Here is a 54,213-nt window from a genome sequence, read left to right as displayed (position 1 = left end):
GAGATGTCGATCCCGATCTCCGCCATCGCGCGGACCGCGTAGGGGTTCAGCCCCCCGGTCTCGGTCCCGGCGGAGTACGCCTCATAGCGGTCGCCGTAGCGGGCGTTCATGTAGCCCTCGGCCATCTGCGACCGGGCGGCGTTGTGGGTGCAGACAAAGAGCACGCGTCGTTTCATCTGACCAGATCCTTCTTTTAGAGTTCAGAGCAGGAGCCCGGCGCGCTCTTCCGCTCTTTTGCAAGCGCCGCATAGGCGTGTTTGCCGCGGGAGTGGGGGAGCGCCCGGCCTCCAAGGTGTTTGAGGTGCGCAACGATCGCCGGCAGCTCTTCGGCCGGGAAGCCGAGAACCGCCTCTCCCGCCGCCATATCGGTGGCGTCCCGGCAGCCGTAGCAGCCAAGCCCGTAGTTGAGGCGCCGCTCGACATACGGGATGATCGTCGAATCCACACAGGTCGCCTGGAGCACCGCCGTCGAACCGCGGACGCGCTCGCCGCCGTGGGCGTGCATGTACGAGAGGGCGATCCACATCAGTTTCTCAGTCTCGTCCTCGACCACCACGAGATCAGGGATCTCTTCGGCCAGGTCGAGCGGGAAGAGATCGATCTGCCCGACCGATCCCATCTCAAGGACCGTCATGCCCTCGAACATCTTCGCCCCGACCGCCTCTTCGGCGGTGATCCCGAACCCGACCAACCCTTTGCCGGTCCTGAGCGGTTCGGGGAGAGGTTTGAACCCGAAGGCGCGTGCCGCCGCCGGACAGGCGATCGTCTCGCCGGTGACGACGACGTGCTCGCCGTGCCGCGCCCGCATCAGTGCCTGGCAGTAGCGGTTGCCCTCTGCCCTGACCGCACCCGGCACGGGAGCGTCGGTTTTCAGCAGCCTGACCCCGACCGGGGAGCCGCGGAGGCCCAGGATATCCTTCATCGCGATCCCGGCGGACCTGATCTCTTCGATGGTTGTCATCATACGTACAGTGATTCAAAAATATTTGAAATTATGGTTTTGGGGTGGCCGGATCTTTTCTGCGAACCGCATTCAGATGAAAAAAGATATGATTCAGAGGCCAGAATCTCACCCTGTTTATTCAGAAGAGTCCTCCCGGCCTGCGAGATAATCATAGAAGAACGCCGCAATGACCGCACCGACGATCGGGCCGATGATATAGATCGGAAAATATACCCAGAGGTCAGGCCCACCCAGGAGAGCATCTGCGAGGTACGGGCCGAAGGTGCGTGCCGGGTTGAGCGACGAGCCCGTAATATTCCCGATGGTGGTGATCACCCCGCCCACCGTCAATCCGATGATCAGCCCGGCAAACCCCGGCGGGGCCTTTTTGTCCACAGCAATCCCCATGATGACGAGCACCAGCACAAAGGTGCCGATCGCCTCAGCCAGGATCGCCTGACCGTAGCTGATCCCGGGGAACGGGGCGGTGGCGCCGAGCCCGCCGATCGTGACCGCATCCAGGCCGGCACTGGCGGCAAAGAGAAAACTCCCCACAGCAGCGCCGATCAGCTGGGCAACGATGTATGCCCCGGTATCACCGGCCGGGAAACGTTTTGTGGCCCAGAGGGCGAGGGTCACGGCAGGGTTGATGTGCGCGCCCGAGACCCTCCCCATCGAGTAGATCACCGCGGCGATCACGATGGTGAAGGCCATACCGATGGCAAACCAGTCCCCCAGTCCCCCCAGTGCGCCGATGCCGATATTGAACGGCGTTCCGGTATCGGTCCCCCGCGCGATCATCAGGGTGATAGCCGCGGCTCCAGCACCGAAGTACACGAGAAGCGCGGTCCCGGCAAGTTCGGCTATACAGCGCTTCAGCAGGTTGGCCATCTGGATCATCCTCCCTTGAGAGCATGATAGCACTCAGGACAGAGGATCCTGGGGATCTTCGCCTTCACCCGCCGGGCCGGGAAGGGGTAACCCCCTTCCCACATATCCAGCTCCTCGCGCATCGCATGGTGTTCGCAGAGGCCCATCCCGCATACGATGCAGACCGCAACTGCATCAGATGAGCGCCCTTCCTTTGCACAGACATAGCACTTCATCCAGATCACCTCTGCCAGTTCAGACCGCTTCCTTCCACTGGCAGTAGCAGTGCCTGAAGTCCATCAGGGCCGCGGAGGCGCAGTCCTTGCAGATCCTGGCCGGCGCAGCGGCGACCTCCTTGTGCAGGGCGATGATGTTCGTCATGAGCGTCGCCGTGACCGGTTCGCTCGTGAGGAGACACGGATAGTCTGCAAGACGGAGCAACGAAGAGGCGCGCACGGTGATCGCACACGCCGGGTACGCGTAGCGTTGCGGGTTCATCAGGACGTCATTATTGTGGATCGGCGAGAGATCCACCTCGAAACCGCTGACCTTCGGCCTGAGCATCCCGCTCTGTCCGTTCTGCGCCCTGCGGGCCTTGTCCACATACTTCCAGCCGCGGTAGATCATGTCCATGAAGTCGCAGTTGTGCAGTTCAGCAGCGGCGCCGCGTTTCGGGTAGAGCTGCACATAGTTGTGCCACCGCTTGGTGAGGAGATCGACGAGCATGATCGCATTGAATCCGTCAAGTTCGAGGATGTACTCGGCAGCGCAGGCCGACGCCCCGGTGGCGAGCGAGAGGAGATCATACTCGCTCTTGCATTTCGGGACGGCGTTTCTCAGGTTGAGGTCCATCACGTCGGTTGCGGCCTCGATGGTCGCCATGATGACATCGTCCTTGCACATGTTGTACGTGGACTGGGCGATGTGATGGGCGATGTCGCCGACGCAGTAGGCCGGAACCGTGACGATGTTGGCGTAATGGACGCCATCATCGATCGCCGCCATGACCGCGCCCTCCATCTTCGTCCGGTATCCGGCCATGTACTTCCGGCAGTCGAACGAGGTCATGCCGGCAGCGTCCATCAGTTTTGCCTGGGTCTCGACCGGTTCGTCATAGACCGCCTTGAGCATCTGGATCTCCGCCTTCACCGCATCGGCGAGGGTAGCGCCTTTCTCGGTCTCCTGGGCAAACACCTCGCCGATACCGTAACTGGTGTTCATCCCCCACGACTTTGAAGCAAGGATCGCCTGTTTATGGGTGACCGGGATATCGACGGTCTGTAAGATCTGGTTGACCACATTGCTGGTGCTGCCAGGGATCAGGGCAAAGTCCACCACACAGGTCGGTCCGTAGAATCCGGCATACCGGCGGGCAGATTCCCGTCCAATCAGTGCCTCTGCCTTTCCGATCCCCTCGATGAAGGCGTCGACGCTCTTCCTGAACGCAGGATCCTCGCCATAGAGGATCTCTAGGACCACAGGGGTCTGGTAATGCTCGACGAAGGGATCGTCCTCAGGCCTGACGGTCTCTGTCAATCCTTTGAGGACCTCAAAGTGCGCTTTTACCGAGTCGGTGTGAAGCGAGAAGACTGCTTTCGACTGGTCTTCGACAGGTTTCATCTGGCTTACCGCATCGAGATACGCCCTGGCATCCTCAATGACGAAAGCCTCCCCCCGCTTCTTCTTCACCATGCCGACATCTGCCCGCTGGGCAGCCATCGCCTCGTCGACCATCTTCCTATACAGTTCTGACATCTCTCATTCACCTCTCCGTGGTTTCTCTTCCGCTCTTTTCAGATCAGAAGAGGGCCCACAGAGGAGGAATGAGGGGTCATCCTATTTAAAAGTATTTCAAACCCAAACTCCTCAAGCATTAGGGAATATATCGAGTTCCAGTTTCTCCGCGATCTTCCGCACCCCCTTCGGCACCTCGGTGATCCGTCTCTCCTCCCCCGCTCCCACCGCGTACACCTTTGAGAGTTTCAGCAGCAGCCCCTGCGGTGACAGGTGCGCTGTCATCCCCGCCCTCTTGATCCGGTTCAGGATCCGGCAGTAGAGATAGAGACAGAGAAACCCGACAAAGACATGGCCGAACACCGCCGTTGCGTCCCGGAGGTAGAGCTTGTCTGCCTGGATCAAACTCTTGAACGCAGCAAAATGGTCCTCGACCAGGTTTCTCGACTTATACATCTGGTAGATCTCCTGGGGCTCCGCCTTCACCGAGGAGAGGATCAGGATCCGGCCCGCACGCTTCAGCCTCACGTTCAGCGCTTCCCGATCGATCTCTCCCTCCTCCAGCAGGCGGTAGAGGGTCTTCTCCTCTTCGACCTTCAGGTCGGCATCCTCGTAGAGATAGAGTGTCAGTCCGTCGATCTCCCTTTTACCGGCATGGATCAGCCGTTTGTGGTAGAAGAAGTGGTCGGTGAGATGGATCCTGATCTCGTACCTGGTGCTATTGCGGCGTTGCGGGAGGACGAACGGGATCTTCGCCTCGATCAGGGCTGTTTCGTTCTTCTCCGAGACGAATCCACGATCGAGGACAAGAATGCCTCCTGGTGCTGCGATCTCGGCGAGGGATCCAACGAGAGTCGAGACATCCCTGACCGAACCCGGCAGGGCGCGGATCATCACCGGAAGGCCGGTATCCATGGCGCTGAAGAGTGCAATGTTCACCTGGGGCAGCCAGACCCCTTCAGCGTTGTAGCCGAACTCTGCCAGGTTTACGGTGTCGGAGGAAGAGAAGATGAACGAGAGGTCGTAGATGAGCCGGTTCGATTGTGAGGAGAGGTACTGGAACACCTGCTGCTGGGCATGACGATCGCCGCCGATCGCGGTGAGCGTACGCGAGAGAGCGCGGGGATCGCAGGACGGCGCGATCTCAAGGCCGTTATTGAGTTTCTCCCAGGCATCATTGACCCGGGAGAGCGGCGTGTACCCGGAGATCCGGGTGAAGGTGAGGGCGACGATCTCCTGCCAGTGGCCCGGGAAGGCGTCTTTCAGGATGGGGAGAAGGTCACTGGACTCTTCTTCCAGCAGGGCAGCGTTGCCATATTCGTGGATGGTGCAGGGCTGGATGGTTGGCGTTCGCGCACCTTTGGGTACCAGGCCATGATCTTTCGTGAGCCGGCCGAGGTACGTGCTCACCTTCCGGGGGGATTTGCTCGCTTTGTCGTAGACGCTTGTCGAACGGTAGACGTAGGGTTTGTCCTGGATGTACTTGATCTCAAGGCACTTCTCGCCCTTCCGGCGTTGGTCTTCCAGCCACCCGCGAGCCCACTCGTCCATATGATACAATATTAGGGAATATAATATATAGATCTTTCCATCCTGCTGGGGGCGTTCTGGAAAAGAAGCGGATAGGGGAGAGTATGTGCCCTAAATCATGCGGTGTTTGGGATATAATGAACGTCTGGTTCGCCGCGGCGAATTCTACCTCTCCCTTGATTTCATCGACCACTGGACTGATCTCGTTTCCCGGATGAACACCGGCAAGCCCGGTCGTCCTTTTCACTATCCCGAACCCTTCATCACCTGGATGGCTTTCATTCACGTCTTCCTGCAGATGCCCTATCGCCAGATGGAGGGTTTTACCCGGAAACTCTCTATCTTTATTCCTTCCCTTGTTTCAGCAGATTATACAACCCTTTTCCGCCGGATCAAGCGTCTTGATATCTCCCTTCGGGTTGATCCAACGATCCTCTCACGCAATGTCATCATTGCTGTCGATAGCACCGGGATCAAAGTCACCAACCGCGGGGAATGGATGCGGGAGAAGTGGAGGGTCCGGCGCGGATGGATCAAGGTCCATGCGATGATCGACATCGAAACCAATCAGATCCTTGGTCTAGAGGTCACCGACGAATCGGTTCAGGATGATGCACGGTGTATTCCCCTCCTGGATCAGGTCCAGCAGCACTGTGGCAGGGAGCATACCATACGCCGTCTTCTTGCAGATGGGGCCTATGACCGGAACGAGATCTTCAATACGCTCGAAAAACGCGGGATCCTATCGGGAATCAAGACGCGAACAGATGCAGCGACCAGATCCACCGGATCGCCCTATCGCGCCGAATGCGTACGGGAGCGAGTACGATTGGGGGGATATAGAGAGTGGGCACAGGATATCGACTATGGGATGAGATGGAAGGCTGAAGGAGTGTTTTCCAGTGGAAAACGAATATTCGGCGAAACGGTGAGGGCGACTTCGAAGGAGGGAATGATCCGGGAGGTGAAGATGAAAATGAACTGCTACAATATGCTGCTTACAATGGTGAAGTGAGCGAGACGGCGGAGAAAAGAGGGAGGAAGAGTACAGGAGAGAGTTATGCAACACAGCACTAATTTTAGAAACCCCAAATCCCCCTCTACCGCCCGAAGCCCGCCCAAAATCGAAAGATCTATATAGATTGCAGGCTTCCCCTCATGCCTTTACCTAAATCGAGGGTGACCTGCAGAAAGAGCAACATTCTGAAACCTAAAGACTGTTGCGCCCCTGTTGTTTCGGCACTGGATCAGCATCTAACCATTCCCATTCAGGGAAAACTCACTCAAACGGACTTGATTTCTTCTCTGGTCGGCATGGCTGTAATGAATCAGTCAGTTCACTCAATCACCCACATCCTGGATCGGGTACCGTGCGAAACGTCCGTTCGCTACCACCTCAAAAAGCTCGATATGGCCGATTTGGAACAGAATAACACCTCGATCCTCACCACCCATATGCACCACGTCCTCAAACCGGGGTACGCCTATCAGTTTGCGATTGACTTTACCAACGATCCGTACTACGGGTCAACCGATGAGGAGAACGAAGCCTATATCGTGCGAAGTAAGCGTAAAAAGTCAACAAATGAGTTTTATTCCTACATCACTCTGTATGTGACCACCAGGAACCGGCAGATGACGCTGGCCGTGTTCCCGGTGCGCCGGGATACCTCGAAGGTCGGATACATCGCGCAATGTCTCGATCGGATCGCTGAACTCGGTCTTCGCATCGAAGTTCTCTGCCTGGATCGGGAGTTCTACACCCGGAAGGTGCTCGGGTTTCTGATGGACGTCCAGGTGCCGTTCATCGTTCCTGTCAGGAAACACGGGAAAAGGATGAAACAAGTCCTCCAGGGAACCCACTCCCGGTATGCTGAATATCGGATGCACGGAAAACCGGTGCTGGTCCTGAAGATTGCGATTGCCGTGAAGTATGCAAAAGGAAAACGGGGTAAGCGCGGCGTTGAGAATCTGGGTTACGTCGTGGGAAACCTCCGGTGGAATCCCCATCGGGTCCATCAGACCTATCGGTCCAGATTCTCGATTGAATCGTCCTATCGGATGCGCAACCAGGTGAAACCCCGTACGAGCACAAAAAACCCGGTCATCCGGTATCTCTACGCTATAATATCGTTCCTCCTCAAGAATATCTGGATCGATCTACTCTGGAAGCACTTTTCCCCCGTGAAACAGGGACCACAAACCATTGAGGTGCGCGGCTTCCGGTTCAGCTCCTTCATGTGCATAATCTGGGAGGCGATCCGCACATCGATGAGGGGTGCCAGAGCCATTCCTGTGTTAAGGTATCCTGTTTAGGAAAGGGAGCGAGAAACGCCGTTGAATGAAATGAGAGGGAGGAAGGAATTAGAGAAGTACTGGGGCCCCTCACGATCAGGCAGCATAGGATATATATAAATATTTGAATTAAAATGCTGTTGAGGTGCATGGCTGAAAAAAATATTTTTCCCGGGATATCGACCAGGGCGTCCGGGTCAGGGAGGTGTCCCGACGGCACCCGGGCACGGCCGCGGGCACGCTCACGGAGGGTGAGCGTGATGCATGCACCAGTATATGGAGTGTAACATATGAGACGAATACTTATTGCAGTCCTTATTTTTGGGCTTATGGCCATGGTCGCGCCGGCGCTGGCGCACACCGCGGACGACCCGTATAGGACGGATCTGATCGCCGGGCAGCACACGGACGCGGGGGACGTGCTGGTCTGGAACGACGATGAATATCTGTATGTGAAATTCCTCACGGCTGACAGGTGGTGCCTTGCCGAGACGCACCTTGCAGTCGCCGACGCTCTTGCCGGCATCCCGCAGACCGGGAATGGCAAGCTGCAGGCGAATAATGGCAAGTCAAAGGCAGGGAACGGGAAACAGCAGACCGGGAATGGCAACCCGATCCCGGGGCAGTTCGCATACGGGGAGTGTTATGATCCGTGCGTGGGCTCGGACACCTTCATGATCCCGCTGGATGAGGTGGGGCGCGGTACGCTGTATGTTGCCGCCCATGCCGTCGTGAAGAAGCCCGGCGGGCTGGACGGTCTGGAAGGGGTGCTGCCCGACGAGGTGACGATGCGGGTGACGTTCCAGTATCTGGGCGGCCCTACGTACCTCCCCGAGGTGACGGTTACAGGAGGAACAACCCTCGACGGCATCTATCCGGGCTGGTGCGTCAACACCGGGACAAATATTGAGAGAGACCGGGACTACCGGGCGGCCGTCTATTCAAGTTACGGCGCCATCCCGACCGGCACCATCGATCACCCCGAGAACCTGGACCTGGTGAACTGGATCATCAACCAGGGCTTTGTCGGGCAAACGGGCGGCAACGGCATCTACACGTTCGGGGACGTCCAGCGGGCGATCTGGCGTCTCGTCGACGACGATCCCGAACACGAGACCTATACCGGTTATGACGAGGGCCGGGTCCAGGAGATCCTCGCCGCCGCATATGCATATGGCGAGGGCTTTGTGCCCGGCCCGGGCGATCTGGTCGCGATCGTCCTGGTGCCCGAAGGCGGGCAGGTGATCATCATCGTCGTCCCGGTCCCGTGCGGCGAGGGTGAGGAGACCGCCTGGGGCTTCGGCACGCGCTTTGTCGAGAAGGGCAACTGGGGGACTTACTTCACCTATACGGTGGGGTGAGTCTCCTGACCGGGGGATCCCTCCAGAACGGATCCGCCCTCTTTTTTCTGCGGTCTTCACCGCCTCTCGAAGACCTTCTCGATCCGCACCCGCCGCCCGAGCACGGTCTCGTACCATTCCTGCTGCCTGCATGCCTGCTTCATGCTCCGGATCACGTGCCTGACCCGCATCCCGGTCTCAACATCGATCAGCACCAGTTTTGCCATCCGGTATCCCCTGCCGATGCATGAGATATATGCCCCGCCCCTTACGAAGGTTTCTCTCCCCGGCGTCTTCACCCGGTGTAGCCGGTTGTGGCAGCGTTCTCATAAACCCTGTTAAAACCCAGGCTTGAGATATGTGCGTTTATATCCTGGCGTACATGCAGGATCAACCCCCCCATGATCATGGGCTCCCTGAGCCATTTCGATCGTATGATTTTCATCGAACCGTCGCGGTTGAATTTTCCGGAGATCAACGAGTCATCCAGCTCGATCAACCGCTCTTCCCCGATCCCATAGACATGCGCGAACATGCTGCTGCTTGGATTTGTGCAGTAGGCGCTGTCAGAAGCGATCGCTCCCGCCGCATGCACGGCAAAAAAATCACTGGCGACGATCTCCGACTGCGTATAGGCGTAGGTGAACCCGGTGACCGGAGAGAACATATGGTTGTCGATGTTTGCCGGAGGACTCATGATCATGAGGAAACTCAGGACAACAACGAATGCGGAGGCGAAGCAGGAGACCACGTGGGGTCTCTTCAGGTTCGACGCCCCGGCGGTAGAGAGTGCGGCCGCCAGCGGGATGCTCAGGAGAATCTGGGAGAAGTACCACCACCGGTGTTCGATTACCGAGTGTCCCGAGATGAGGGAGAAGAAGCTGATGGCGAGGGGGGCCACTCCTGTGCATGCCATGGCAAAACTCAGGCGATCCCCTTTCGGCGAGATCATGGAAAAAATCCCGATGAACGAGACCGTGAAGAACAGGAACATCCCGATGTTGTTGAACAACTGCTCCGTAATCGGGACAACGGTTGCAGAACCCAGAAACTCTTCAGGCGTCGTCACGAAGACGTCTATGCTAAATCCCCGCCTGAGGAGGTTTCCCAGTGACTCGATACTATTGGAGGCGTAGGTCCACCAGGCGAACATCCCTATAACAAAGCCGTTCGGGATATATAACGGGAAATTATTCTCCATTTCCGGGTGATAGGCCTGATAAAAGGCGAACGCACCCCAGGCGATGAAGAGGAGTATGGCCATACACATGGCGGCGACGGTATGCGTCAGAATGGTGGCTGCCAGTACGACAACACAGAGTGCGGCGGATTTAGCAGGGAAACGCTCCCTGAACTTGAAGAGAATAAGATAGAGGGCGATTGGAATAAAAACGGCGGCAAATGCGTTGGGGATGGACCAGTAGGACATGTTGATATGATGGTTTGCGATCACCACCATCAGGGCGGCCAGCCAGCCTATCCGGTGGCTCTTGAAGAGACGGCTGGCAATGAGGTAGACAAATATGGCGTTGCAGAGGATCTGCCCGAGGCTCACCGAGGCCATTGCGGCGAATTTGTACGAAAGGCCTGTGATGAGGGAGGTGGCGGCGATCATGAGGTGGAAGAGTGGCAGGGTTGCATAGACGTAGTTCTCTGGAATGAAGCCCGCGCCCAGGATTTGATGGGTGAGATCGGAATGGTACCAGGGGTCTATCCCGAGGAGGCTCGGGAAGATCAGCAGCTGGGACCAGGCGACGCTCAGTCCCAGCAGCAGCACCTGGATGAAGATGAGTGCGCTGTGCCGTCGGTTCGAGGTGAAGATCTCGCAGGCAAGGACGCCTGCCATGAGTGCCGTCAGGATAAAGTACAGGAGCGGACGCTCGTATTGGTCCGGCCGGAAATATACCGTGAGGAGGCTTGTGGTATAGAGTCCAAAAAAGCAGATTGTCCAGAAGGTTGTCAGGTTTCTTGACCCCGGGGCGTGGATCGAGAAGGTGTGACGTTTCCGGATCGCCAGCCAGAGGATGCAGGAGATGAGGGTGAGGATCCCGGTGAGCTGGTACACCACCCCGCTGCTCTTCCTGCCCAGGTAGACGATCAGGGCGAGCGAGAGGATGACCCCTGCAATGGCGAGCGTTCTGTCAAGGTCACGGAGAAGAGGAGAGTCTTGTAACCTCATGGTATTGCTCTTCCGGGATGTCCCTCCACCGGGAAACCAGAGGCTTAAAATCCCCCTCCACTATCTCTCCCCTCCTTTGCTGCCTTCTCCAGGCGCCCGGGTCTGGATTACGTTCCCGGCACTGCACATCCTGGAGGTGCTGGCCATCATAAATCCAGTCCAGCCATTTCTTATATCGTATATATAAAATCTCCTGTGCTCGGTTGATCAATCTGCGATCGCCCGGGCTTTGCACGCTCACACATCCCAAATAATGCGGGGTGAATGCCATTTATCTTGTGGGGTAAAGGGGTGGAGCAGGAAGACCCCGGCCTTCAGGCCGGGGATGAAAGCAGAACCCCTTTCGACATGACCGATCTACAGCAAACTATTTTATTATTGTATATTCTGCAATTACGTGTATGCTTCAAGCCTACACGTATCGGATGTATCCCAATCGGGAGCAGGTTGCATCCCTCATGCAGCACATCCATGCCTGTCGGTTTGTGTACAACCATTCTCTGGAGCAGAAGATCCGGACATATGAACAGGAGGGTCGAAAACTCTCCTGTTTCGACCTGAACAACCATCTTCCTGCGCTCAAAGAAGCGCACCCGTGGCTCAAGGCTGTTAACGCTCAGTCGCTCCAGAGTGCAAACAAGAACCTCGACAATGCTTTCACCCGATTCTTCCGTGAGAAGAAAGGTTTTCCGAAGTTCAAGTCGAAGAAGGTAGTGTTTCAGATCTTCTGTAATTCGTCTGAGCCCTGTCTCCTTGTTTGATCATTCCCCCTCCATCGTCAAATATCTTCTGCCGGTCACCCACTCCTCATTGATGTCCATCAGGATGGATCCTGCCAGCCTGAGGAGTGACTCTTCATTGGGAAAGGCCCCTACAACTTTGGTTCTCCGTTTCAGTTCCTTGTTGACTCTTTCCATCATGTTCGTCGTTCGGATCCGCTTTGCGTGCTCTTTCGGGAACGCCGTGTAACTCATAAGTCCCGGGATGAATCTCTCGATCGTATTGGCCGCTTTCCGATATCCTCGTTCGTTCAGATCATCTGCAAGCTGCTGAAGTCTTTCCTCGTCCCCATATGCCTCCTTCAAGGACTCAGCAACTTCTTTCTGATGTTTCCGTGGAATATTCTTTAAAACCGCCCGGGTGCAATGGACCGAGCACATCTGCCACGATGCGCCGAGGAAGGCGGCTTCCGCCGCCTTCTGGATCCCGGCATGACCATCTGAGACAACCATCTTGACACCCACCAATCCTCGTTCTTTGAGGTCTTCGAACAATCCCGACCAGAACATCTCATTTTCACAATCAGTGATTCTGGCTCCCAGGATTTAGCGGTAGCCATCCATTCGAACCCCGGCGATCACCAGAAGAGCTTTGGTGATGTACCGTGGTCCCTCTCTGACTTTGTAGTACGAAGCATCCACAAAGAGATAGGGAATCTCCTGTTCAATCGGCCTCTGAAGGAATGCATGGACCTGTTCATCGAGGTCCTTTGCTATCCTGGATACTGAAGCAGGAGAGAGTTGTTCGATGCCAAAATGAGCAACAATCTCCTGGATCCTGCGGGTTGAGACTCCCTGAAGGTAGGATTCAAAGATAGCATTCTCAAGAGCCTTCTCAACCCGGGAATCGCGTCCAAATACCTGTGTTTCGAAGGGGAACTCTTGGAACTGAGGTTTATGGAGGATCGTTTCTCCATATCGTGTTTTCAGAGATCGCTTCTTGTAGCCGTTTCGGTGAGCCTTCCGCGCATCGGTTCGTTCATACTGCTCGGCTCCCGCCTGTTGGAGGGCTTCGAGCAGCATCACCTGGTTGAGGAACCAGGTGATGAGGGTCTTCATGCCATTCTCATTATCGGAAAGATAATCTTCGATTAACGCTAAGAGATCCATGGCCCTGTTTCTCCTTTCTGCAAATCTAGGTTGGATTCAGGGCCAAATTATTTTTACAGAAGATTCGTTACACTGTCGGCATGCCGGCGGTGGGTCAGCACCGGGGTCTTCACGATGGCCGAGATCCGCGGCGCCTCTCTTGCCGCCCATGCCGCCGCCCGCGAGGCGAAGGATAATGAGGCGGCCTGTTTTGCCGCACGTGCCGCAGGCCAGGCGGTGGCGACTGCGCATGTCCCGCAGCACGCCTATGGGGCGGCGTACTATGCCTTGAAAGCCGTGGCGGCGGCCGGGGGCGACGTTGCCGGGGAGAGGGAGTGGCAGTCTGGGTGTCTTCCGGTGGGGCTGCGGGAGGAGATCATGGGCAGGATCATCGTCCAAAAACGCGGCGACGGGGTTTCTGTCAAATTACAGAAGGGCGAGGGTTTTTGATGAATTTATCCCCCTCAAAATCCTATCCGGGTATCAAGGGAGGCCCCCGGGAGAGCGTTATGCGTCACCACAAAAACATCGTCCTCATCGGCATGCCGGGCGCAGGGAAGAGCACCGTGGGCGTCGTCCTTGCAAAATCCCTCGGCATGCGGTTCATCGATACGGATATCCTGATCCAGGAGCGGACCGGGAGGATGCTCCAGGAGATCCTTGACCGGGACGGGCCTGATGCGTTCGGGCGGATCGAGGAGGAGACGGTCCTCTCCCTCCACGCGGAGCATGCGGTGATCGCGACGGGCGGGAGCGTGGTCTGCAGCGAGGCTGCGATGGCGCACCTGAAGGCCGGAGGTGTGGTCGTGTACCTGGAGATCTCGTACGACGAGATGGAACGGAGGCTCAAGAATATCACGACGCGGGGGATCGTCCTCCTTCCGGGCCAGAGTCTCCGCGAGATGTACGACGATCGGGTTCCGCTCTATGAGCGGTATGCCGATCTCACCGTCGCCTCTTCGGGCGGGGATCTGGAGTCTGTGGTCGGGAAGGTGATGGGGGCGGTGTGAGGGATCCGGCCACGCTGCGGTGTGGCGGGGAATGTGCGAGGATCGTCGGCATTCTCCGGGCGAAAAAAGGCGTTGCCAGGTCCATCGGTCTTTTCAGGCGTGAGCGTTATCTCTCCGAGACCCTCGGAAGAACGGTGGACCTGGTCGAAAAGAGTGCACTCAGACCCCGCATCGGTCGCCGTGTCCGGAAAGAGGTCCTGTATATATGACAGTGCGACGGAGAGAGATTATGGGGGGAAAGATATGAGAAAACCATTGATATTTGGCGTTATTTGCACCCGTGATGGCGGCGACCTGTCCTGAACGGCCCCTCAAAAGACTGAAAAATTCCATTCGGAATTTTATCAACATCAAAATCTCAAAAAGAAAATGGGCCCGCTGAGATTCGAACTCAGGACCTCCGCCGTGTGAAGGCGACGTCATGACCAGCTAGACCACGAGCCCAGATGCATCGACCGGGAATTGAACCCGGGCTATTGGCTTGGAAGGCCAAAGTCATGCCACTAGACCATCGATGCGCGAGTGTCTGTGTGACACCCTATATGATCTGCGCGATGAGTTTAAAATGGTATTGCCGGGTGTCTCCCCGTCTAATACCCCATCTCCTCTGCCACCTGCTCCAGGGCCGCCACGCGCTTTTCCAGGGGCGGGTGGGTGGAGAAGAGCTCCATCAAGGTGTCGCCCGAGAGGGCCGGGATGATGAAGAAGGCGTTCGCCCCCTCGACCGCCCGCTTCTTCTCGGCCGGCACCATGTCCATCCTTCCGCTGATCTTGTAGAGCGCCGAGATCAGCGCCTTGGGCTGTCCCGTGATATAGGCGCTGCCGCGGTCGGCTGCAAACTCCCGGTAGCGGGAGAGTGAGCGGATCAGCAGGGTGGAGACGATCCAGACGACGATGGCGACGATCCATGCGATCAGCCACGGGCTCCCTTCCCGCCGGTCGCCGAGGGAGAAGAGCCAGGCGTTCTGCATGATGATCGTGGCGATCATCGCGATGAACGAGGCGATCGTCAGGGTCAGGACGTCGCGGTTCTTCACGTGCGAGAGCTCGTGGGCGATCACCGCCTCGAGTTCGTCCCGCGTCAGGAGCCTTGTAATCGAGTCGGTCACCGCCACCACGGCGTGGGAAGGCGACCGCCCGGTCGCAAAGGCGTTTGGCACCGGCGACGGCATCACGGCCACGCGGGGCTTGGGGATCCCGGCCTCAGTGGAGAGTTTCTCCACCATCCGGTGGAGTTCGGGATACTCCTCGGCGCTCACTTCCCGGGCGCCCGTACTCCAGAGCACCAGCCTGTCTGAGAAGAAGTACTGGCCGAACGCCATCACGAAGGCGATGCCGAACAGACCCCACATCCCAATCCCCGGGAACAGGGCCCCGAGAACTGTGAGGAAGATCAGGTAGACCAGGAGCAGGAGTGCCCAGGTCATGATGACCCTCATCGTGAGCCCTATGTCACGCTTCCATTTCATATTACTATCAGGTATCTCCTCTCAGCCTATAATACCTCTGAAACCGCGAACCGGTGACGAATGTCTATTTCTATCGGCGGTTTCAAACAGTGAGGTCAGATGGAACTCGACGAAGTGACAATCAGCAGGGCGATCCTCGCCACACAGATGGAAACGATGGTCGAATACCTCGACCTCGACGTCGCCGTCGTCGGCGGTGGCCCCTCCGGGATCACCTGTGCGGCCCTCCTTGCGGAGAAAGGGGTCAAAGTCGGACTCTTCGAGAAGAAGCTCTCCATCGGGGGCGGGATGTGGGGCGGCGGCATGATGTTCCCGCGCATCGTCGTCCAGGCGGAGGCGAAGCGGGTCCTGGACCGTTTCGGGATCGCATCACAGGAGTTCGAGCCCGGCTACCACGTGGCAAAATCGGTCGAGGCGGTCTCCAAACTCACTGCCGCCGCCTGCACCGCCGGGGCCGAGTTCTTCAACCTCATCGCCGTCGAAGACGTCGTGATCAAGGGCGACGGCCGCCTCGCCGGTCTGGTCGTCAACTGGAGCCCGGTCGAGATGGCCGGCCTCCACATCGACCCCCTCACCATCAGGTGCAAGGTTGTCGTCGACGCCAGCGGCCACGATGCCACCATCGCCCACATGGTCGCAAAAAAGGGCGGTGACCTGCCCATCCGCGGCGAGGGCTTCATGTGGGCCGACCGCGCCGAGGGCAACATCGTCGAGCACACGAAAGAGGTCTTCCCCGGCCTCTTCGTCTGCGGCATGGCCGCCAACGCCGTCGCCGGCGAGTGCCGCATGGGCCCGATCTTCGGCGGCATGCTCCTCTCAGGCGAGCGGGCCGCCGACCTCGCGGCCGCGGCTCTGCTGCACCCCTGAAGAGTGGCACCACCAGAGACACTCCCATGCACACCCTCGACGAGATCCGGGCATATATCACGGGCATCCTTGCCGACCCCGAGGTCAACCGCCTCTCGCCCGACGACGCCGAGCCCGCATGGGGCCCGCCCCTCCTCGGGGTGAGCGACGGCGACGACCTCCTCTACGAGGAGGTCAAAGAGGATATCGGCTCCTTCCACTGGACCCCCCGAGAGATCTTCGTCCTCTCCTTCCCTGACCTGACGGTCCCGCCCGGCGGCCTCTCGGTCATCGTCTGGGCCCTCCCCCAGACCGCGGCCACCCTGAAGGACCAGCGCGAAGCGACCCTCCTCCCCTCCCGCCGCTGGGCGCAGAACCGCCGCTACGGCGAGGAGATCAACGATCTCCTCCGCAGGCGTCTCGCTGCCGCCCTCACTGCCGCAGGCCATCCGGCCGTCGCCCCGGTCGCCTCCCCCCTCTGGCGGCGGGAGACCTCGGCACGCCGGGGCGAGGCCTCGACCTGGTCGGAGCGCCATGCCGCCTGGGTCTCCGGGCTCGGCACCTTCGGGCTCTGCGACGGGCTGATCACGGAGGCGGGAAAGGCGGTGCGGATCGGTTCGGTGGTCGCCGCCCTCAGCCTCCTGACGACGCCGCGGCCGTACGCCGGCCTCCATGACTGGTGCCTCCACGATGCCGGCGGTGTCTGTCATGCCTGTATCGACCGCTGCCCGGCCGGGGCGATCACGGAGGCCGGCCACGACAAAGAGCGGTGCATGGCCTACATCAGGTCGGTCGCCGCTCCCTCCTGCGGTGGGACCAACGCCTGCGGCCTCTGCCAGGCCGGCGTCCCCTGCGAGCACGCGAACCCCGCTCGCACCCCCTGAGATAACCTTTTTTGATCGCCTCTCCAGAGACATGATCATGGACGATGTCGACTCCGAGGCACTGGCTGACGCAGCATATGGCATCTTTGAGATCCTGCTGAACAAAGGGCTCCTTGCACGCGGCTCCCCCCTCTTCGCCCGCGTCGAGGGCGGGATCGACTTCGAAGAGGACTTCCGCGCCATCTTTGCAGCCTTCGAGCAGGACTATCTGCCCCTCGCCGCCGCCCTCCTCGCCCGCTTCGGGAGCCAGGACGTCATCTACGACATGCTCAAAAGAGGCGAGGGCGTCGCCCCCTCCAGGACCACGCAGATGTACTGGATCGTCGAGGACAACCCCTCCGCGGGCGAGGTCGACGTCACCGGCGAACAGGTCGGAAAATGGCTGATCTTCTCGGAGGCCGCCGACGTCGAAGCCCTCTGGCAGAAGGTGCGGGACGCCACCGTCGCCGGAGAACTTGGTATCTCGTCAAAAGTAAGCACCGCCCGTCCCAACCCCGACTCCCGCGACGACCGGAAGGTGATCTACGTTTACACAAAAGACTGGAGCGACGAGGCCGACGTCATGCGGGTGCGCGAGCGCCTCCGGGCCCTCGGCGTCACCGGGCGAATAGGCTACAAGCGCAACATCGAGACCTTTGCCGGGGAATACGCCGTCAGGGGGAAAAAGGTCACCTATTACAGTGTGTGACGGCCGGGAACCATCCCGACGTTACAGAAAATCCCCGCAGAAAAAGATGCAAGGGCCCTGCCGGCCCCGCGGGCGGCCGGACGTCCCCTTTTTATGTGCGCCTGTATCAGGCCTTGCGTTCCTTGTTCTTCGGGCGGAGGTGCTGGTAGCCGCACTTGCGGCATTGCGTCGCCCTCAGTGCATTCCGTGCATTGCAGCGCATACAGATTTTAACGTTGAGCAGTCGTGCTTCAGCTTCGGGGAACCGTGCCATATCTTATCTCACCACGTTTGTCCAGTTCTAAGTACAACGTTCTCTGCATTCTTAAGGCTATTGATCCTCCAGCCATGCCCTGAAGGCCGCGAGGGCGCGGGCCCGGTGGGAGATCAGGCTCTTCTCGGCAAGCGGGATCTCGGCCAGGGTCCGCCCTTCGACCGCAAAGATCGGGTCGTAGCCGAAGCCCTCGCCGCCCCGCGGCGCCTCAGTCACCATCCCCTCGATCACGCCGGAGAAGATCCTGACCTCCTCCCCGTCGGCATAGGCGATCGCCGTCTCGAAATGTGCCTGCCGGTCGGCGACGCCGTCCATGAGTTTCATGATCCCGGCGTTCCCGATCGTCTCCTGGACATAGGCGGCATACGGGCCGGGAAACCCGTTCAGGGCGTCGACACAGAAGGCCGTGTCGTCCACGATCAGGGGCTGCCCGATACGGGAATAGGCATAGCGCGCCTTCTCACGCGCGATATTCCGCACGTCGTTGTCCCGGTACTCCGGGATCTCCAGCCGCACGTGCTCCACGACGGCCACGCCCTCGAAGAACTTCGCCACCTCGGCTGCCTTGTGCGGGTTCGAGGTCACGACGGCGATCTTCAGAGGTACCGCCCCCGCCGCTCGATCTCCTGCTCGCGCTCCATAATCGCCGGCGCTTCAGGGAAGGCGGAGGCGTAGCCCTGCAGGAAGGCAGTTTTAAGACGGTCGGGCTCTGCGGTGGTGCTCTCCAGTGTCTGGAAGAGGACGTGCAGGTCCACGCCCCGGTCCTCGATCTCGGCCGAGGTGAACGCAAGCCCGAAATCGATGAGCACGCACCGTCCTTCACGCGCGATCATGTTCGAGGTCGTCAGGTCGCCGTGGACGATCCCTGCCGCATGCAGCCGCCCGACCGCCTCGCCGGCGATGGCGAGATGCTCGGGCGTCGGTGCGTCGCGCAGGAGGACGCCGTCCACCCGCTCCATCGTGATCGTGTCCCCTGAGACGTCGTAGATGATTGGCGTCGCCACCCCGCCCTTTCTGGCGGCGGCGACAAGGCGCGCCTCGGCCCGCGTCCGCTCGGCGATCAGCCGTGCGTCCAGCGCCGCCGCCCGGTAGGACTTCGAGACCCGGCGCTTCGTCACATCGTCCTCGCCGATGACCACGACCGCCTCGGCGCCCTGGCGGGCGCCCGCGGCCGGAACCTTCTGCGGCTCGGTCCGCCAGACCACCGCCACCTCGTCGGCGCGGTAATGGGAGTTGGCGCGGGAGTCCTCGATCTGCAGGGTCACCCCGTGCTCGAGGATGATCTTTCCGGTGTAGGCGATCATCGCCCCGTTGTCCCCGCAGAACTGCCGCTCCGGGACGAAAAGCCTGGCCCCGCGTTCCTCGCACATCACCTGCAGCATCTCGCGCAGGCGGGCGTTGGCGGCCACGCCCCCGACCAGGAGCACCTCGTCCTTGCCGGCCTGCGCGAGCGCCCGTTCTGTCACCTCGACGCACATCGCAAACGCCGTCTCCTGCAGGGAGTGGCAGACGTCCTCGAGTGGTGCTCTGCTCTCCTGAGCAGCACTGATCAGCCCGGAAAAGGCGAGGTCCATCCCCTTTACCGTATAGGGGAGGTCGATATACCCGCCGCCGCGGGCAAGTTCTTCGATCCTGGGCCCGCCGGGGTGCGGGAAATCCTTGCTCCGGGCAAACTTGTCCAGCCCGTTCCCGATCCCGATGTCCAGGGTCTCCCCGAAGATCCGGTACCTCCCGTTCAGGTAGCCGATCACCTGCGTGTTCGCCCCTGAGACATAGAGGGTGATCGGGTCATCGCACCCGGTCGCAAACCGCCCGATCTCGATGTGGGCGACACAGTGGTTCACGCCGACGAGGGGGACGTCCAGCGCCAGGGCAAGGGAGCGGGCGGCCGTCGCCACCGTCCGCAGGCAGGGGCCGAGCCCCGGGCCCTGCGAGAACGCTACCGCGGCAATCTCACCTGGATCGGTGAGCACGGCGGCGATCACCTCCTTCATGACCGAGGCATGGTGCTGGGCCGCTTCACGCGGATGGATCCCACCGCTCCTGGGCTGGTACGGGTTTGAATGGAGGGAAACGAGTTCGTCGCCAAAAATAGCGGCACTGAGGTTCCAGGCCGTGCCTTCGATCCCCAGTACCTTTGTGCCCTTTTGCATTCTTTATTCGGTAAATTCAGTATATCCACACTTTCCGCAGGAAAGGCGGTCCTTGTGCTGGGCCATGAAAACGCCCGGCCCGCAACGGGGGCAGTACTTCCGCTGTGGCACGGCCTTCTTGCCGTCGACCGCGAAGTACGCGCTCCGCTTGACCGAGGCCGGGGCTGCTGCCTTCTTTGCCGCTGCCATCTTACTCTGCCTCCGCAGCCTTCGGTGCGCTGCGCTTGATCAGGTAGTCGCGCTCGGTCATCTTCAGGCTCTCCTCATCGTCGTAGATCCGTGCGACGCCTCTGAGCTCCATCGTGCCGAACTGCTTCTTCATCGAGTCAAGAACCACGAGGCTCTCGCTGGCGTTCATGAGCGCGCTGAACTTTCCGAGAATCTGGGCCCTCGAAGGGGTGGCCCCGTCGTAGGCGAGGGTAAAATGCACTTCCCTGCGGTTTAAAAGTTCATTCCGGTAGTCACGGGTGATCTGAAATTCCATCGATATCCCTCAAATATTGTCGACCTGGTTATTTAAAACATGAGGGCGCGGGATCAAACTGCCCTATACGCAGACAAAGAGGGAAAGAAGGTATTTTGCCGCTTCTTTCAATGCCGGAGTCACCGTGCAGACAACGACGCCTTCACCGGGCTGGCCGTACAGGATCACCGTCCCTTCAGGGGCGGCGAGGGCGAGCGGGATCACCGCGAGGTCTTCCTCGCCGTCCACGGTGATCAGCACCGGGGGATTTTCCACCGCATCCTCCAGCGCCTCGATGAGTTCCTCGGTCAGGGTTCCGGCCTGGTTCTTCACCCTGACCCGGCGATAGAGAAAAAGAGGCGTCCGGTTGCAGGGAACCCGCATCGTATACCCGTCTATCACGGCGATCTCCGGCGGTCTGCCTGCGGCCAGGAGGTTGTGGGTCACCACGTCCCCGACGGCGTACAGGGTTTTGCCCTCCAGGGATGGCAGCGCCTCCTCGAGCTCCGGGAACAGCGTCCCGAATGGCTCTTTAAACTGGTCCCGATGTTCTTCGGGCAGATAAAACATCAGCGGACCTTCAGGGCGTAGCGTCCGGGCATGTCGATGTTCATCTGTTTTGCAATCCCCGAGTGTCTCGGGTCGATGACGATCAGGTAGCCGGCCCAGTCCTCGCTCAGGTTCGTCGACCCGCAGGTCATGCAGGCCTCACCCTCGACCACCTTGTGGCAGCTCTGGCAGGCCTTCATCTGTTTTTTCTTACGCGCTGGCGCCATGCTGGCTCTTCTCCTTCTCGCGCTCTTCGATCAGCCACTTGTCGGTGCCGAGTCCTGCCTGACGCATCGTCAGCCCGATCTTGCTCTCGCGCGGCTCGCGCTCGTTGAGGCTCAAGGTTACCACGCGGCAGCGGATCGCCTCGCCCACCTGGATCGACCGTTTCGTCTCCTGGCAGTTGAGGGTGTTGTTCTTCTCGTCGTAGGCGATGTAGTCGTCGGAGATCTGGCTCACGTGGAGCATCGCATCGATCGGCCCGAGCGAGACGAACGCCCCGAAACTGGTCGTCTCGACCACCTCGCCTTCGATGACCTCCTGCAGCACCAGACGGAGCACCAGCGCCTCGAAGGTGACGTCGTAATAGACCGCCCCGTCTCCGTGGACGATCTCGCCTTCGCCGACGTTGTTGATCTTCGTTACGGCGATGAAGATGCCGATCTCCTTGTCTATGCTCCCTTCGAGCTGTTTCTGGAGTTCGTCCAGGATCACATTTCTCAGGTCTTCGCCAAGGCGGTGCGGGGGCACCCTCACCTTGTCATCGAGCGTCACACGGTAATACATGCTATCCCCTTAAAATTTCCAATTTTTTCTGGTTTCTCAGCGTGATCACGGGCACACCCGCCGCAAGGAGGGCAACCCTCAGGCGGCGGTCGTTCGTCACCACCATACACCCCTCGGCCGCCGCATAGGCGGCAACCCGGTCATCGACCGAGGTCGCTGTACTCCGGCCTTCGACGGCAGTGCAGCGCCCGGCAAACATCAGACCGGCCCGGGCCGCCGCGGCGTCGTTCCCTGAGCCGCGTGCCAGCCCTTCGAGTTCGTGCACGACGTCCTGCAGCACGAGCGGCTCGTACTTCCCGAGCAAGGACCGAAGCTCATCGAAGAGGTCGATCCGAAACTGCACGGGCATCATCAGGGCGTTGGTGTCGAGGAGCACCTTCACTCGGCAAGGATCCCCATGCCGATCAGGCGCCAGCGTCCTTCCACCTGACGGCTGATCGCGATCCTCGCCCCGACGTCTGCACATACCGGCCTCTTCAGGACGACTTCTGCCTGGTCCTTCTTTGTGTTCGTCACCACGCCGACTGTCACCGCCGTGCCCACCGAGAGCATCAGCGGCTCTTTGTGCTTCAGGGGCGTGATATCCAGTTCGCTGCCCGAACCCACGACACGGTCCATCAGCTTCACGGTGAAGGTGAGGTGGTCCAGGATCTCCGGGAGTTCGCCGACATGGCCGGCCACCTGTCCAACCAGCATATCGCTCTTGGTGATCGCCGGGTCAAGTTTCGTCCCGATTGCCATCAGGCCGCCGGGGGTCGCCTCGGCCACCTTCCGCTCGCCGGTATGGATCGAGACAACCTTGGTGATGATCGGTTTCCAGACTGTCCGGTTCTCCACCTGCATCTGGATGCCGGGCCGAATCTCGATATCGTCGCCGTCCTTGATCGCTCCCTGCGTCAGGGAACCGCCGATCACGCCGCCTTTCAGGTCGCGCCAGTTCGATCCCGGCTTGTTGATGTCGAAGGACCTGGCGATGAGCATCTGGGCCGTTGCCCCGGGGTCTCGCTCGGGTGCGGGGATATAGGTGTCCAGGGCCTGGATGAGCGCCCCGATATTGATCTTTTTCTGGGCCGATACCGGGATGATGGGCGCATCTTCTGCGATCGTTCCCTTGACGAACGCCTTTATCTGTTTATAGTGTTTGAGTGCGTCCTGCGGGGAAACGACATCGATCTTGTTCTGAACGATGACAATATTCTTGATCCCCACCAGTTCAAGGGCCATCAGGTGCTCTTTTGTCTGAGGCTGGGGGCATGGCTCGTTGGCGGCGATGACGAGCATCGCCCCGTCCATCAGGGCCGAGCCCGAGAGCATCGTCGCCATCAGGGTTTCGTGCCCGGGTGCGTCCACGAACGAGACCGTTCTGAAGGGAGCGCATTTCTCTCCGCAGACCGGGCAGTCCGGAGAGATCGAATAGCCCTCCCCTCCCTCGTGCTTCTCACACCGGTAAAATGTGGCGTCGGCATAGCCGAGCCTGATGGAGATGCCGCGCTTCATCTCCTCACTGTGGCGGTCGGTCCAGACCCCGGTCAGACCCGACACAAGCGTCGTCTTACCGTGGTCCACATGCCCAACCAGCCCGATATTGACATTGGGTACCATTACGTCATGCAAACTGATTCAAACCTCCCTTCCTATATATATCGCACTCTTTATAGATAAATCGGTGCCGGGATCGCTACCGTCCGCTTTCGTGGATCCGCGGTCTGACGCATAATGTGTATGTACGAGGCTGGCTGAATCTGCCGACTTGGTGTTACCATATTCCGCATGCTTTATATTGTCCCATGTACCACTGAGGTGTATGAACCCGGAGAGCGAACTCTCACGCATTGGGATATCCCTGCCCAAAAACCTCCTTGATACGTTCGACGCCATTATCGGGGCGAGAGGTTACTCCTCCCGTTCGGAGGGTATACGGGACGCGATCAGGAGCTACATCACCTACTACAAGTGGATGTCGGATGTCAAGGGCGAGCGGCAGGGCGTGATCACGATGGTCTACGACCATGACCAGCGCGGTCTCCTGCAGACGATCACCGATATCCAGCACGAATATATTCACACCATTCAGGCCTCGATGCATGCCCATCTCAGCCACGATCAGTGCATGGAAGTGATCCTGCTCCGCGGGGACGGCGCCGCCCTTAAGACGATCGCCGAACGTCTCATGTCACAGAAAGGGGTTGCGTCGGTAAAATTGACCACGATCCCGATCGAGAAGGAGGATTAACCCCCTCCCTCACAGGCTCCGTCGATCTTGCTCCAGGCGTCGTCGAGATCCTTCTCGAACGCCTTTTCTCTCTTGAGGCGGTCGTCCAGATTCTCTTTCTTCCCGGTACGCCTTGCCTCCAGAATGGCGGCGGGCTCAATCAGATCGGCCCGGTACAGGAGGCCGGTGGAATCGAGTTCGGCAAACGTCTCCCCTTCGATCACCTCGATCCTCTCCACCTTTCCGGCTGTTCCGGTCCGCGGGTAGCGCACCGTCATCCCCACGACAATCTCCGCGGCGTCCATGAAAGAGAATGGGGGCATGAAGGTATAAATGATCGCCCGGCCTAATCCTCTAAGATGTCCCTAACCTTCAGCCACGTCAGAAAGCAGTATTACGACGGGACCCACCGTTCGAGACCCCCCGAAGAGACCCTGCAGGCCATTGAACCACTGATGGACGAGATCGGCGTCGTCTCGGTCGAGGACGTCACCCACCTCGACCGCCTCGGCATCCCGTGCTTCTCGGTATTCAGGCCGACCGCCGCCATCGGTTCGGCAAAATATCATGCCGGCAAAGGAAAGGGGCCGGTGCAGGCGAAGGTCTCGGCGATGATGGAGGCGATCGAGCGCTACTCCGGCGAATACCGATGCGATTTCATGGAGTATGCGAGCTTCGAGGCGCTCGGGATCAGACGGGCACTCGACCCGGCCGACCTGATCCTGCCCCGCCCCCTGGAGGAGAACGAGAAACTCCACTGGACGCCTGCTTTTGACCTCCTGAACGATGAGGAGATCCTGGTCCCGTCCAACGCCGTCTTCCACCCCTATGACTGCCTGGGCCAGACAGTGCCCCTCTTCATCTCTGACACGAACGGCCTTGCCTCGGGCAACGTGATCGAGGAGGCGGTGCTCCACGCCCTCCTTGAGGTGATCGAGCGCGACGCCCTCTCCCGGGCTGAACGGCGGCACTCGATGGGGACGAGACTCTCGGTCGGGGAGACCGGGCCGGTGCGGGAGATCCTGGACCTCTATGCCGGACACGGGATCGAGATCCATCTATGGCTCCTCGAGGGCCGGACCGGGATCCCTACGGTGGCGGCGGCGGCGGACGACACCCTCACAAAAGACCCCTCTCTCCTGGTCATGGGGGCTGGGACGCATCTCGACCCGGAGATCGCCGCACTGCGGGCGCTCACCGAGGTGGCGCAGAGCCGCGCCAGCCAGCTCCAGGGCGGGCGGGTCAACCCTGACCGCCAGCACCTCCTCGAACGGATCGGCTACGACCGGATGAAGCGGATCAACAAGGAATGGTTCTGCGATGCTCCCTCCACCTCAATCGAGGGACTGGCGAACCTGGCTACCGACTATTTTGACGAAGACATCGGGGTCGCCCTTGAAGAGATCGGGAAGGAAGCCGAGCGCGTGCTCGTCTGCGACCTTTCCCGCACCCCTGTCCCGGTGGTCAGGGTGATCGTGCCGGGCTTTGAGGTCTCGCACATGAACAAGGACCGAATGGTCAAAAAGCGCTAATAATTTATCAGTTTCTGCAGTCTCTCTGCAAGTGCGACGGTCCGGGGACGCGGCCGCCCGGGATCGCCGCCCTTTTTCTCCCGACCCCTGAGCGTTGCAAAGATTGCAGCGATCGCCTGCCCGTGCGAGGGGCCGTAGCCGCCCTCCAGCACCAGGGCGAGGGGCAGGTCGAGGTCCAGGAGCATCCTGGTCAGCACCCCGTAGTCGGGCGGTGAGAGCAGCATTCGGCCGTGTTCGTCGTCGGCCAGGGCGTCCTGCCCTGCGGAGACCAGGACCAGGTCTGGCCGGTGCGCCCTGATTGCCGGCACAAAGACCGCCGAGAAGATCCGCGCGTAGTCGGCGAGGGTCGCTCCTGGTGCCAGGGGGGCGTTGATCGTATATCCCCTCCCTTTTCCGGTGCCGATCTCTTCGGGCCATCCGGTGCCGGGAAAACTGTTCTCCTGGTGGACCGAGCAGTAGAGCACCCGGTCGGACGGGTAAAAGATCTTCTGGGTGCCGTTGCCGTGGTGGAGGTCCCAGTCCACGATGGCGACCCGGTCGAGGTGCCGGAGCGCCTTTGTGACGGCGACGGCGGCGTTGTTGAAGATGCAAAAACCCATCTGCCGGTCGGGCTCGGCGTGGTGACCCGGCGGGCGGACAAGCGCAAAACAGTTCTCTCCGTCGAGCGCCCGCTCGATCGCCGCATGGGTGGAGCCTGCGGCCGCAAGGGCGACCTCGAACGAAGAGTCCGATACATAGGTGTTATCGTCGAGAAAACAGCTGCCTGTGGCCATCTGCTGGATCCAGCGCACATAGGCTGGTTCGTGGACCGCCTCGATCTCCTCGACCGTCGCAGAAACCGGGGGGTGAACCGGGATATCCCTGGGGAGGCCGGCGAGCACCTCCCTGAGACGGGCGCTCGTCTCGGACTGTCCGCTCCCCGGAGGGGCTGACATGTCGTGTTTTGCAAACACTCTCCCGGTGATCGCTGAACATCTCATTAGCCGACGGTAAGTCCCTGCATCACGGCGTCCTCAGACACCTCGATCGTCTGCCCGGTGCCGACGATCCGGTACGGCCCTGTTGCGGTCACGCCGTAGGGATTTCCGGACGTGGAGTACGGCACCACAAACACTCCGTTCACGCTCTCCTGCCGGTAGGTGAAGGTCCGGCCGGTGTTCGCTTTCAGGTCCACCTCGATCGTTCCCTCGCCGGCGATACGGGCGCCCTGGACATACTCGAAGACCTTGACGTATTTAATATCCGGCGTCACGGCATTGTAGACATTTCTGCTCGACTCGAAGACGAGCCTGAAGTGCTGGAGGGCCGAGACCTCTTCAGGCGGGAGGGTGAGGTTGTTGTCGGTGCCGAAGAGCCCGGCGCCTTTTCCGGCAGGTGCGTTCGCGTTGTAGGCATCGGCCTTTGCCTGCGCTTCAGACCCGTTCAGCATCATGGCGTTTGTGATCACCGGGGCGGAGAATCCCGAGACCCCTGCCTCGGTGTACTCCACGTAGACCACCTGCGAGGGCTCGGCCATCGAGCCGTCGAAGTTGTGGAGGCGCGAGACCATCGTGCGGTAGTAGGCCGGCGTGTTCAACTGCACCCGGTTATACGATCCCGACTCCTGGATCAGGTAGGTGTCGAGGTACCCCTTCTGCGCCACTGCTGGGTCGTACCAGGTCGCCATCGCCCAGAACTTCCCGGTGTCCATCTCGATGTCGGTGATCACGTAGCGCGTCCCGGTGTTCTCCATGATCTCTGCGGCGGCCGCTTCTTCCTGCTGCATGAAGAATGCCGCCGAGCCGTTCGGCCCGGTGACGCCGTGCTGGAAGGGGTTTGCGACCGGGATACGCTGGGCCAGGTAGGTGATGTAGTGGCCGTAGTCCCACCACGACATCACGCCGTAGGCGGTATCGGGGTATTCAAAGGTTTCTTTCTCGTAGATCCCGTAATAGTCGACGCCGGTGTCAGGCGTGTTCTCGGCCATCCATTCAAGGGCCTGGCGCCACTGCGGGTTCATCCCGCCGTATCCCGACGCTTCGGCGACGGCCATGCCGCTCTGGACCGACATGAGGACGAAGAGCAGGGAGACCACGGCCACGCCGGCGACCGCCAGCACGTTTCTGGCATCGCCTTTCCGGGCAGGGGCTTTCGCGGCGTCGGCCTTCTTCCTGCCCTTGGTCTCCGTTTTCTCTGGCGCAGGGGAGGAGGTGAGGGTCTGGACGTCCTTCCACCCGGCGCTGACCACGAACCCGGCAAAGATGCCGGAGAGCAGGGCGATGTTTACTGCCAGGTAATATTCGTACCTGACGTGCTGCCAGGTCGAGGCGAGCATGACGGCCGACCAGATGATCACGAAGAGGTGGTCTGGCCGGTCCTTTCTGAAGAGATCATAGATGAGGACGGCAAACCCGCCGATCATCAGGAGAAGCCCGACGTTAAAGGCCTGCCAGGCGCCGTCGAAGCTCCACCCCATCGCTTCCTGCACGGTCAGGACGACGGCCGACTGGCCGAAGAAGGAGAAGAAACTGCCGACCAGCACCCCGTAGAGCGCCGGGGCCGCTATCATCAGGGCGAGGGCGCCTACGATCCCGAGGCCGGCGAGCGAGAGGGGATAGACGTATTTCGGCCGCTCACGTGTCGCCCGTGCGATTGCAAAGAGCACCCAGGTTCCGAGGACGATCGCGAGGTACGCGACCACGTGCCCCATCGTGTACCTGGAGAGGCCGAACCCTGCCTCTTTGAAGCCGAAGACGAGCAGCCCGACGGTGGCGACAAGGAAGACGGCGGTGTTGATCACGGCGAGGTCGAGGCTCTCGCGCCCGTGCCAGGCGTCGAGCACGAACTGGAGGGCGGTGTAGACCGCCGCGATCATGGCGAAGAGGATCATCGTCGGCATCACGAAGAGGCCGAGGAGGTAGGCGACGCCGGCAAGTGCCCCGAGGACGAGCGGGCGCTTCAGGGTTCCGATTGAAGAGAGTTCGATCCGCTCTTCCCGCCCGGCCGAGAGAGCGACGATATAGGCGAGGGCGAAGAGGGTCGAGAAGAGCACTTCGGCGACATGGTGGTCGACGAACCCGAAGAGCGAGCGGTAGAGATACTGCCCCGAGATCACTGCCGTGAAGAGGGCGGCGAGGATGCCGGTCGTCGAGTCGGCAACCCTCCGGCCGATGAAGTAGACCAGCGGGACCATGGCGGCGCCCATCAGGGGCGGGACGAGCGATGCGACGAAGGCGATATCGAGGTGCGTCGTCGCCCCGGTCAGGAGGGCGAGGCCCGCGATGATCTGGGTGAAGAGCGGGCCCCAGTAGACGACGTCGCCGGTCGGGAAGAGGGTCATCGGGTCGTACCAGGCATAGGTCAGGCCGTTGGCGAGGAGGGACTCCACCTGCCTGAGGTTATACCAGGGGTCGTTGCCCAGGACGTCGGCCACCCCGGCCGCGGTGAGTCCGGCCATCGGGATCAGCCTGATCCAGAGGGCGAAGAGCGAGAGGAGGATGAGCGCTCCCGCAATCAAGATATTTCTTTGTTTTTCGTCGAAAGGCGGCATTGATACTCCGGTATCAGTGTTTCCCCGGAGGATGATTAATATATTTGGATAATTCCAGAGACGGAAAAAAAACGATTTTTGGTGGCTTTTCACTGGATGAGATCCTGGAGGACGGCCTCCATCTCGGCAGCCCTCCGTTTCCAGCTGAACCGCTCCGCGTCGACCGCAACCTCTCGTGGCTGCCTGACCGCCTCGCCGACGAGGGCGACGAACTCCTCGTCGTTCCGGTAGATCGAGAGATGGTCCCCGCCGATCGCCTCGACGTCGGGGATGGGCCGCGAGAGGATCGGCTTTTTGCAGGCCGAGTACTCGAAGAACTTGTTCGGGAGGGCGATGTTCGCCCACTGCGGCGGGGAGAGCGGTATGGTGCAGACGTCCATGGCGCTGATGTGGGCCGGGAGGTCCTGGTGCCGCACCGTCCCGGTGAAGACGACCTCGCCGGCGACGCCCGAGGCAGAGGCCAGGGCCCTGAGGTCGTCCAGGTAGCCGGTGAAGAGCGAGCCGCCGACGACCAGGAGCCTGACGTCGCCGAACTCCGACCGGATTTTCGGGAGGAGGCGGATCAGGTCGTCGACGGCGTACCACCGCTCGACCGATCCGGCGAACCCGATCACGAAACTCTCCTGCGGGATCCCGAGGCGACTGCGCATGGGGGCGCCGTCCATCGGGCGGAAGAGATCGGTGTTGACGCCGTTGGTGATCACGCCGGCCTCGTAGCCGTGGCGCCCGAGCTGCGCCGCGAGGGAGGGAGAGACGGTCGTGATCCGGTCGCTCCGGTCGAGGTTGTAGCGGGTGATCGCCCAGACGCCGTCGTGGATAAGGCGTTTCGCCAGGGGGTTATCGTAATACGCCGCCGCTGAGTCAGGGAACCAGTCCTTGAGGTCGAAGAGGACCGGGATTTTTGCCGAACGTGTCGCCCTGACGGCGGCGGTGCCGGCGAGGACGTTCGCCGCCACCACGACCTCGATCCCGTTCTCCCTGATGATCCGGCGCATCGCCGCCATATGATAGGGAGCGTTTGCGGTGTAGTGGAGGAAGGGGCTGGTGAAGGGGAAGAGGGTCGCCTCCTCGACGTGGAGGCGGGTGGGGCGCTCAGGGCCGCGGCTGACATGGAAGTGGGGTACATACACCTCGTGTCGCTCTGCCAGCTCCTCGAAGATATAGTGGTGGCGGGAGGGCACCGGGTGGTGGATGTAGTCCTGGGTGGATACCAGCAGTATTTTCATCAGGTTCAGAAGAAGCGTGGATCAGCAGAGGGGATGAGGGTTATTATCCTGTCCCCGGGTCCGATGGCGAGGGGTGCTCAGCCCCTCAGGGCGTGCCTGTTCATGTCGCCCCTGCCGATGCCGCGGTAGGCGAAGCCCGCCTCGATGAAGGTGTCGGGATCGACGATGTTCCGGCCGTCGACGATCGCCGGGTGATCGCAGCCAGAGAGCGCCTTCACATGGGCGGGGTCAAGCCCCCGGTAGTCCCGGTGCCCGGCGAAGAGGGCAACGGCGTCGGCACCGTCGAGCACCGCTGCAAGGTCGTGCGAGACCTCGAGGCCGGGGTAGCGCTCCACCCAGGGGTCGTGGACGGCGACTTCGGCCCCGGCGGCGAGGGCAGCGTCGCGGAAGGGCTCTGCCGGGGTGTTTCTCGCGTCGTCCGAGTCGTTGATGAATGCCCAGCCCAGGAGGGCGATCCGCGCCCCCTTCAGGCTTTTTCCTGCCTGGGCGAGGGCCGACGCTGTCAGGGTCAGCATATGCGCCGGCATGAAGTCGTTGATCTGCCGGGCGGTCACGTACAGCGAGGCGACCTCGCCGGGCCAGTCGAGTTCGCCGCCGAGCACCCGCACGCCCCGCTCCAGGTGATAGGTGTCCTTGGTGAGGCAGTGTCCACCCACGCCGGCGCCGGGCCAGAGGATCGCTCTGGTGATCCCCTCGCCTTTCAGGGAGTCGATCCCGGCCCGCACATCGTAGAAATTGATCCCTATCGCCTCGCAGTACAGGGCGAGCTGGTTGGCGGCGGCGATCTGGAGATCCCTGAACGTGTTCTCGGCGGTCTTCGTCACCTCAGCGGCGGTGGCCGTCATCGGGATCACCCTCCCGCTGGTGAGCACCGGGGAGTAGAGTTCGACCGCCCGCTTCGTGCTCACGTCGTCGATCCCACCGACGATCCGGTCGTGCTCGCGGATATTGCGGAGCAATCTCCCGACCATCACCCGCTCGGGGGCGTGCGCCAGGGCGAAGTCCTCGCCGGCAATAAGCCCGGACTCTTCCTCCAGGATCTCGCGGGCCATGCCGGTCGTTGTGCCGGGGGTGATCGTCGATTCGAGGACGACGAGCGTCCCCGGCGTCAGGTGCCGGCCCACGTTCCTGATCCCCTCGACCAGAGGCGTGAAGTCAGGGATCAGGTCTTTTGGATCTTTAAACGGCGTCTGGATTGCAAGGGTGACGGCGTCGCACTCGGCGACTTTTGAAAAATCGGCGGTGCAGGAGAATTTTCCGGTCGAGACGACCTGTTGCAGGAGGTCTTCGAGCCCCGGTTCCTCGCCCTTCAGGGGCGACTCGCCCTGGTTGAGCGCGGCGATCTTGTAGCCTGAAGAGGGCGAGTCCCGCTGGAAGCCAAAGACGCGCTCAAACGCCGGGGCGTCGGCGAAGAGCGCCGCTGCCGGGATGCCTACATAGCCCATGCCGACGACGCCGACCGTCCGGATCGGCCCCTTTTCTTCGAGAATGGATGACAGTCTGGTGCTCATGGTAACCCCCGGTATGTGCGGAAGTGTGTTTCGCGCAGGGAGCAGAAGAAGTCAGCGGTGGGGGGCGAGCCCCCGCCCGATCCGCTCGCAGACCCGCAGGTTTTCCAGGCCCTGTGCTGGCGTCACCGGGAACGGCCGCCCCTCTCTGGCACACCGCACGAAGGTCTGGAGTTCGGTCTTCAGGGGCTCGACCTTGTTCACGAGCAGTTTCTCGATGATGTTCTCCTGACGGTACTGCCCGTCCACCAGCCCGTAGGCGCCGGGTTTGCGGTAGACGTAGACCTCCTGGGTCATGTAGTCCGCCTCGATCGTCGCCTCCTCCTGTTCGATGTAGATCGATCGCACCTTCTTCGAGGCCTTCCGGCTTGCCGAGAGGTAGACGGGCGTCGTCCCGAAGGTTATCAGGGCCGCCGCCACGTCCTCGGTCCCGGCGCTTGCCAGGGTGCAGGGGCCTGAGAAGAGGGCGTTGAAGACGACGTCGATGTCGTGGATCATCAGGTCTTCGACGACCGAGGACCCGCTCACCCGCGCCGAGGCCGGGTTGTGCCGGGCGATATGGACATACAGGGGTGCGGAGACGAGCCTCCTCACCTCGTCCACGATCGGGTTGAAGCGCTCGATGTGCCCGACGCCGACGGTGAGACCGTCCGGGATCTCCGCAAGGAGCCGCGCCCCCTCCTCGGCCGAAAGGCAGATCGGCTTCTCGATTAAGGTGTGGACGCCGGCTCCGATGCACTGCCGTGCGGTCGCAAAATGGTACGGCGTCGGGACGCAGACCGAGACCGTCTCGGCCTTCCTGAGGAACTCCTCCATCGAGGCGCAGACCTCGGCCCCGTTCAGGGCGGCAACGGCCTCTGCGGCCGCATGGTCGAGGTCGTAGACGTAGGTCGTCCCGACCTCTTTCAACTCGGTGTAGATCCTGACGTGGTTGCGCCCCATCGCCCCGGTGCCGATGACGCCCGCGTCCATCAGGTCACCTCGTTGATCGCATCGGCGATTGCTGTCCGCTCTTCATCGGTGACGCCGGGATGAACCGGGATCGAAAAGACCGAGGCGGCGAGACGCTCGGCAACCGGGCAGCAGGCGGGCCGGCCGGCATAGACCGGCTGCCGGTGGATCGGCACCGGGTAATGGACCGCCGTCCCGATCCCCCGCTCCCCGAGGGCGGCCATCAGCCGGTCCCGCCCGTCATCGGTCCGCAGGACGTACTGGTGGTAGACGTGCACGGCACCCGGCGCCGTTGTCGGTAAGGCGATCCCCGGCGCCCTGATACGGTCCGAATAGAAGGCGGCGTTCTCCTGCCGGCGCCGGTTGAATCCCTCCAGCCGTTCCAGCTGCACGAGCCCGACGGCGGCGGCGATGTCGGTCATCCGGTAGTTATAGCCGAGTTCGGTGTGAAGATATTTCGCAGACTGGCCGTGGTTGATGATCCGGCGCAGGCGGGCGTCGAACTCGTCAGACGCCGTCGTCACCATCCCGCCCTCGCCGGTGGTCATGTTCTTGGTCGCATAGAAGGAGAAGCAGCCGAAGTCGCCGAACGATCCGGCCCGCTTCCCGTCGAGCGCCGCCCCGTGCGCCTGCGCGGCGTCCTCCACGAAGAGGAGGCACCGGTCGGCGCAGAGGTCGGCGATCGCCGGGGCGTCGCAGACCTGACCGAAGAGGTGGACGGCGATCACCGCTTTCGTCTTCCCGGTGACGAGCGCTTCTGCCGAAACCGGGTCGATGGTGAAACGCTCCGGGTCCACGTCGGCAAAAACCGGGACGGCGCCGCACATCGAGACCGCCGTCGCTGTTGCGATGAACGAAAAGGACGGGACGATCACCTCGTCGCCGGGCCCGACGCCACCGGCGAGGAGCGCCGCATGCAGGGCGGCGGTACCGTTGTTCACGGCGACAGCGTGCGATGCGCCGCAGAAAGCGGCGAAACGCTCCTCAAACGCCGCCGTTTTTGGACCTGAGGCGATCATGCCCGAGGCGAGCACCTCCCGCACTGCATCCGCTTCCTCTGCCCCGAGCAGGGGGCGCGCCACCGGAACCTTCATCCTATTCACGCATCCGCTCAGGGAGGTCGACAAAGCGTGCCGGCGACCCGATCGCCATCGTCCGAGCCGGGACGTCATGGGTGACGACGGCGCCCGCGGCCACGAGCGCCCCCTCGCCGATGGTGATGCCGGGCAGGATCACGGCCCCGGCGCCGATCGAGACGCCGTCCCTGACGACCGGACCCTGCAGGGGCGGCTTTCCGTGCGGCGGGTAGCGGTCGTTTGTCAAGACGGCGTTGGGGCCGATGAAGACATGGTCGCCAAGAAAGGTGTTCGTCGGGATATAGACCATGCTCTGGAGCGAGACGTTGCTCCCGATGACGCAGTCACCCTCGATCACCGCCGAGGTGCCGATGGCCACATGATCGCCGATCTTTGTCCGCTCGCGGATCATCACGTTATGCCCGCTCGAAAAATCATCTCCTATCTCGACGTCGCAGTAGATGATCGTCCCTGTCCTGAGGACGGCGTTTTTGCCGATGACGGTGCCTGCAAACTCCTTCTGCCCGATCCGCTCCCTCGATGGAAAACCGAGGGTCACCGGCTCGAATATTCGTGCGCCCTCACCGATGGTGTTTCTGCCATATTCTGTCATTCGACGGTCACACTCTTTGCCAGATTTCTTGGTTTGTCGATATCCCTCTCCAACGCCTTTGCTGTCTGGTAGGCCAGGAGCTGCAGAATCACCGAGACCGTGAGCGCCTGGACCATCTGGTGGTCCTCAGGGACCGGGATAAAGACATCCACGATGCTCTCGACCTCGGTGTCCCCTTCCACCCCGATCCCGATGACCGGGGCGCCCCGCGCCTTCATCTCCTTGACATTGGAGAGCATCACCCCGTAGGTGCGGCCCGGCGTGCAGATGGCTACGACCGGCGTTTCCGGGGAGAGGAGGGCGAAGGGTCCGTGCTTGAGTTCCCCGGCCGCATAACCTTCGGCGTGGATATAGGAGATCTCCTTCATCTTCAGGGCGCCCTCGAGCGCCACCGGGTAGAAGACCCCGCGGCCCACGTAGAACATCTCGGTGGCACCGAGAAGCAGGGAGACCGCCGCCCCCATTTCCTGGGGGAGCACCCGCTCGATCGAGCGGTGGGCATGGCCCAGGACGTCGGTGAACTTTCCGTCCGCCATCACGTTTACCATGCCCATGAAGACAGCAAGCTGGCCGGTAAAGGATTTCGTGGCAGCAACACTGATCTCGGGACCGGCGCACATGAATACGGTCCAGTCGGCACTCCGGCTGACCGTGCTCCCGAGCACGTTCGTCACCGCCAGGGTCGAGCAATTGCGGGCCTTCGCCTTCTCGATGGCGGTGAGGGTGTCGGCCGTCTCTCCCGATTGGGTGACGGCGATCACCATGTCGCGGAGGGGCGGGGTGTAGTACTTGAACTCGGAGGCGAACTCCACCGAGACCCGCTTTGAGGTGTACTCCTGTGCGAGGTAGCGGAAGACGAGGGCAGCATGATAGGACGTCCCGCAGGCCACCACCGTGATCTCGGCCGGGATCCTGAGCATGGGGAGGCGACCGTCTGTCTCCAGCGCCTTCATCGTGTTGTAGAAGACCTCGGGCTGCTCGTAGATCTCCTTGAGCATATAGTGCTCGAACCCGCCCTTCTTTGCGTCGTCCACGCTCCAATCGATGTGGGTGATCGAGCGCTCTACCCGGACGCCGTCGTGGTAGACGTCGATCCTGGACGCCGTGAGGGCGGCCACATCCCCGTCTTCCAGGTACACCGCCCGCTGGGTGTGCTCCAGGAGGGGCGTGACGTCTGAAGCGCAGAGCACCTCGCCGTCACCGATCCCGAGAACGAGCGGGCTGCTCTTCCGGGCGGCGACGATCCTCTGGTCGTTCTTTGCGATGACCAGGATCGCATACGAGCCCTCCAGGTGGCGGACCGCCGCGGTGACGGCGGCGAGCAGGTCGCCGCTGAAATATTCCTCGACCAGATGGGCGATCACCTCGGTATCGGTCTCGCTTTTGAAGCGGTGCCCTTTCTCGATGAGTTTCCTCTTGAGCACCGCGTAGTTCTCGATGATCCCGTTATGGACGACGGCGATCATACCCGTGCAGTCGGTGTGGGGATGGGCGTTGCAGTCGTTGGGCACGCCGTGAGTCGCCCAGCGGGTGTGGCCGATCCCGATGGTGCCGACGAGAGCGCTGAGGTCGGCCCCGCTCTCTGAGATTTTTCCGCTCTTTTTAATGATATTGATATCTCCGTTCTCGGTTGCGACGCCGAACGAATCATAGCCCCGGTATTCAAGACGTTTCAATCCCTCGATGACGAGGGGTGCGGCCTCTTTCCAGCCGATATATCCCACTATTCCGCACACAGTGTATCCCCCAACGTAAACGAACCCTCTTGATCCTCATCCATTATATAATCCTTGTCCCGTCGGACACCTCGCCGTAGACCGTTTTTCCGTCTTCGATATGAACATTGTTCCCGACGATGCAGTTTTTGAAGACGCAGAACGGGGCGGACCGCACGTTGTCCCCGATGATCGCCCCGAACTTCGCCCGGATCAACTCTCCTTCGATTGAGAAGATCGTCCTCTGCGGTGAGGTCGTCGCATGGTCGCCTACCTGCGTCCCGGTGCCGACGACGGCGTCGGTGATCCGGGCATGGGAGCCGATGCAGGCGTCGGCGAGGATCAGGGAGTGGCCGATCAGGGTGAAAGGCTCGATCCTGACCCGATCGCCGATGCTCGTCTCGGGCAGGACGACGCAGTTCGGGCCGATCTCGCAGTCCTCGCCGATGATGACCGGGCCGAGAATAGTGCTGTTCGGGCCGATTGTCGTCCCCCGGCCGATGGAGACCTGCCCTTTGATCACGACCGAAGAGCTGATCCGTCCGGCCCGCTCCTGCCGCACGCCCTGCAGGAGCGCTGCGTTCAGCCTCAGGAGGTCCCAGGGGTAGATGGCGTCCTGCCAGTCCTCGGCCGGGACTGCCTTTAAGTTCGTGCCGGCGACGATCATCGCATTGATCGCGTTGGGGATCTCGGTTTCGTCGCCGAGGAAGTCCAGAAACGCCGGACCGAGCGAGAAGATTCCGGTAGATACGGTGAAGCCGGGCGCCTCGCTGGGCTTCTCGATCACCTGCTGGACCGAGCCGTCCCTGATCATCAGCACCCCGAAGTTCGAGGGGTGGGGGTGGTCCCAGGTCAGGACGGCATTTCTCTCCTTCATGATCCGGGCGATCGAGGCCGTGTCGATGTAGTTGTCGCCTGGGAGGAGGAGGAAGTCGCCGGTGATCAGGTGTGCCGCGCATTTGAGGGCGTGGGCGGTGCCGAGCTGCCGCTCCTGCACGACGACCTTCACCGGGATCTCCAGGCCGTTGAGGTGCCTGATCACCTGCTCTTTTTTGTAGCCGACGACGACGATGATCTCCCTGATCCCGTTCTTTTCGAGCGCCCGAACGATGTACTCCAGGATCGGCCGGTTCGCCACCGGCACCATCGCCTTGGGCATGGCATGGGTGAGGGGGCGCAGACGCCTGCCCTCCCCTGCTGCAAGAATAACTGCCTGCATGGTTTTCATTCACCTACCTGATCACGGTCCGGTCTTTGAGGGTGCCCTCGACCAGGCTGTGCGGCCCGATGAGGGAGTAACTCCCGATGACGCTGCCGACGTTCACCGAGCAGTTGATCCCGAAGAGGACGTGGTCGCCGATGATCGCCCCGAACTTCCTCCGGCCGGTGGACCTGCCGTTGATCGAGACGGTTCCGTGGTCGTGCCTGAGGTTTGCGACTTTGGTGCCGGCACCGAAGTTGCACTGGCTCCCGATGATCGAGTCACCGATATAGTTGAAGTGCGGGATCTTTGTCCCGGCGAAGACGATCGAGTTTTTCACCTCGACGGCGTGGCCGATATGGCAACCGTCGCCGATTGCCGTCGAACCCCTGATATAGGCGTGGGGGCCGATCGTGCACCCCTCGCCGACGATGCAGTCGCCCTCGATGTAGGTTCCAGACTTGACCACCGAGTTTTTGCCCAGGACCAGTTTGCCGTGGACGACGACCCCGTCCTCGACCGTCCCCTCGCAGGCGGGCTTCATCCGTGCGAGCAGGGCGGCGCTGGCGCCCAGGAGGTCCCAGGGGGCCCCGACGTCCATCCAGGTGGAGAGGCGGTAGGCGGAGAGGTTTCCTTCGGCGATATAGTCGGCCAGGGCATCGGTGAGCTCGTATTCTCCCCGGCCTGAGAGAGGCACGCCCTCCAGCCGTTTGTAGATCTCGGGGTCGAAGAGGTAGACGCCGGCGTTGATCATCCGGCTTTTTGGCTGGCGTGATTTCTCCTCGAGCCCGGTAATCTGGTCTCCGTCGATCGTCACGACGCCGTAGTCCTGCGGGTGGTCGCTCTCGTAGACGCCCATGCACGGGGCTTCTCTCGTGCAGAGGTCGGCGAGATCGGCCGCATCGACGATCATGTCTCCGTTGAGCATCAGGAACCGGTCGGTGACCAGTCCTTTTGTCGCTCGCAGGGCGTCGGCCGTCCCGAGCTGGCGGCGCTGGACGACGTAGCGGATCGTGACGCCGAGGCGGCTGCCGTCGCCGAACCACTCCCTCACCTCACGCTCGCCGTAGCCGACGACCAGGGTGATCGAGGTGATCCCGGCCTCGGTGACTGCCCTGACCAGGTGCTCGAGCATCGGGCGGTTGGCAAGGGGGAGCATCACCTTCGGGCGCTCGGCGGTGAGGGGGCGCATCCGCGTTCCCTCGCCCGCCGCAAGGATGACGCACTCCATCATGCGGCCCTCCTGAGGCGCTCTTTGCCCGCGTCCATCATCCGTTTTGCAGCGGCGGCATCCCTGCCTTCGGCGGTGAACCTGATCTTCGGCTCGGTCCCGCTCGCCCTGATCAGGCACCAGCCCTCCTCGTCCTCGATCCTGATGCCGTCTGTTGCTACGGCGGCGCCCATGGCGGCCATCACCTTGCGGGCGTTCTCGATCCTGACCGAGTCCCTGAGGATCGGATAGGCAGGCATCGCCGCCACCCGTTCGGCGATATCCCACTCGCCGGCGATCTCGCAGAGGAGGGCGGCGGCGTAGATGCCGTCAGGGCAGAGGGAGTTTTTCGGAAAGATCCATGCGCCCGACGGCTCGCCGCCAAAGTCGCCCCATTTCAGGAGTTCTTCTGAGACGAAGGTGTCGCCCACCGGCGTCCGGTGCACCTCGGCCACCTCCTCGATCGCCATCGAGGCGTCCGAGGTGGTGACGACGCGTTTGGCTCCGAGGTACTCGGCAAAGAGCATGAGGAGGTGATCGCCACCGATGTACCGGCCCTTGCCGTCGAAGGCCATCATCCGGTCGGCGTCGCCGTCGTGGACGATCCCACATGCGGCCTTGCGTTTTTGCACCATCGCGGGCATGTACGGGAGGTTCTTCTCGAGGGGTTCAGAAGGGCGGACGAACCGGCCCGAGGGGTTTGCATTGAGGCAGAGGGCCTGAACGCCCGCATCGGCAAGAAGCGCCGGCGTGATCGCGCTCCCGGCGCCGTTTCCGCAGTCGACAACGACGGAGAGCCCTTCCGGGAGGTCGAGGGCGTTCAGGATCGCATTCTTATGGATCGAGACGGCGTCGATGGCGTGGATATGCCCCTGCTCCCGCCAGCCCGCCCCGTGTTCTTTCCCGATCTCCTCCTCCATCCGCTGCTGCTGGGCGGAGGTGAAGGACGAACCGTCCGGGTTGAGGATTTTGATCCCGTTGTACTCCTCCGGGTTGTGGGAGGCGGTGATCATCACGCCGAAGGTATGGGCCCGCGCGGCGCAGGCGACGGTCGGCGTGGGTGCGATCCCGCAGGTATATACGTCCGAACCAGCCGAGAGGATGCCCGCGGTGACGGCGTCGGCAAGCAGCGGCCCGGTCGTCCGGGCGTCCATGCCGACGACCGCCGAACCGCCGGCTTTCGCGGCTGCTGCCCCCACCTGCACGGCGAGGTCTGCAAATCCGCCGGAATATTCTCTTCTGATCCCTGAAGAGCCGAAAAGCATGCGCGGTAATGTGCCTTCACAGGATATCAGTTTTGGGAATCTTGCGCGCAGAGGGGTCAGTGCCCGTACGGGCACCAGTGCTCGATCCCGAGGAGGGTGGCGACACCGGCGGTGGATGGGCCCAGACAGATCACCCGTTTTTTGCCGAGGGCTCCCTCGACGACGGCAAGGCCCTCGTTCGAGATGAGTCCTGGCCCGACGACCAGGAGGACGTCGGCGTCGGCGGGGTCGTCGGTGATGGTGATCCCGGTCAGGGGCCCCCGCATATCGCCTGCCGCGTAGACTCGCGCCCCTGCAAGCGCCTGTGCCAGCCCGCTCAGGCAGGCGGCGTGCCGGGATTCCTCGCAGGGGTTCACCCTCCGGTTGATGCAGAAGAAGGCGGTGACTGCGTTGACGATAGCGCAGGCGGCCGTCCGCTCCACCGGGCTGTTGAGGGGCGCACCGAACATGAACGATACCTTCGTGCAGGCCTGTATCGGGTCCGGAGTGACCACATGGCCGCGCCGGTCGCCGAAGCAGGCCTCCACGCAGACGCCGCGGGGGTACTGGCAGACGGCAAGTTTCGGGTTTTTCGTCAGGGAGACGCTCCCCTCGTCGCAGCCTGAATTCTTCACTGTTTCTTCGAGATGTGCCACTGCTGATGCGATAAGATTCATCTTCACCTCATACGAATGGGCGGTCTGAGAGGATCACCCGTGCCGGCGACCCGTCCAGCCCTTTCAGGCGGAGTGGGAGCGCCGCCATATAATACTCTCCTTCAGGCACGGCCGATAGGTCGAGGAGTTCGATCACCGCGATTCCCCTGTCGAGAAGGGTGCGGTGCACGGTGCCGTCGCCGTCATAGGCCTCGATCGACGGGGAATCGATGCCGATGCACCTGACCCCTTCCTGTACGAGAAGGGCGGTGGCATCCGGGGTCAGGTGCGGATACGCCGGATCGAATGCTGTTCTACCGGAAAACCAGGTCTTGAGGAGGAGCCGTTCGGCACCTTCAATTCTTCCCTGGAGGTCGGACGCCTGGATCGCCGTCGCCGTTCCCAGGTCGAGGAGACGGCACCGGCCGATAAGCCGTCCGGGATCGATTTTGTCGATGGTCCGCCCGTCCTTCAGGTAATGCGAAGGAGCGTCGATGTGGGTGCCGGTGTGGGTCGAGAGGGAGAGGAGGCTTATGAGGTAGGCGCCGTGATCCTCGGTGCTGATCGCCGGTTTCGGGTCTCCTCCGGGGAATATGAGGATCTCTTCGGAGAGTTCTCGCGTGACGTCGTAATACATTTCTTACCCCTCCCATCCATAGGTGCCGATGAGGGGGACAAAGGCCACCCCTCCCCACGAACGCACCACGAAGTCCCCGCCCCTGCGGGTGTAGCAGACGAGGTCCTGCAGGTGGCGGGAGCCGACCGGGGCGACGAGCCTGCCGCCGTCGGCGACCTGGTCGAAGAGCGGTTCCGGGACTGAGGGTGCGGCGGCGGTGACGATGATCCCGTCGTACGGGGCGTGCTCGGGGAGGCCGAGCGTCCCGTCGCCGACGACCACATGGATGTTTGCCGTCCCGACCGCCTCCAGGTTCCGTTCCGCCTGCGCCGCCACCGAGGCGATCCGCTCCACGCTCCAGACCTCGCGGACGATCCGCCCGAGCACGGCCGCCTGATACCCGCTCCCGGTCCCGATTTCAAGGATCCGGTCGCCCGGTTCCGGGGAGAGGAGTTCGGTCATCACCGCCACGATATAGGGCTGCGATATCGTCTGCTCCTCCCCGATCGGGAGGGGGTGGTCCCCGTAGGCGGCAGATCTGAGGTCTTCGGGGACAAAAAGGTGGCGTGGAACCTCCCGCATGGCGGCAAGAACCCTCTCGTTCGAGACGCCCCTTGCCCTGATCTGATGCTCGACCATCAGACGGCGTGCCTGCGCGAAGTCCTGCTCCATCTGTTTTAGAAACCAGCGTCTGCGGCGTCGATCGCCGCGTCGATCTGCTGCTGCAGCATCGGCGGCAGCCCCTCGATCTTCACGTCTAAAAAGCCGCGGATGATCGTCGCCGTCGCCGTCTCCTCGTCGAGGCCGCGGGCCATCAGGTACTCAATCTCGTCGCGGGCGATCTTGCCGACCGCTGCCTCGTGCGAGAGTTCGGTCCCGGTCACTCTGCCCTCGATCTCCGGGATCGCATGGATTGTCCCGTCCTTGAGGATCATCCCCTTGCACTCGATATGCCCCTTCGTCTCCTCGGTCTCACCCAGGATATGGCCCCGTGAGATGATCGTCCCGCCCTTCGTGATGGCGCGGGTGATCAGTTCGGCGCTGCTCCCCTTCCCCCGCAGAATCGCCCTGGAGCCCAGGTCGAAGTGAGAGTCTGGCTGTGCGACCACGATGGACGAGAAGCGTCCGACGGCGTTTTTGCCGAGCGTCGCCTGCGGGTACATCTGGATCCGGGAGACCGGCTGCATGCAGACATAGTTGGAGATGAAGACGCCGTTCTCCTCTACGATGGCGGCGCTTCGCGGGTAGACTGAGATGTGCGGGTTCCAGTTGTGGATCATCGTCGAGGTGATCCTGGCGTTTTTGCCGACGTAAAACTCGGTCACGCCGAGATGCGAGCCGCTTTTCGCCCCGGCGGCGCTGGCGCACCCGGAGATCACGTGAAGTTCGGCGCCCTCCTCGGCGATCATGATGTTGTGCACTGTCTGCACCGGCCCGCCTGCAAGGTAAAGGCCGGCCTGCACCGGATAGACGGTGCGGGCGCCCTTGTGGGCGATGACCACGACGCCTGCCGGGCGCTCCTGTTTTGCGACGAACTCAGTGTACTTGTCCTTGTCCTTCTTGACGGCGTTCCAGTAGCGTTCGGCCATCCAGTCATACTTCTGCAGGGCGTCTGCGAGGGAGAGCACCTCCACGCCCTCGGCCGAGCAGGTGGTCTGGAGGATCTTCTGGTCCATCTGGAAGAAACTTCCGCAGCGGTTCTCGAGCCCGATCTCCAGCCCGGTCTGGGTGAGCCGCTCCTTCTCGGCGTCCGGAAGGCGGGCGATTTCATTCATATCTGCTGGCATGCAAGGCACTCCCTGTATCCTCTCTCTTTGATCACTTTCAGTATCTCGCGGGGGTTGCCGTGGCACCGGATCGTCCCGTCGATCATGACATGGCCGAAGTCGGCGTCGAGATAATCGAGGATATAGCCGGTGTGGGTGATGATCAGCCCGCTCTTCTGCCGGTTTACGATGTGCTGGTCTTTCTGGAGGAGGTGTGCGATCGAGGTGCCCATCAGGGAGATGTTCTCCAGGTCCACCCCGCTCTCGGGCTCGTCAAGCATGATGAAGTCGGGCCGCTGGATCATCAACTGCAGCACCTCGCTCCGCTTGATCTCGCCGCCTGAAAATCCCTTGTTGATATCCCGTTCGAGAAAACGCTCCATGTCCATGGACCGCGCGTAGGTCGGGATATCTCCGGTCTTTCCTCCTGCCACCGCCGTGAGGAGTTTCTCGAGTTTGAGGCCTGATATGGTGGGGGGGCGCTGGAAGAGCATTCCTATCCCCATCTGCGCCCGTTCTTGGATGGGCATGTGGGTGATATCCTTTCCATTGTAGACGATCCGTCCGCCGATGACCTCGTAGTTGCCAAAGCCCATGATGGTCATCAACAGGGTGCTCTTCCCCGAGCCGTTCGGCCCCATGAGGACGTGCGTCTCCCCGTCATTGATCTGAAGATCGATCTCGTGGAGGACTTCCCGGTCCCCGACCCTGACCTTCAGCTTCTCGATTTTGAGCATGGATACCTCTCCAGAGTATTTCTGATAATGCAGATAAACAGTTATCGGCAGAAGATACACTTTCACCCCGCGCCCGGCCCGGGATAATATACCCTTCACCCCCCGGTATGATCATGGACGATACGACCTTCTCGGCACTCGCCGAGCGTGCCCGGGCCTACCCGGTTGTTCTGCGCAAAAGCCAGATGTCGAAGATCACCCTCCGTGCACGGGAGACAGCGGCGTGCAGGGGGAGAGAGGCCCCGGTCCTGCCCTGCCGGGTCTGCACCCGGTTTATGGATATGAACGCACGCGAAACCGGAGAAGATACGGCGAGGGTTCAGGACTTCGCCTCTCTCGCGTGAACGAGAGGTGAACCGGAATATCCTGCCTGTTTGCGATGGGGCCGACCTGGTTCACACAGCCGGAGAACTGGAGAGGAGCCACGCGAAGGTGCCTTTTCGGTCGTAGCGGTGGCCGGCGATATAGTTGTAGGTTTCGACGGCCCGGTCGTATCTCCGGGAATCTGCCGCATACTCCGCAACGGCCTGGTTGTAGGTTTCCACTCTGTTGTTGTAGCCCTGTATCCGTGCGGTGAAACCTGCGATATCTCCTGCCAGGAGCAGTTTCTCAATGGTCTCTTTCTCGCTGGCGATGCTGGCCCCGGTCTTTTTCAGGTCGGCCTGACGCTCGCTGAGGTTCAGGGCGAAGGTGTCGATGACGGCGCGTGCCGCCCCTGACTGCTCCATGATATATGCCGTCTCAGCTCTGGCCGTGTAGTCCACGGTACCGTTGCCCACCCTGATCACCTGGGGGTCTCCGGTGAGGCGCGCGCCGTTTGCCAGGTTATCCGGGACGACCCCGACGAAGTTGTAATCGGTCGTCTCGATGAAGGCGTAGCCGGTCGAGCCGTACGTGCCGGTGTCCGTAGCAACGCCGACGCCCATATGGGAGTTCTCAATGAAGTTGAGGAGGGCGACATCGTAGCCGGCCCTGGAGAGGAGGGCGGCGAGGAGGAGACTCTTGTCGTCGCAGTCGCCGGTCCGCTCGGCCACGGTCTCCACCGGGAACTTCGGCGGAGCGCCGCCGGGGTGGTCCTCGTACGGGATGGACTGGACAAATGCCGTGATCATCTCCAGGTACCGGTCGGAGTCAAGACCGTTTTCGTCCCTGATCCCGGAAAAAGCACTGAGAAGACCAGTATAGAGTGCCTCCTGGTGCGGGTCGTCGATGAACGCGAGATAATATGCCGGGATCCACTCGTCGTCAGGGATCTCCCGGTAGAGTATGGCGCTCTTCGATCCGTCCCGCGCCCCCGTGTAGACGGCGGCGTCCACCGGCATCCTGAGCCGGTAACGGGCGTCTTCAAAGGGAAAGATGAATTCAGCCTGATCTGTTCCCAGGACGTTCGATGCCGGTGTGATGGAGGGGTAAATGACGATGGGGCGAAGCATCGTTACGATCCCGGAAGCAACCAGAACGCCGGTGCACAGCAGCGTTATCACTATAATTGTCGTCCATATCGGCCTGTTCATCACGTACTGTCTCCCCCGTCTCCTGTTTTCTCAGGCGAGACTCATGGGTGCCATTATATAAATGTTTCTCTGATCGCTTCGGGGAGGTCGGCGATCGAGGGGAGGAGGAGGTCCGGCCTGATCAGGGAAGCCTCGAATACCTCCTGCCTGAATTTTCCGGTCCTGACCAGCGCCGTCCTCATGCCTGCGGCCTGTGCTCCGCCGACATCGGTTCTGAGATCGTCGCCGACCATGAGGGCGCTGGATGGTTGTATGCCCATGTCCTCGAGGGCAAGCCTGAAAAATTCAGGCGACGGTTTGCCGACGACCACGGCTTCGCGCTCAGAGGCGTATTCGAGTGCCGCCACAAACGGCCCTGCGGAGAGCATCATCCCGTCCGCACCCATCCAGTAGCGGTCCTTTTCGAGGGCGACGATCCCGGCCCCTTCGAGGGCCATCCTGAAGGCCCGGTTCATCGCCTCGTAGGTGAAGCCGTCGCCTGCGTCCCCGACCACGACCGCTTCGGCCCCCTCTTCGACGAGAGCGATCCCCGCGGCGATGAAGTCGTCCCTGACATCGCCGCGGGTGAGGAGGAAGGTCTTTTTTCCCTGCAGGTGCCTGATCGCCGCACGCGGCGGGTTGAAGATCAGGGAGTCGTCGATATCATAGTCCAGCGCCCTGAGGCGTGCGGCGATGGAGCGGCGGGAACGGCTGGTGGTGTTGGATACGCACCTGAAGGGTACGCCCTCCTCCTCCAGCCATGCCACCGTCTCTCTCCCCCCGTCGATCGCCCTGCCGCCTGCATACAGCACCCCGTCGATATCGAGAAGGACGCCCCTGATCTGCCCGGCCTCTGCCATACCAGATCTTCTGGTGCGGATGAGGTTTTTGGTCTTGCGCCTCACCGTATTTTATATATTTGGTCTGATATATTCCTCCGGCACCGCGGCCTCTGTTCCGGGGTGCCGGAGAGGTGGAACAGATGACTAAAATAGAGCAGATACCTGCCGAGCTGAGGTGGAACATTGCGACGCGGGCGGCGACGGCGATGCCGTTCGCCTATCATCGTGCGGTCATGGAGCGGTACGGCGAGGGCTTTGAAGAGTCGATCGTGGCGATCTGGCGGGAGGCCGGAAAGGGGCAGGGTGCGCTCGCCCGCGGTTTCGCCATGCCGTTGAAGAATGCGGCGGACGTGGCGGAGGCGTACAGCACCATCTCGACCCTCCTGCTCGGCCCTGAACTGCAGGGCGAGGTGAAGGTGGCGAAAGACCGGGACTGCGCCGATATTGTCGTGACCTCCTGTCCCATGTGCTCCCGTGCATCTGAGATGGGGATGGACCCGCGCGCCTGCTGTGCCGACTGCAGGGCGTATGGTGAGTCTGCGGTTGAGAGCCTGAACCCATCCTACGGGATTGCGCACCGGAGCGGGATCTGCGTCGGCGATGCCGAGTGCAGGATGAGGATCGAGCCGAAAGCCTGAATGCCCGTGGTTCGATCCCATCTTTTTTAGTATCTGTGGGCGAGAGTGGTGGTGATGGCAAAGGATCTGATCGAGGAGATCCCGCCGATGGCGAGGTGGCGGTTTGCGGCGCGTCTGGCCGCCCTCATTCCGGCGCTCTACTCCTGCGCCCTGCGCGGTGAAGGAACCGGGGCGGTCGAAGAGCGGGAGCAAATGATCTGGTACGCGATCGGCCGCGAGGTGAAGGAGATCGTCGATACCTTCGGCATTTCGACCGATAACGCGGAGGAGATCGCCGGGGCGCTGAGGGTCGGCGCCGTGGTGCTCTTCGGCCCGGAGTTCAGGGTCACTGTCCTCCCGGCGTCAGGAGAAGCGGCGACGGTGGTGATGAAAGGATGCCCGTTTACCGGGACGCTGCGTGATGTCGCATGCGATCTCTCCGCGGGCGCTTCATGGTGCATGCCGTTTGCCATCTCGGCTGTCGAGCACCTGAACGGGGCGTTCACCCTCAGGTTCGTGCGGGCGCGGTGCATGGGCGATGCTCAGTGCGAGATGGTCATCCGAAAGAGGGGGGAGGGGGAATAACCCTCTCTTTATCGGGCGTGAGGATATGGCTGCAGAGGATGCCGTCGTCGCCGTCGATCTCGGGGCGACCAACCTGAGGGCGGCACTGGTCACGCGGGAGGGTCTGGCCGGGGACAGCGTCGTCGCCGACACCCCGCGGCAGGGACGCTCTGGCATGGCCGTGACTGACGCCGTCGCCTCGGCTGTTGACCAGGTGCTCGAAGGCAGCGCTGCCCGGGCGATCGGGGTCGCCTCGGCCGGCCCGATCGATGCTGCGGCGGGCACGGTCGTCCGCTCGCCGAACATGGCCTTTGATGAAGTCCCGCTCGTCGGCCCGCTCACCGACCGCTTCGGCCTCCCTGTCAGTCTGATCAACGATTGCCGGGCCGGCGCCCTGGGGGAGCGCTGGCGCGGGGCCGGGACGCGTGTGGATAATCTGGTCTATATCACCTTTTCCACCGGGATCGGCGGGGGTGCGGTCGTCGACGGCCGCCTGCTCCTCGGGAGGGGTGGGAACGCCGGTGAGGTCGGCCACCTCCATGTGGATTGTGCATACGCTCTCCCGTGCGGCTGCGGGCATACCGGCCACTGGGAGGGCTATGCCTCCGGGACCGGGATGCCGGGGTTCTTTGCGGCGTGGTCTGCCCGGTGGGGTGAGCGACCCACCTTCGACGCCTCCACGAGCCGCGGGATTCTGGAGGCGGCGGTGGCGGGCGACCGGGTCGCCCTCGCCTTCATGGACGTCCTGGGCGAGGTGAACGGCCGGGCGGTTTCAGACCTGATCGTCGCCTACGATCCAGAAATGATCGTTATCGACGGCCCGATCGCACAGGCCCACGGTGGCCTGATCCTGCGGCACATGCTCCCGCATATCGACCGCTACCTTCCCCTCCCTGCGATCTGCGTCAGCCCCCTCGGCGGGCGGGCGCCGCTCTTTGGAGCGGCGGCATACGCCTTCGGAGCAGGGGGGATCAGCTCTCGCGGTCCTCCTCACCGAAGATGAAGAGATCTTCGATCCGGGCCCCGAGTTCCTGTGCGACCCGCCATGCGAGTTTGAGGGATGGGTTGTACTTCCCCTTCTCCAGGAAGACGACGGTCTCCCGGCGCACCCCGACGCGTGCAGCGAGTTCCTCCTGCGTGATCCCGATTTTTGCGCGGTATTCCCTGATCTTTGTCTGCATACGGCACCGTTATGGGATGGTGGTCACGATCCGCTCGCGGTCCAGATACCGCGTCGCCCATCCGACGAGGGCGAGCAGGGCGGCGGCGACGGCGACCAGCACCCCTTCGGTTCCCCAGCCGACGACGACCTCCTCTCCGGCCAGACCGGCCGAGAGCGAGAACGAGAAGATCACGCCGAAGATGATCGCCATGTTGATGATCTGGTTCTCGCGCATGCCCAGAAGGAGCTGGACAAAACCGAGCAGCCCGGCGGCGACGGCGATGAAGGCCGGGACCACGACGAGGACGTGAAGCACGACCGGCGCCGGGGGGAGGACGATCCCCCGGTCGACGACCGAGGCGACGCCGGCGATGATGCCGGTTCCGGCGAGTGCGAGAAGGTACGCCGGGAGGGTGATCCCGACGACCTTTCCGGCCCAGATCTCCCTGAGCGAGAGGGGGGTGCAGAGGAGGGTCTCGATCGTCCCCTCGGTCTTCTCCCGCAGGAAGGCCTGTCCCGAGAAGATGTAACTCATGAAGATCCCGGTCACGGTGATCACCATGAAGATCAGTGCACCGATGGAGGCTCCGCCTTCCGCCCCTGACCCGATGGTCGCCGTCCCGGAAAAAATGACCGTGACGAAGAGCGCCGATACCATGAGCTGGCGGGAGCGGATGATCAGCCCGGCCTCTTTGCGCGCCACGGTGAGGATATTGTTCATGCCGATCCCTCCGCCTGCCTGACCACAGAGAGATAGATCTCCTCCAGGGAGCGGTGGTCTTTCCTGACCTCTTCGATGGCGCAGCCGGCCTCCACCATTGCCCGCACCAGGGTGGGGACGTCGGCGCCGTTGAGGCGTGCAGAGACCTCCTCCCCATCCCGCGAGACCACGGCGACCCCCTGGGCCGCTGAGAGGACGGCGAGCGCCCGTTCGGCCGAGGACCTATCCGAGAGGGCGATCCTGACTTCAGTCCCGCCGCCGCTCCGCAGCCGCTCGAGCGTGTCGAACGCCCGGATCCGACCGTCGTGGAGAATGGCGACGGTCGAGCAGACGCGCTGGACCTCGTCGAGGTTGTGGGAGTTGACGACGACGGTCATCTCCTCCTCGCGCGAGAGGTCGGCGATCAGGTCGCGCACCATTCTCTGCGCCTCGGGATCGAGGCCGGCCGAGGGCTCGTCAAGGAAGAGCACCTCGGGATCGTGGAGGATCGCCCGCCCTATCCCGAGTTTTCTGCGCATGCCGGTCGAGAAGGTGCCGACGAGGCTGTCCTTTCTCTCGGTAAGTCCGGTGAACTCCAGGATCTCCCGCACCCTTTCGTCCCTGCCAGAGACCCCGTAGAGGCGGGCGTAGTAGTCGAGGTTTTCTTCGGCCGTGAGACGGTCGGATAGCCCATCTTTTTCCAGGAGCGCCCCTATCCGCCCGCGGAGACGGTCGGATCCGGCCATGTTCTCACCGAAGACGAGTGCATTCCCGGTGTCCGGTCGCAGGAGGCCGAGGAGGCAGCGCATCGTCGTGGTCTTTCCGGCGCCGTTCGGCCCGAGGAAACCGAAGACTTCGCCCTTTTTCACCGAGAAGGTGATGCCCTTGAGCACCGGCCTTCCTTTGAAGGCTTTCTGAAGATTTTCGACAGTGATTATGTTCATGATCGCTCCTTTCCGGGATTGAGGAGGGAGATTGCCGCTCTATCCACGATGAGCAGGAGGGCGCCCGAAAGGAGGAGGGAATCGGATTTTTTCATTCCACGTCCCCCTGCCTGAAGAACCACCACTGGAAGATCTTTGCCGAGACCGCCATCAGCAGGATCGAGGAGAGGATGACGTTGGTCGAGGAGAGGACGAGGAGACCCATATTCTCCGCCCAGAAGAGGACGAAGAGGTAGACGAGGGTGACGAACCAGGAGTAGGTGATCCCGTAGGCCCCGATCCTCCGCGTCCGCTCGTCCTGCTCTGGCCCCTCGTCCTTCCGCATCGCCCGCGCCCCGGCGAAGATGAGGATGACGACGCCAGAGGTGACGAAAATCCCGGTGGTGGCGTCGGAACCGATCCCGGTGAGGTGCTGGACGACCCCGATAGCAAGGAAGAGAAAGCCGAAGATCACCCAGAGTCTGATGCGGCGTTTCATTCCTGTGCCTCCCGTCTGGCGAGGCACCACGAGAAGGCCGCTGCGCTGAAGACCATGAAGAAGAGGAGGGCGGCGAAGACGCCCCTCATATCGAAGGCGATCAGTTCGAGTTCGTTCGCCCAGAAGAGGGCGCAGAGGAGGATGAGGGTGGCGAACCACGACCACGATGCCGCCGCCCCATCGATCTTCCGCGTCCGCTCGTCGGACTCGATACCGTCGCCGAAGCGGCGGTGGTTGAAGGCGCCCATCATGACCATCACCGTCCCGACGACGATGAGCAATGTGGAGAGGGCGGTGTCGACGGCGGCGCCGCCCACCCGGAGAAAGATGCCGACCGCCGCCAGGACGAGGCCGGCGCCGGTCTGGAGGATATAACGCGTCTTCACGTGCATCACCGATTGTGAGATATATCTCACGTTATGTTAGATATTACTAACATCGGGTATTTTATCGTTGTGGTATATTTCTAACATCCGGATCGCAGAAATCGGCAGGTTCATTCTTATAGGCGTTGAAATCTAAAAGTGTGGCATTAATAAAGCGCTTTGGCATTTTATCGGTCGCCAGGATCAATGCGGCGATCAGCCTCGTGATAGGGCTCATCCTGAGCGTCCTCTGGATCGTCTTCACCGGCGTTACCGGGGTCGCCAGGGGTATAAACAGTGCCGCCATCGGCAGCGCGGCAATGAACGGGGCGAGCGGCCTCGTCGTCATCATCTTCGTCACGATTGTCTATGCGATCGTCGGTTTCGTCGCCGGTGCCCTGGTGGCATTCCTCTACAACGTCGCCGCCGGGTGGTTCGGCGGGATCGAGATGGAGATCTCGGACTGATCTTTTTATCTGGCCCGGCTACCCCCTATCGGCGGGATGTGGATCGTCATCTTCTGGACCCCGTCTCCTTTCTTTCCGGTCACATTGTGGATGAGGCGGATCCGCCCCCTTTCTCCCTGCTGCCCCCGGGCGCTCTTTCCAGCCTGTAGGTTCCGCAAGGGGCCACGATCTCAAAGCGCGCCCCCTGGCCCGGTGTCCCGACTTCCCTGATCGAAAGCCCGGTGATCGCGAGGATCTCCCTGGCGAGGAAGAGCCCGTAACCGGTGTTCTTCCCGACACCCCGCCTGAATATTTTTCTCTTCTCCTCCTCTTCGATCCCGACCCCGTCGTCCTCGCAGACGATGATCAGGCTGTCGCCCTCTTCTCTCACGGAAAACCCGATCCTGCTCACGGTGCCGCCGTGCCTGACGGCGTTGTCGATGAGGTTGGTGAAGACCTTTTCAAGGAGGGGGTCGGCATAGATAAGCACGCCGCTGATCCCGTTTTCAACGACGATATCTGAGCGATACAGCGTCATCGAGGCGTCCCTTACCAGGCGGCGGACGTCCTGCCAGGCAGGATTGTGGACGCCGATGTCCTGGTAGTCCCTGGTGAAGGAGATCTGGTGGCGGATCACGTTTGCCGACTCTTCCGCCTTCTCGACAAGGGCGACCGCCTCCGGCTCAAGGCTGAAGTCCCTGACGAATTCGAGATACCCGAGCAGGGCCGTGAGCCGGTTCAGGACGTCGTGGCGGGTGATGTTCGAGAGCAGGTTGAGTTTCTCGTTTGCCCGCTTCAGCGTCTCCTCAATGTGTTTCCTCGCGGTGACATCCCGCTTGTTCTCTCTCCTGCCCATATAGGTGCCGTCTTCCCTGAAGACCGGCTGGCAATAGTGGCTGATCCACCTGACCTCGCCCTGTTTCGTGACGATCCTGTACTCGATGTGGCCGACCCCTTCGTTGTCGTGGAGGCCGTCGCTGTAGTGCCGCTCGACCGCCTCCCGGTCGTCCGGGTGGGCGATCCGCACCTGCAGGGTGGGATCGTCCATGAATTCCCCGGCAGAGTATCCGGTGATCCGTTCGCAGGACGGCGATACGTAGAAATATCTCCCGCCAGGCCCCAGCCACGCCTCCCAGTCGTAGGTGAAATCGGCGATCGTCCGGTATTTCATCTCGCTCTCCCTGAGGGCCTGCTCCATTCGTTTTCTCTCGCCGATATCGACGATGACGCCGACGATCCCTGCGACCGCCCCGCCTGAGTCGAAGAGTGCGGTCTTTGAGAAGAGGACGTCCCGCCGCTTCCCGTCCCTTTCCGTGATGGCGAACTCATAGCGCTGGACATGGGGGCGTTCGACGATGAGCCTGTCCTTGTCCCGGTAAACGTCGGCGTACTCCGCGGGGAAGAAATCGTGGATCTCCCTGCCGATGATCTCGTCCCTGGACCTTCCCGTGAGGTCCTCGAAGGCGCGGTTGCAGTCGCGGTAGATGCCGCGGGTGTCCCGGTAGAACACGGGCGCCGGGATTGCGTCCATCAGCGCCTGGACATAGTTCACCTTCTCGGTGAGGGCGATCTCCATCCCTTTTCTCTCCGAGATGTCCAGGACGGTGCCGACGAGCACCCTGACGCCGCCGATAGTGGTTGCCGAGCCGCGGATCTCGACGGTGATGGTCACTCCGTCTTTGCGCACCCCCGTAAACTCGTAGACCTCTTTGCTGCCCATCTCCTGCTCGCGGAGTCTCTCTCTGACCGTGTCCCGGTCGCCGGGGTGGACGATACTGAGGAGGGGCATGCCGGCCGCGAGTTCCTCGACGGTATAGCCGAAGATTGCGGCGAACCTGGGGTTGACGTAGGTGAATCGGCCGTCGAGCAGGATATAGATCCCGGCCGGAGACTGCTCTGAGAGCACCTTGAACTTCTTCTCGGAGTCCCGCAGCGCTTCTTCGGCCCGCTTCCTGTCGGTGGTATCCCTGCCGACAGACTGGTACTCAATCGGAGCGGCACCTCTGTTAAAAATTGCCCGGTCGACCCATTGCTGCCACCGAACATCGCCGTTTTCCAGCACCACCCGGTGCTCGATGCTGCCGACGGGGTTTTGCGGCGTGAGGCTCTTGAAATGCTCCTGAATAATGGGTATCTCTTCTTCCGGCACCTTTGAAAAAAATGGTTTTCCAACGATTTTTTCGGGAGTCGTACCGTAATATCGGCAGAACGCCTCGTTTGCAAACACCTGTGTCCCGTCGGGGCGGAACCGGCTGATCAGTTCGGTCTGGCTCTCGACGACGGCCCGGTAGCGCGCCTCGCTCATCCTCAGCGCCGCCTCTGCGCGGGTGTTCTGGACCGCCTGCCTGATCATGTTTTTCAGCTCGGCGAACTGGCTCTTCGGGTCGCCGCCCTTCTGGAGGTAGAAGTTCGCCCCGTTGTTGAGGGCCTCGATGACCACGTCCTCCCGCCCGCGGCCGGTGAAGATGATGAACGGGGCGGTCTGGCCGCGAGCCCTGACGGCCTTTAAGAACTCTATCCCGTCCATCTCCGGCATCTCATAATCTGAGATGATGGCGTCGAAGGACCTGCCCCCAAGTACGTCGAGGGCGTCTGATGCGCCCTCGCATCTCGTCACCGAAAATTCACCTCCCCTCTGCAGATAAAGGCTGGTGACATCGAGAATCATGGGATCGTCGTCGACGAGCAACACTGAGATCATGGTTGTCCTGATCATAGATGGTGTCTGCGCCGTTTTAACTTGCGGGGACGGCGCTCACACTCCCTCCGTCTGCCGTGCCGGACAGACATTGCAGATGGAGAAGGGTACGTCCTCCTCTTTGTCCCGGATCGGGCAGTAATATTCGTTCCCTCGTCTTTCGACCGCGAAACCTCCGGGAAATGGGGTGCCGACCGGGTGACCGGGCCCGCCCTCGACGAAGATCGTATAGCCGGTGACGAGGTAGTAAAA

Annotated in this window: 60 protein-coding genes, 2 tRNA genes and 2 pseudogenes (2 of these 64 cut by a window edge); 16 read left to right on the top strand and 48 right to left on the bottom strand. The window is 61.6% G+C overall.

The window, feature by feature from the left end:
* The 6 genes from HWN36_RS08430 to HWN36_RS08405 all read right to left on the bottom strand — a co-directional run.
* Nucleotides 1-176, bottom strand: the 5' portion of a protein-coding gene (locus HWN36_RS08430) for an arsenate reductase ArsC (protein ID WP_176788933.1). Its footprint begins 232 nt before the window's first position; 176 of the gene's 408 nt are visible here — the first part of the coding sequence; it begins with the start codon at nucleotides 174-176; the stop codon falls past the left edge of the window.
* A 17-nt stretch (nucleotides 177-193) separates the two neighbouring features.
* Nucleotides 194-964 carry a DUF169 domain-containing protein gene (locus HWN36_RS08425; protein ID WP_246269885.1) on the bottom strand — a complete coding sequence of 257 codons (771 nt, stop codon included), beginning with the start codon at nucleotides 962-964 and terminating at the stop codon, nucleotides 194-196.
* A 114-nt stretch (nucleotides 965-1,078) separates the two neighbouring features.
* Nucleotides 1,079-1,834 (bottom strand): MIP/aquaporin family protein, encoded by a 756-nt coding sequence (locus HWN36_RS08420; RefSeq protein ID WP_176788931.1) that lies wholly within the window; start codon nucleotides 1,832-1,834, stop codon nucleotides 1,079-1,081.
* 5 nt (nucleotides 1,835-1,839) lie between these two features.
* A complete protein-coding gene (locus tag HWN36_RS08415; RefSeq protein ID WP_176788930.1) occupies nucleotides 1,840-2,049 on the bottom strand; it encodes a DUF2180 family protein in 210 nt (69 codons plus the stop codon).
* A 19-nt stretch (nucleotides 2,050-2,068) separates the two neighbouring features.
* A complete protein-coding gene (locus HWN36_RS08410) occupies nucleotides 2,069-3,568 on the bottom strand; it encodes a DUF2193 domain-containing protein (RefSeq protein ID WP_176788929.1) in 1,500 nt (499 codons plus the stop codon).
* 111 nt (nucleotides 3,569-3,679) lie between these two features.
* Nucleotides 3,680-5,098 (bottom strand): transposase, encoded by a 1,419-nt coding sequence (locus HWN36_RS08405; protein ID WP_176788724.1) that lies wholly within the window; start codon nucleotides 5,096-5,098, stop codon nucleotides 3,680-3,682.
* A gap of 116 nt (nucleotides 5,099-5,214) precedes the next feature.
* On the opposite strand from HWN36_RS08405, the pseudogene HWN36_RS08400 reads away from it, so the two are divergent.
* The 3 genes and pseudogenes from HWN36_RS08400 to HWN36_RS08390 all read left to right on the top strand — a co-directional run bounded on the left by HWN36_RS08400 (nucleotide 5,215) and on the right by HWN36_RS08390 (nucleotide 8,733).
* Nucleotides 5,215-6,092, top strand: a pseudogene (locus HWN36_RS08400) (IS5 family transposase).
* Nucleotides 6,093-6,235: 143 nt separating this feature from the next.
* Nucleotides 6,236-7,393, top strand: a complete 1,158-nt coding sequence (locus HWN36_RS08395; protein WP_176788927.1) for an ISH3 family transposase — start codon at nucleotides 6,236-6,238, stop codon at nucleotides 7,391-7,393.
* A 269-nt stretch (nucleotides 7,394-7,662) separates the two neighbouring features.
* A complete protein-coding gene (locus HWN36_RS08390) occupies nucleotides 7,663-8,733 on the top strand; it encodes a hypothetical protein (protein ID WP_176788926.1) in 1,071 nt (356 codons plus the stop codon).
* Nucleotides 8,734-8,789: 56 nt separating this feature from the next.
* On the opposite strand, the gene HWN36_RS08385 is transcribed toward HWN36_RS08390, so the two are convergent.
* Both HWN36_RS08385 and HWN36_RS08380 read right to left on the bottom strand, forming a co-directional pair.
* The gene (locus HWN36_RS08385; protein WP_176788925.1) at nucleotides 8,790-8,939 is read right to left on the bottom strand and encodes a hypothetical protein; all 150 of its coding nucleotides are present in this window, start codon (nucleotides 8,937-8,939) and stop codon (nucleotides 8,790-8,792) included.
* Nucleotides 8,940-9,007: 68 nt separating this feature from the next.
* Nucleotides 9,008-10,891, bottom strand: coding sequence for a hypothetical protein (locus HWN36_RS08380; RefSeq protein WP_176788924.1), 1,884 nt, complete (start codon nucleotides 10,889-10,891; stop codon nucleotides 9,008-9,010).
* A 401-nt stretch (nucleotides 10,892-11,292) separates the two neighbouring features.
* Here HWN36_RS08380 and HWN36_RS08375 point away from each other — a divergent pair, with 401 nt between their 5' ends.
* Nucleotides 11,293-11,652, top strand: a complete 360-nt coding sequence (locus HWN36_RS08375; RefSeq protein WP_246269883.1) for a helix-turn-helix domain-containing protein — start codon at nucleotides 11,293-11,295, stop codon at nucleotides 11,650-11,652.
* On the opposite strand, the pseudogene HWN36_RS08370 reads toward HWN36_RS08375, so the two are convergent.
* A pseudogene (locus tag HWN36_RS08370) lies at nucleotides 11,653-12,780 on the bottom strand (IS256 family transposase). It abuts the gene before it with no gap.
* Between the two features lie 30 nt (nucleotides 12,781-12,810).
* Here HWN36_RS08370 and HWN36_RS08365 point away from each other — a divergent pair.
* Both HWN36_RS08365 and HWN36_RS08360 read left to right on the top strand, forming a co-directional pair.
* Nucleotides 12,811-13,209: a putative immunity protein gene (locus HWN36_RS08365; RefSeq protein ID WP_343044958.1), complete on the top strand. Its 399-nt coding sequence runs from the start codon at nucleotides 12,811-12,813 to the stop codon at nucleotides 13,207-13,209.
* Between the two features lie 59 nt (nucleotides 13,210-13,268).
* Nucleotides 13,269-13,769: a shikimate kinase gene (locus tag HWN36_RS08360; RefSeq protein WP_176788923.1), complete on the top strand. Its 501-nt coding sequence runs from the start codon at nucleotides 13,269-13,271 to the stop codon at nucleotides 13,767-13,769.
* A gap of 370 nt (nucleotides 13,770-14,139) precedes the next feature.
* Here HWN36_RS08360 and HWN36_RS08355 read toward each other — a convergent pair.
* From HWN36_RS08355 to htpX, 3 genes are all read right to left on the bottom strand, one after another.
* A tRNA-Val gene (locus tag HWN36_RS08355) sits at nucleotides 14,140-14,213 on the bottom strand.
* A 3-nt stretch (nucleotides 14,214-14,216) separates the two neighbouring features.
* Nucleotides 14,217-14,287: transfer RNA gene (locus HWN36_RS08350), tRNA-Gly, on the bottom strand.
* Nucleotides 14,288-14,359: 72 nt separating this feature from the next.
* Nucleotides 14,360-15,238 (bottom strand): zinc metalloprotease HtpX, encoded by an 879-nt coding sequence (gene htpX, locus HWN36_RS08345; protein ID WP_176788922.1) that lies wholly within the window; start codon nucleotides 15,236-15,238, stop codon nucleotides 14,360-14,362.
* A gap of 99 nt (nucleotides 15,239-15,337) precedes the next feature.
* Between htpX and HWN36_RS08340 the strand changes: the two genes are divergently transcribed.
* The 3 genes from HWN36_RS08340 to HWN36_RS08330 are packed head-to-tail and all read left to right on the top strand — an operon-like array spanning nucleotide 15,338 to nucleotide 17,656.
* Nucleotides 15,338-16,105, top strand: a complete 768-nt coding sequence (locus HWN36_RS08340; protein WP_176788921.1) for a sulfide-dependent adenosine diphosphate thiazole synthase — start codon at nucleotides 15,338-15,340, stop codon at nucleotides 16,103-16,105.
* A gap of 26 nt (nucleotides 16,106-16,131) precedes the next feature.
* A complete protein-coding gene (locus HWN36_RS08335) occupies nucleotides 16,132-16,968 on the top strand; it encodes a 4Fe-4S ferredoxin (RefSeq protein WP_176788920.1) in 837 nt (278 codons plus the stop codon).
* A gap of 37 nt (nucleotides 16,969-17,005) precedes the next feature.
* Nucleotides 17,006-17,656, top strand: a complete 651-nt coding sequence (locus HWN36_RS08330) for a putative phosphothreonine lyase domain-containing protein (protein ID WP_176788919.1) — start codon at nucleotides 17,006-17,008, stop codon at nucleotides 17,654-17,656.
* A 106-nt stretch (nucleotides 17,657-17,762) separates the two neighbouring features.
* Here HWN36_RS08330 and HWN36_RS08325 read toward each other — a convergent pair whose 3' ends face one another.
* The 10 genes from HWN36_RS08325 to HWN36_RS08280 form a co-directional block, all read right to left on the bottom strand.
* Entirely contained in the window at nucleotides 17,763-17,909 is a 147-nt protein-coding gene (locus HWN36_RS08325; protein WP_004040735.1) for a 50S ribosomal protein L40e, read from the bottom strand.
* A gap of 57 nt (nucleotides 17,910-17,966) precedes the next feature.
* Complete coding sequence (gene rdgB, locus HWN36_RS08320; RefSeq protein ID WP_176789607.1) at nucleotides 17,967-18,509, bottom strand: RdgB/HAM1 family non-canonical purine NTP pyrophosphatase; 543 nt, start codon at nucleotides 18,507-18,509, stop codon at nucleotides 17,967-17,969.
* The gene (locus HWN36_RS08315) at nucleotides 18,506-20,062 is read right to left on the bottom strand and encodes a bifunctional N(6)-L-threonylcarbamoyladenine synthase/serine/threonine protein kinase (RefSeq protein ID WP_176788918.1); all 1,557 of its coding nucleotides are present in this window, start codon (nucleotides 20,060-20,062) and stop codon (nucleotides 18,506-18,508) included. The genes rdgB and HWN36_RS08315 overlap by 4 nt, the downstream gene beginning before the upstream one ends.
* Nucleotides 20,063-20,065: 3 nt before the next feature.
* On the bottom strand, nucleotides 20,066-20,251 hold the full coding sequence (locus HWN36_RS08310) for a 30S ribosomal protein S27ae (RefSeq protein WP_004040732.1): 186 nt from the start codon (nucleotides 20,249-20,251) through the stop codon (nucleotides 20,066-20,068).
* A gap of 1 nt (nucleotide 20,252) precedes the next feature.
* On the bottom strand, nucleotides 20,253-20,546 hold the full coding sequence (locus HWN36_RS08305; RefSeq protein ID WP_176788917.1) for a 30S ribosomal protein S24e: 294 nt from the start codon (nucleotides 20,544-20,546) through the stop codon (nucleotides 20,253-20,255).
* Between the two features lie 63 nt (nucleotides 20,547-20,609).
* Complete coding sequence (locus tag HWN36_RS08300; RefSeq protein ID WP_176788916.1) at nucleotides 20,610-21,095, bottom strand: GTP-dependent dephospho-CoA kinase family protein; 486 nt, start codon at nucleotides 21,093-21,095, stop codon at nucleotides 20,610-20,612.
* Nucleotides 21,095-21,301 (bottom strand): transcription elongation factor subunit Spt4, encoded by a 207-nt coding sequence (gene spt4 / locus HWN36_RS08295; RefSeq protein WP_176788915.1) that lies wholly within the window; start codon nucleotides 21,299-21,301, stop codon nucleotides 21,095-21,097. The genes HWN36_RS08300 and spt4 overlap by 1 nt, the downstream gene beginning before the upstream one ends.
* Nucleotides 21,285-21,860: a DNA-directed RNA polymerase gene (locus HWN36_RS08290; protein ID WP_004040728.1), complete on the bottom strand. Its 576-nt coding sequence runs from the start codon at nucleotides 21,858-21,860 to the stop codon at nucleotides 21,285-21,287. Before HWN36_RS08290 ends, spt4 begins: the two co-directional genes overlap by 17 nt.
* Nucleotide 21,861: 1 nt before the next feature.
* Nucleotides 21,862-22,242 (bottom strand): PIN domain-containing protein, encoded by a 381-nt coding sequence (locus HWN36_RS08285; RefSeq protein WP_176788914.1) that lies wholly within the window; start codon nucleotides 22,240-22,242, stop codon nucleotides 21,862-21,864.
* Nucleotides 22,239-23,462 carry a translation initiation factor IF-2 subunit gamma gene (locus HWN36_RS08280; protein ID WP_246269881.1) on the bottom strand — a complete coding sequence of 408 codons (1,224 nt, stop codon included), beginning with the start codon at nucleotides 23,460-23,462 and terminating at the stop codon, nucleotides 22,239-22,241. The genes HWN36_RS08285 and HWN36_RS08280 overlap by 4 nt, the downstream gene beginning before the upstream one ends.
* Before the next feature lie 202 nt (nucleotides 23,463-23,664).
* On the opposite strand from HWN36_RS08280, the gene nikR reads away from it, so the two are divergent.
* Entirely contained in the window at nucleotides 23,665-24,093 is a 429-nt protein-coding gene (gene nikR / locus HWN36_RS08275; RefSeq protein WP_004040725.1) for a nickel-responsive transcriptional regulator NikR, read from the top strand.
* Here the strand turns inward: nikR and HWN36_RS08270 are convergent.
* Nucleotides 24,090-24,377, bottom strand: coding sequence for a DUF2098 domain-containing protein (locus HWN36_RS08270; protein ID WP_176788912.1), 288 nt, complete (start codon nucleotides 24,375-24,377; stop codon nucleotides 24,090-24,092). The genes nikR and HWN36_RS08270 overlap by 4 nt on opposite strands.
* A gap of 54 nt (nucleotides 24,378-24,431) precedes the next feature.
* On the opposite strand from HWN36_RS08270, the gene HWN36_RS08265 reads away from it, so the two are divergent.
* On the top strand, nucleotides 24,432-25,604 hold the full coding sequence (locus HWN36_RS08265; RefSeq protein ID WP_176788911.1) for a YcaO-related McrA-glycine thioamidation protein: 1,173 nt from the start codon (nucleotides 24,432-24,434) through the stop codon (nucleotides 25,602-25,604).
* Here HWN36_RS08265 and HWN36_RS08260 read toward each other — a convergent pair.
* The 16 genes from HWN36_RS08260 to HWN36_RS08185 form a co-directional block, all read right to left on the bottom strand.
* Nucleotides 25,601-26,539: a histone deacetylase family protein gene (locus tag HWN36_RS08260; protein ID WP_246269880.1), complete on the bottom strand. Its 939-nt coding sequence runs from the start codon at nucleotides 26,537-26,539 to the stop codon at nucleotides 25,601-25,603. The two genes, HWN36_RS08265 and HWN36_RS08260, sit on opposite strands and share 4 nt — an antisense overlap.
* 44 nt (nucleotides 26,540-26,583) lie before the next feature.
* Nucleotides 26,584-29,100, bottom strand: coding sequence for an oligosaccharyl transferase, archaeosortase A system-associated (locus HWN36_RS08255; RefSeq protein WP_246269879.1), 2,517 nt, complete (start codon nucleotides 29,098-29,100; stop codon nucleotides 26,584-26,586).
* Nucleotides 29,101-29,222: 122 nt separating this feature from the next.
* Entirely contained in the window at nucleotides 29,223-30,359 is a 1,137-nt protein-coding gene (locus tag HWN36_RS08250; protein WP_176788908.1) for a glycosyltransferase, read from the bottom strand.
* A 77-nt stretch (nucleotides 30,360-30,436) separates the two neighbouring features.
* Nucleotides 30,437-31,870, bottom strand: coding sequence for a nucleotide sugar dehydrogenase (locus HWN36_RS08245; RefSeq protein ID WP_176788907.1), 1,434 nt, complete (start codon nucleotides 31,868-31,870; stop codon nucleotides 30,437-30,439).
* 51 nt (nucleotides 31,871-31,921) lie between these two features.
* A complete protein-coding gene (locus tag HWN36_RS08240) occupies nucleotides 31,922-32,839 on the bottom strand; it encodes a Gfo/Idh/MocA family protein (RefSeq protein ID WP_176788906.1) in 918 nt (305 codons plus the stop codon).
* Entirely contained in the window at nucleotides 32,839-33,912 is a 1,074-nt protein-coding gene (locus HWN36_RS08235) for a DegT/DnrJ/EryC1/StrS family aminotransferase (protein WP_176789606.1), read from the bottom strand. Before HWN36_RS08235 ends, HWN36_RS08240 begins: the two co-directional genes overlap by 1 nt.
* 1 nt (nucleotide 33,913) lies before the next feature.
* Complete coding sequence (locus tag HWN36_RS08230; RefSeq protein WP_176788905.1) at nucleotides 33,914-34,507, bottom strand: acyltransferase; 594 nt, start codon at nucleotides 34,505-34,507, stop codon at nucleotides 33,914-33,916.
* On the bottom strand, nucleotides 34,504-36,243 hold the full coding sequence (glmS, locus tag HWN36_RS08225) for a glutamine--fructose-6-phosphate transaminase (isomerizing) (protein WP_176788904.1): 1,740 nt from the start codon (nucleotides 36,241-36,243) through the stop codon (nucleotides 34,504-34,506). The genes HWN36_RS08230 and glmS overlap by 4 nt, the downstream gene beginning before the upstream one ends.
* Before the next feature lie 43 nt (nucleotides 36,244-36,286).
* Nucleotides 36,287-37,441, bottom strand: a complete 1,155-nt coding sequence (gene glmU / locus HWN36_RS08220) for a bifunctional sugar-1-phosphate nucleotidylyltransferase/acetyltransferase (protein WP_176788903.1) — start codon at nucleotides 37,439-37,441, stop codon at nucleotides 36,287-36,289.
* 13 nt (nucleotides 37,442-37,454) lie between these two features.
* On the bottom strand, nucleotides 37,455-38,654 hold the full coding sequence (glmU, locus tag HWN36_RS08215; protein WP_176788902.1) for a bifunctional sugar-1-phosphate nucleotidylyltransferase/acetyltransferase: 1,200 nt from the start codon (nucleotides 38,652-38,654) through the stop codon (nucleotides 37,455-37,457).
* Entirely contained in the window at nucleotides 38,654-39,898 is a 1,245-nt protein-coding gene (locus HWN36_RS08210; protein WP_176788901.1) for a phosphopentomutase/phosphoglucosamine mutase, read from the bottom strand. Before HWN36_RS08210 ends, glmU (HWN36_RS08215) begins: the two co-directional genes overlap by 1 nt.
* 56 nt (nucleotides 39,899-39,954) lie before the next feature.
* Nucleotides 39,955-40,554: a hypothetical protein gene (locus HWN36_RS08205; RefSeq protein ID WP_176788900.1), complete on the bottom strand. Its 600-nt coding sequence runs from the start codon at nucleotides 40,552-40,554 to the stop codon at nucleotides 39,955-39,957.
* A gap of 7 nt (nucleotides 40,555-40,561) precedes the next feature.
* Entirely contained in the window at nucleotides 40,562-41,170 is a 609-nt protein-coding gene (locus tag HWN36_RS08200) for a cyclase family protein (RefSeq protein WP_176788899.1), read from the bottom strand.
* Nucleotides 41,171-41,173: 3 nt separating this feature from the next.
* Nucleotides 41,174-41,821, bottom strand: coding sequence for a protein-L-isoaspartate(D-aspartate) O-methyltransferase (locus HWN36_RS08195; protein ID WP_176788898.1), 648 nt, complete (start codon nucleotides 41,819-41,821; stop codon nucleotides 41,174-41,176).
* A gap of 5 nt (nucleotides 41,822-41,826) precedes the next feature.
* Complete coding sequence (locus tag HWN36_RS08190) at nucleotides 41,827-42,936, bottom strand: SufD family Fe-S cluster assembly protein (RefSeq protein ID WP_176788897.1); 1,110 nt, start codon at nucleotides 42,934-42,936, stop codon at nucleotides 41,827-41,829.
* Nucleotides 42,921-43,652, bottom strand: coding sequence for an ABC transporter ATP-binding protein (locus tag HWN36_RS08185; RefSeq protein WP_176788896.1), 732 nt, complete (start codon nucleotides 43,650-43,652; stop codon nucleotides 42,921-42,923). Before HWN36_RS08185 ends, HWN36_RS08190 begins: the two co-directional genes overlap by 16 nt.
* Nucleotides 43,653-43,765: 113 nt before the next feature.
* Here HWN36_RS08185 and HWN36_RS08180 point away from each other — a divergent pair, with 113 nt between their 5' ends.
* Nucleotides 43,766-43,996: a hypothetical protein gene (locus HWN36_RS08180; RefSeq protein WP_176788895.1), complete on the top strand. Its 231-nt coding sequence runs from the start codon at nucleotides 43,766-43,768 to the stop codon at nucleotides 43,994-43,996.
* 51 nt (nucleotides 43,997-44,047) lie between these two features.
* Here the strand turns inward: HWN36_RS08180 and HWN36_RS08175 are convergent, their stop codons facing one another.
* Both HWN36_RS08175 and HWN36_RS08170 read right to left on the bottom strand, forming a co-directional pair.
* Nucleotides 44,048-45,136, bottom strand: a complete 1,089-nt coding sequence (locus HWN36_RS08175; protein ID WP_176788894.1) for a hypothetical protein — start codon at nucleotides 45,134-45,136, stop codon at nucleotides 44,048-44,050.
* Nucleotides 45,137-45,219: 83 nt separating this feature from the next.
* On the bottom strand, nucleotides 45,220-46,050 hold the full coding sequence (locus HWN36_RS08170) for a TIGR01458 family HAD-type hydrolase (protein WP_343044956.1): 831 nt from the start codon (nucleotides 46,048-46,050) through the stop codon (nucleotides 45,220-45,222).
* A 77-nt stretch (nucleotides 46,051-46,127) separates the two neighbouring features.
* Between HWN36_RS08170 and HWN36_RS08165 the strand changes: the two genes are divergently transcribed.
* Genes HWN36_RS08165 through HWN36_RS08155 form a run of 3 tightly spaced genes read left to right on the top strand, consistent with a single transcriptional unit; the run spans nucleotide 46,128 to nucleotide 48,171 of the window.
* Entirely contained in the window at nucleotides 46,128-46,625 is a 498-nt protein-coding gene (locus tag HWN36_RS08165) for a hypothetical protein (protein WP_176788893.1), read from the top strand.
* A gap of 54 nt (nucleotides 46,626-46,679) precedes the next feature.
* A complete protein-coding gene (locus HWN36_RS08160) occupies nucleotides 46,680-47,189 on the top strand; it encodes a hypothetical protein (protein ID WP_176788892.1) in 510 nt (169 codons plus the stop codon).
* A 25-nt stretch (nucleotides 47,190-47,214) separates the two neighbouring features.
* Nucleotides 47,215-48,171 carry an ROK family protein gene (locus HWN36_RS08155; protein WP_176788891.1) on the top strand — a complete coding sequence of 319 codons (957 nt, stop codon included), beginning with the start codon at nucleotides 47,215-47,217 and terminating at the stop codon, nucleotides 48,169-48,171.
* Here HWN36_RS08155 and HWN36_RS08150 read toward each other — a convergent pair.
* From HWN36_RS08150 to HWN36_RS08130, 5 genes are all read right to left on the bottom strand, one after another.
* Nucleotides 48,140-48,349 (bottom strand): helix-turn-helix transcriptional regulator, encoded by a 210-nt coding sequence (locus tag HWN36_RS08150; protein WP_176788890.1) that lies wholly within the window; start codon nucleotides 48,347-48,349, stop codon nucleotides 48,140-48,142. The genes HWN36_RS08155 and HWN36_RS08150 overlap by 32 nt on opposite strands.
* Before the next feature lie 9 nt (nucleotides 48,350-48,358).
* Complete coding sequence (locus HWN36_RS08145; protein WP_176788889.1) at nucleotides 48,359-49,051, bottom strand: ABC transporter permease; 693 nt, start codon at nucleotides 49,049-49,051, stop codon at nucleotides 48,359-48,361.
* The gene (locus HWN36_RS08140) at nucleotides 49,048-49,974 is read right to left on the bottom strand and encodes an ABC transporter ATP-binding protein (protein WP_176788888.1); all 927 of its coding nucleotides are present in this window, start codon (nucleotides 49,972-49,974) and stop codon (nucleotides 49,048-49,050) included. The genes HWN36_RS08145 and HWN36_RS08140 overlap by 4 nt, the downstream gene beginning before the upstream one ends.
* A gap of 91 nt (nucleotides 49,975-50,065) precedes the next feature.
* Complete coding sequence (locus HWN36_RS08135) at nucleotides 50,066-50,452, bottom strand: hypothetical protein (protein ID WP_176788887.1); 387 nt, start codon at nucleotides 50,450-50,452, stop codon at nucleotides 50,066-50,068.
* Entirely contained in the window at nucleotides 50,449-50,838 is a 390-nt protein-coding gene (locus HWN36_RS08130; RefSeq protein WP_176788886.1) for a hypothetical protein, read from the bottom strand. Before HWN36_RS08130 ends, HWN36_RS08135 begins: the two co-directional genes overlap by 4 nt.
* 140 nt (nucleotides 50,839-50,978) lie before the next feature.
* Here HWN36_RS08130 and HWN36_RS08125 point away from each other — a divergent pair, with 140 nt between their 5' ends.
* On the top strand, nucleotides 50,979-51,284 hold the full coding sequence (locus HWN36_RS08125) for a DUF3566 domain-containing protein (RefSeq protein WP_176788885.1): 306 nt from the start codon (nucleotides 50,979-50,981) through the stop codon (nucleotides 51,282-51,284).
* A 79-nt stretch (nucleotides 51,285-51,363) separates the two neighbouring features.
* Here the strand turns inward: HWN36_RS08125 and HWN36_RS08120 are convergent, their stop codons facing one another.
* Together HWN36_RS08120 and HWN36_RS08115 are read right to left on the bottom strand one after the other, a co-directional pair.
* Complete coding sequence (locus HWN36_RS08120) at nucleotides 51,364-53,964, bottom strand: hybrid sensor histidine kinase/response regulator (RefSeq protein WP_176788884.1); 2,601 nt, start codon at nucleotides 53,962-53,964, stop codon at nucleotides 51,364-51,366.
* Nucleotides 53,965-54,018: 54 nt separating this feature from the next.
* Nucleotides 54,019-54,213, bottom strand: the end of a protein-coding gene (locus HWN36_RS08115) for a DUF2115 domain-containing protein (RefSeq protein WP_176788883.1). The gene runs 390 nt beyond the window's last position; the window shows 195 of its 585 coding nt (coding positions 391-585); its start codon lies off the right edge, out of view; it ends in the stop codon at nucleotides 54,019-54,021.

Source organism: Methanofollis tationis, from assembly GCF_013377755.1.
In the GTDB taxonomy this organism is placed as follows: domain Archaea; phylum Halobacteriota; class Methanomicrobia; order Methanomicrobiales; family Methanofollaceae; genus Methanofollis; species Methanofollis tationis.
This window is presented reverse-complemented; position numbering and strand designations above follow the sequence as displayed.

Excerpts from the sequence above, each read along its gene's own strand:
- HWN36_RS08425 (WP_246269885.1), bottom strand. The coding sequence starts at position 964 with ATGATGACAACCATCGAAGAGATCAGGTCCGCCGGGATCGCGATGAAG.
- HWN36_RS08420 (WP_176788931.1), bottom strand. The coding sequence starts at position 1,834 with ATGGCCAACCTGCTGAAGCGCTGTATAGCCGAACTTGCCGGGACCGCG.
- HWN36_RS08415 (WP_176788930.1), bottom strand. The coding sequence starts at position 2,049 with ATGAAGTGCTATGTCTGTGCAAAGGAAGGGCGCTCATCTGATGCAGTT.
- HWN36_RS08410 (WP_176788929.1), bottom strand. The coding sequence starts at position 3,568 with ATGTCAGAACTGTATAGGAAGATGGTCGACGAGGCGATGGCTGCCCAG.
- HWN36_RS08405 (WP_176788724.1), bottom strand. The coding sequence starts at position 5,098 with ATGGACGAGTGGGCTCGCGGGTGGCTGGAAGACCAACGCCGGAAGGGC.
- HWN36_RS08395 (WP_176788927.1), top strand. The coding sequence starts at position 6,236 with ATGCCTTTACCTAAATCGAGGGTGACCTGCAGAAAGAGCAACATTCTG.
- HWN36_RS08390 (WP_176788926.1), top strand. The coding sequence starts at position 7,663 with ATGAGACGAATACTTATTGCAGTCCTTATTTTTGGGCTTATGGCCATG.
- HWN36_RS08385 (WP_176788925.1), bottom strand. The coding sequence starts at position 8,939 with ATGGCAAAACTGGTGCTGATCGATGTTGAGACCGGGATGCGGGTCAGG.
- HWN36_RS08380 (WP_176788924.1), bottom strand. The coding sequence starts at position 10,891 with ATGAGGTTACAAGACTCTCCTCTTCTCCGTGACCTTGACAGAACGCTC.
- HWN36_RS08375 (WP_246269883.1), top strand. The coding sequence starts at position 11,293 with ATGCTTCAAGCCTACACGTATCGGATGTATCCCAATCGGGAGCAGGTT.
- HWN36_RS08360 (WP_176788923.1), top strand. The coding sequence starts at position 13,269 with ATGCGTCACCACAAAAACATCGTCCTCATCGGCATGCCGGGCGCAGGG.
- htpX (WP_176788922.1), bottom strand. The coding sequence starts at position 15,238 with ATGAAATGGAAGCGTGACATAGGGCTCACGATGAGGGTCATCATGACC.
- HWN36_RS08340 (WP_176788921.1), top strand. The coding sequence starts at position 15,338 with ATGGAACTCGACGAAGTGACAATCAGCAGGGCGATCCTCGCCACACAG.
- HWN36_RS08335 (WP_176788920.1), top strand. The coding sequence starts at position 16,132 with ATGCACACCCTCGACGAGATCCGGGCATATATCACGGGCATCCTTGCC.
- HWN36_RS08330 (WP_176788919.1), top strand. The coding sequence starts at position 17,006 with ATGGACGATGTCGACTCCGAGGCACTGGCTGACGCAGCATATGGCATC.
- HWN36_RS08325 (WP_004040735.1), bottom strand. The coding sequence starts at position 17,909 with ATGGCACGGTTCCCCGAAGCTGAAGCACGACTGCTCAACGTTAAAATC.
- HWN36_RS08315 (WP_176788918.1), bottom strand. The coding sequence starts at position 20,062 with ATGCAAAAGGGCACAAAGGTACTGGGGATCGAAGGCACGGCCTGGAAC.
- HWN36_RS08310 (WP_004040732.1), bottom strand. The coding sequence starts at position 20,251 with ATGGCAGCGGCAAAGAAGGCAGCAGCCCCGGCCTCGGTCAAGCGGAGC.
- HWN36_RS08305 (WP_176788917.1), bottom strand. The coding sequence starts at position 20,546 with ATGGAATTTCAGATCACCCGTGACTACCGGAATGAACTTTTAAACCGC.
- HWN36_RS08300 (WP_176788916.1), bottom strand. The coding sequence starts at position 21,095 with ATGTTTTATCTGCCCGAAGAACATCGGGACCAGTTTAAAGAGCCATTC.
- spt4 (WP_176788915.1), bottom strand. The coding sequence starts at position 21,301 with ATGGCGCCAGCGCGTAAGAAAAAACAGATGAAGGCCTGCCAGAGCTGC.
- HWN36_RS08290 (WP_004040728.1), bottom strand. The coding sequence starts at position 21,860 with ATGTATTACCGTGTGACGCTCGATGACAAGGTGAGGGTGCCCCCGCAC.
- HWN36_RS08280 (WP_246269881.1), bottom strand. The coding sequence starts at position 23,462 with ATGGTACCCAATGTCAATATCGGGCTGGTTGGGCATGTGGACCACGGT.
- nikR (WP_004040725.1), top strand. The coding sequence starts at position 23,665 with ATGAACCCGGAGAGCGAACTCTCACGCATTGGGATATCCCTGCCCAAA.
- HWN36_RS08270 (WP_176788912.1), bottom strand. The coding sequence starts at position 24,377 with ATGGACGCCGCGGAGATTGTCGTGGGGATGACGGTGCGCTACCCGCGG.
- HWN36_RS08265 (WP_176788911.1), top strand. The coding sequence starts at position 24,432 with ATGTCCCTAACCTTCAGCCACGTCAGAAAGCAGTATTACGACGGGACC.
- HWN36_RS08260 (WP_246269880.1), bottom strand. The coding sequence starts at position 26,539 with ATGTCAGCCCCTCCGGGGAGCGGACAGTCCGAGACGAGCGCCCGTCTC.
- HWN36_RS08250 (WP_176788908.1), bottom strand. The coding sequence starts at position 30,359 with ATGAAAATACTGCTGGTATCCACCCAGGACTACATCCACCACCCGGTG.
- HWN36_RS08245 (WP_176788907.1), bottom strand. The coding sequence starts at position 31,870 with ATGAGCACCAGACTGTCATCCATTCTCGAAGAAAAGGGGCCGATCCGG.
- HWN36_RS08240 (WP_176788906.1), bottom strand. The coding sequence starts at position 32,839 with ATGGACGCGGGCGTCATCGGCACCGGGGCGATGGGGCGCAACCACGTC.
- HWN36_RS08235 (WP_176789606.1), bottom strand. The coding sequence starts at position 33,912 with ATGAAGGTTCCGGTGGCGCGCCCCCTGCTCGGGGCAGAGGAAGCGGAT.
- HWN36_RS08230 (WP_176788905.1), bottom strand. The coding sequence starts at position 34,507 with ATGACAGAATATGGCAGAAACACCATCGGTGAGGGCGCACGAATATTC.
- glmU (WP_176788903.1), bottom strand. The coding sequence starts at position 37,441 with ATGCAGGCAGTTATTCTTGCAGCAGGGGAGGGCAGGCGTCTGCGCCCC.
- glmU (WP_176788902.1), bottom strand. The coding sequence starts at position 38,654 with ATGGAGTGCGTCATCCTTGCGGCGGGCGAGGGAACGCGGATGCGCCCC.
- HWN36_RS08210 (WP_176788901.1), bottom strand. The coding sequence starts at position 39,898 with ATGCTTTTCGGCTCTTCAGGGATCAGAAGAGAATATTCCGGCGGATTT.
- HWN36_RS08205 (WP_176788900.1), bottom strand. The coding sequence starts at position 40,554 with ATGAATCTTATCGCATCAGCAGTGGCACATCTCGAAGAAACAGTGAAG.
- HWN36_RS08200 (WP_176788899.1), bottom strand. The coding sequence starts at position 41,170 with ATGTATTACGACGTCACGCGAGAACTCTCCGAAGAGATCCTCATATTC.
- HWN36_RS08195 (WP_176788898.1), bottom strand. The coding sequence starts at position 41,821 with ATGGAGCAGGACTTCGCGCAGGCACGCCGTCTGATGGTCGAGCATCAG.
- HWN36_RS08190 (WP_176788897.1), bottom strand. The coding sequence starts at position 42,936 with ATGCCAGCAGATATGAATGAAATCGCCCGCCTTCCGGACGCCGAGAAG.
- HWN36_RS08185 (WP_176788896.1), bottom strand. The coding sequence starts at position 43,652 with ATGCTCAAAATCGAGAAGCTGAAGGTCAGGGTCGGGGACCGGGAAGTC.
- HWN36_RS08180 (WP_176788895.1), top strand. The coding sequence starts at position 43,766 with ATGGACGATACGACCTTCTCGGCACTCGCCGAGCGTGCCCGGGCCTAC.
- HWN36_RS08165 (WP_176788893.1), top strand. The coding sequence starts at position 46,128 with ATGACTAAAATAGAGCAGATACCTGCCGAGCTGAGGTGGAACATTGCG.
- HWN36_RS08160 (WP_176788892.1), top strand. The coding sequence starts at position 46,680 with ATGGCAAAGGATCTGATCGAGGAGATCCCGCCGATGGCGAGGTGGCGG.
- HWN36_RS08155 (WP_176788891.1), top strand. The coding sequence starts at position 47,215 with ATGGCTGCAGAGGATGCCGTCGTCGCCGTCGATCTCGGGGCGACCAAC.
- HWN36_RS08150 (WP_176788890.1), bottom strand. The coding sequence starts at position 48,349 with ATGCAGACAAAGATCAGGGAATACCGCGCAAAAATCGGGATCACGCAG.
- HWN36_RS08145 (WP_176788889.1), bottom strand. The coding sequence starts at position 49,051 with ATGAACAATATCCTCACCGTGGCGCGCAAAGAGGCCGGGCTGATCATC.
- HWN36_RS08140 (WP_176788888.1), bottom strand. The coding sequence starts at position 49,974 with ATGAACATAATCACTGTCGAAAATCTTCAGAAAGCCTTCAAAGGAAGG.
- HWN36_RS08135 (WP_176788887.1), bottom strand. The coding sequence starts at position 50,452 with ATGAAACGCCGCATCAGACTCTGGGTGATCTTCGGCTTTCTCTTCCTT.
- HWN36_RS08120 (WP_176788884.1), bottom strand. The coding sequence starts at position 53,964 with ATGATCTCAGTGTTGCTCGTCGACGACGATCCCATGATTCTCGATGTC.